This is a genomic window from Mesorhizobium sp. WSM4828 (assembly GCF_055811175.1).
This window is the reverse complement of record NZ_JBVVQK010000002.1, coordinates 68,835-126,505: the sequence shown is the minus strand read 5'-3', so window position 1 is coordinate 126,505 and position 57,671 is coordinate 68,835. Positions and strand designations below refer to the sequence as shown.

Sequence of the window (57,671 nt, the reverse complement as noted above, 5' to 3'; positions counted from 1 at the left end):
CGCGCATAGAAAATTCCTGGACATGCGGCGGTCCTTACAGCATCGGCCGGAAGACCGTAAACGGTCTTTGCCGAGCCGACCGCCAAGCGGCCGTCACGACCCTCAGTTGGTCAAGCCGATCTCGCGCATCTTGACGTAGACGATCTCGTCGGGTTCACCGGTCTCGGGCAGGCCGAACAGTGCCTGGAATTCCTTGATCGCGGCCTTGGTGCGCGCGCCGACGACGCCATCCAATTGCATGTCGTCATTGCCGAAGGCCTTCAGTCCGGCCTGGATCTTGACGATGCGCGCATCAGGCGTTTGCGCTGCCGCATTCGCCGGTGCGGATACCGGAATGGCGGCCGGAGCAGCGGCCGTTTCGACCGGCCGCGGCACCGGATGCGGAACCACGGCCGCGGTCTTTGGCGTGGCGCCCAGTTGATCCAGCAGGACGCCGTCGATCTCGCCGGAGGCATTCAATCCGACCTTCTGCTGATAGGCCTGGATGGCCTTGCGCGTATTCGGTCCGGGGATACCGTCGACGGTGCCGGAATAGAAATCGAGATCCTTCAATATGCCCTGGACCTGTTCGACGACCGGGTCGCTCTTGATCGGCGCTGAAGCCGGACGCACGATGTTGATAGTGGTTTCGGGCTCGTCGCTGTCCGCCCGCGGAAAGCGCTCGATGCTTCTGGTGGCGAAAAACGCGCCGGCATGCGGAAAGGGCTGATACCAAAGAGCGTTCGCCGAGACGTAGAACAGCGTCACCAGGAACGCGGTAGAGCCGCCGACCACAACAGGATTGCGCGAGATCAGGCTGCCCAGGGCCATCGCTCCGTGCTCGAAGGCATTGCCGCGGCGTTTGACCGCCTTAGGCTGTTTTGCGGAGCGACCCATTGCTCTCCCCTTTGCCACCGTCCGCTCTGAGTTTGGCCGCGGACATCGGCACCACGCCGGTCTTTTCCCCCGAGCGGCCCGTCGGGCCGCTCACGGGAAGGCTGATCGTCACCGTGGTGCCCTCGCCCGGCATGCTTTCGATCGACATGGTGCCTTGGTGCAGCGCCACCAGCCCCTTCACCAGCGAAAGCCCGAGCCCGGTGCCTTCGAAACGGCGGGTATAGTCGTTCTGGATCTGCATGAACGGCTTGCCGAGATTGGCGAAATCTTCCTCGGCGATGCCGATGCCGGTGTCCCGGACCCAGAAATGCAGCCGCGAGCCGATCCGCTTGGCGCCGATGACGACATTGCCGCCTTCGGGCGTGAATTTGATCGCGTTGGAGACGAGATTGATCAGGATCTGCTGCACGGCGCGCCGGTCGGCATTTATTTCGCCTGCGTCCGGCGCGATCTGGGCCTGCAGATCGATGGCCTTTGCCTCGGCTTGCAGGCGCATCATCGACTGGCACATCTCGACCGCTTCGCGGAAGCGGAACGGTTCCGGTTCCGTCGCGTAGGCGCCCGATTCGATCCGCGATACGTCGAGTATCGAGGTGACGACGGCAAGCAGGTGCTGGCCCGAATCCCTGACCAGCCCGACATATTCCTTCTGGCGCGGATCCTTGAAGCTGCCGAACATCTCGTGCAGCAGCATGTCGGAAAAGCCGATGATGGCATTGAGCGGGGTGCGCAACTCATGGCTGACGACGGCAAGGAAGCGTCCTTTCGCCACCTCGGCGGAGGCAGCCGCCTCATTGGCGGCGGCAAGCTCCAGGCGCAGTCCGGCCAGTTCATCGTTCTCGCGCAGAAGAAGCGTGAAGACAGTCCCCTGCCCCGGCGCGCGCATCATCTCGAGCGAGAACGGCCGGTAATTGTCGGCTGTCACGCCGCCGCTCTGCGGCAGCCGGACGCGAAGGTCGAGCCGGCGCGACAGGGCGCCATCGCGCATATCGGCCAGCGCACTGAGATACGGGACGCGGTCGGACAGATGGATGCGATCGAAAAGTCCGGTGCCGAAAAGCAGCTCCGGTGGCAGCCTCAGCATGGTGCGTGCCTTAGCCGAGACGTCCAGAACCTCGCCATGCGCAGCGATTCGCAGCACGACGGCGTCGATGAGGTCTTCGAGCCGGTCGCTGCCGGCCGGATCGAGCTGTGCGCTGGCGGCGCCGCGAAGCGGAGCGATACGCGGAATGAGCGTGAGTGCCCAGGCCAGTGGTACCAGCCAGTGCCATGCGGCGATTTCGGTCTGGTCGAGCGGCAAGACGGAACCGGCTAAAGGCTGCAGCAAGACTGCGACAAGGGCCGATATGGCGCCCCAGATCACGGCACGGCGCGACTGGCCGATCCACCAGGCTTCAAACGGCAGCGCCACCGCGAGCAGGGCAACCGGCGATGCCACACCGCCGGCAGCAGCGATAAGGGCACCGAGCGCAACATTGCCGACGATCAAGGCGAGTTGGCCGGCCAGGGTCATCTTGCCCGATGCAGCCACCAGCAGGGCGGCGAACCAGCAAAGGCCGAACGCCGCAAAGATCGCAGCCACAGTCACAGCCGCACCCATGCCCGATGTGACCAGCGTCACCGCTGCACCCGCGCTGAAGAAAGGGGTCGCCAGCATGACGCCAATGAACCGGCTGTGGCGGCGACGATCGCTCTGGCCGAGCACGGACGGATGAACCATCCGTTCGCAACCGGCGGCTATCGCGCCCGGCAACTCGGCGTATCTGGCCTTGATCGCACTCAACTCAACGCACCCGGTCGTGAACGGCCCTGCTTTGCAGGCGGCTTTTGTCGATCCGAAACTCGCATCCAGCGTTTAAGGAATGGATAAGGCTGGGCCGATCGTCCCCCGGCAGGCTGCAAATATCGGGATACCGGCGGGGAAAAACCGGGGCAATTGCCGCCATAGTAAACGGAGCGTTATCCACACCGCCTGCGCCTGGCGTTGCGGCCGATGGCATCAAACTGTCACCAATGCAAAAATTAACGAGGAAAAACAAGTGGTTGAACGGTTATCATTTGCTGAATAAAATTTGAGCCTTTCGAGGCTAATGAACTTCAAAACGCTTCGTTTCGAATCTGCCTAAAATTTGAGGAAAACTGTTGCTTTCGGGACAAGCCGTCCTTTGCGCGTCTGTGCCAATGTCGCGGTACAAGGGGTTGTGCGGTTCGGAGGCATGACCGTCATAGAGGACAGACAGATGGGCTTTCTGATAAGAGCTGCTTTCTGGTTTTCGCTGGTGCTTCTGGCGCTCCCGCTGGGTGTCGGCGCCGATGATGCCGGCCGCGAAAGCGTCGGGCCGCTCCAGGCGCTGTTTGCGGCGCGCGAGGCCGTCGGCGACATCGCCGGCATCTGCGAGCGCAAGCCGGACGTGTGCGAGACCGGCAAATCGGCAATGCACACCATCACCGCCCGGGCGAAGGAGACCGCCAAGATCGCGGCCGCCATGCTGGACGACAAGGCCGCTGAACCCGATACGGTGACGACTACCGGCAGCGTGCCCGAGGAAATCATCTTGCCAGCGAAAGTCGATTTGCCGGCGAAACTGCACTTGCCGGCGAAGAACTGAGACGGTTTCGGCCGAATCCATCGCCAGACCGCAAGGCTACCCGCTTTCGGCGCCTGCGGCGTTTCTCCTCTTTTTCCGTGACGTGGCAGCGCCGGATGACTATATCCGGGGAATGACGACGACGATCCAGACCATCCGCGAGGACTTTTCCCTGCTCGACGAGTGGGAAGACCGCTATCGCTATGTGATTGAACTGGGTGAAGCGCTGCCGCCGTTTCCCGACGAGCAACGTATACCGGCCAACAAGGTGCCCGGCTGCGTCAGCCAGGTCTGGTTGACCACCGAACAGGGCGAAGGTGCCGACCCCGTTGTCACCTTCAAGGGCGATTCCGACGCCCATATCGTGCGCGGCCTGGTCGCCATCATGCTGGCGCTGTTTTCGGGACGGCCGGCCAGCGAAATCCAGAGGACCGACGCAGAGGCAACGCTAAAGGCACTCGGACTTGACGAGCACCTGTCGCCGCAGCGCGCCAATGGTCTTCGCTCTATGGTCAAGCGCATCAAGCGTGATGCCGAAGCAGCGTTGAAGCAGACCGCCTGACCGGACGGCAGTTGCCGGCACCATAGCGGGTTCGACCTTGACCCATAATACGAAACGGCGCCCGCAGGCGCCGTTTGAGTGTCAAACCGGAAGAGCCGCTTGTCAGCGTCCCTTGCGCTTGCGGCCGAGACCCATCTTCTTGGCGAGCTGCGAACGGGCGGCCGCATAATTGGGCGCTACCATCGGATAGCTCGGGTCCAGGTTCCACTTTTCACGATACTGGTCGGGCGTCAGATCATAGTGGGTCATCAAGTGACGCTTGAGCGACTTGAACTTCTTGCCGTCTTCGAGACAGATGATGTAGTCGTCATGCACCGACCGCTTCGGATTTACCGCCGGCTTCTGCTTGTCGGCAGGCGGCTGCTCGGCGGCCCCGCCGACGCGCCCGAGAGCGGCATGGACATCGGCGATAAGGTTCGGCAGTTCGCCGACCGGTACGGGATTGTTGCTGACATAGGCGGCCACCACGTCGGCGGTGAGCTCGATCAGCGCGTCACTGTTTCTGGAAGGTGTTTCGGTAATATCCATGGCGTTCAGGCCCCAACGAGAATTGTTTCTGTTTGCGCCCGTTTCGATAGTTGGGCATCGCGCGAACTTGTGCAGGAAAAAGCCTCCGCGATTCGCGTCGCGGCATCTTAATGGGCCGGACCGCCAAGTAAGTCAATTCGCTTCTTTCGGTCTATTCAGCGACACAAGTCAAATCTTCCATATTCAGCTTCACTCTTTCGTGCAAAGTGTAACTTTGCCGTTTTTTCTGGTCAGACCAGCATCGACTGACGCCGCGGCAAACAGCCATTACACAAACGGCAGCAGGTAAATAGAGTTCGATGCTTGACCCTGCCGGCGGCATTACAGCCTGAATGATCGGCGGATTCAGTAAAATCATAGGTTGCGAAGCGTTACTGTTGCTCGCGAGCCGTCGCCGGTGCGGTGCGCTGTGTCATTGAAATGGGGTAATGTATTTCCGTAGACCCAGCCATATCGGCCACTTGCCAAGCCGCGAAGGCAGTTGCATGAGATTGACCGGCACTGGCAGGGGTCATCGCAGCGACGGCGAGAACCGCGGCAGTCCGAGAAGAAATATTCGTTATCCGCTCCTCCAGCCCGTCCTCTCGAGCCACCACAACAATAGATCATAGCCCTTGAACCCGCGCTGCTCGGCGTGTTCATTCGCCATTCAAGTAGCTTCCACAGCGAGACGCAATGACCAAAACCCCAGTGTTTCCGACCGCCACGTTTCCGACCGCCACCCCGCCGCAGCCGGAGAAGCGGCCGATCTTCGACACACATCACGGCATGAGGCGGACGGACGACTATGCGTGGCTGAGGGCCACCAATTGGCAAGAGATGTTCAGGGATCCGTCCCTGCTCGACGGCCAAATCCGCGCCCACCTCGAAGCCGAGAATGCTTACCAGGCGGCGCTGATGGCCGATACGGTCCAACTGCAGAAGCAGCTTTTCGCGGAAATGAAGGGACGCATCAAGGAAGACGATTCTTCCGTGCCGATGAAGGACGGGCCTTACGCCTACGGCTCCTCCTTCAAGCTTGGCGGCCAGCAGCCGCGTTATTTCCGCACGACGCGCGACGGCGGCGACAAGCAGATCTTGCTCGACGGCGATGCCGAGGCCGAGGGCAAGCCATATTTCCGCCTGGGCGGCGTCGATCATTCGGACGACCACAGCAAGCTGCTCTGGGCCTTCGACGACAAGGGTTCCGAATTCTACACGCTGCGCGTCCGCGATCTGGCCGGCGGCAACGATCTGGCGGACAGGGTCCCGGACACCGGCGGCGGCGGTGTGTGGGATGCCGGCAATGACGGTTTTTTCTACACCCGCCTCGACCCCAACCACCGTCCTTCCAAAGTGCTGTTCCATGCGCTTGGCGACAGTCCTGAAAACGACCGGCTGATCTACGAGGAGACCGACCCCGGCTTCTTCATGGATGTCGGCGGCACGCGCTCCAACGAGTGGATCATGATCGGCATCAACGACCATGAGACCTCGGAATACCGCATCATGAGCGCCAACGATCCGTTCGCCGAGCCGAAGCTGGTTGCGGCGCGCCAGACCGGCCTGCAGTACGAGCTCGATGAAGGCGGCGACATTTTCTTCATCCTCACCAATGCCGACGGCGCCAAGGACTTCAAGATCATGACGGCGCCGGCCCAAGATCCGGTGCGCGCCAACTGGCAGGAACTGGTGCCGCACGAAGCGGGACGGCTGATCCTTTCGGTGATCGGCTTCAAGGACCACATGGTCCGGCTCGAGCGCAGGGAAGGCCTGCCGCGCATCGTGGTGCGCGACCGCAAGAGCGGCGAGGAGCACCTGATCTCCTTCGACGAGGAAGCCTTCTCGCTCGGCCTGTCCGGCTCCTACGAATACGACACCGAGATCATACGCTTTTCCTATTCGTCGATGACGACCCCGGCGCAGGTCTTCGATTACAACATGCACACCCGCGAGCGGGTGCTGCTCAAGACCCAGGAAGTGCCGTCCGGCCATGACCCGGAACACTACGTCACACGCCGGCTGATGGCACCCGCCGCCGACGGCGAACTGGTGCCGATCTCGCTCCTCCATCACCGCGACACGCCGCTCGACGGGTCGGCGCCTTGCCTGCTTTACGGCTACGGCTCGTATGGCATCACCGTGCCGGCCGCGTTCAACACCAATCTGTTTTCGCTGGTCGACCGCGGCTTTGTCTACGCGATAGCCCATGTTCGCGGCGGCAAGGACAAGGGCTATGGCTGGTACGACGACGGCAAGCGAGCGAACAAGATGAACACGTTCACCGATTTCATCGCGGTCGCCCAGCACCTCGTCGTTGAACGCTACACCGCGCATGATCGCATCGTCGCGCAGGGCGGTTCAGCCGGCGGCATGCTGATGGGCGCTGTCGCCAACATGGCGCCGCAATGCTTCGGCGGCATCGTCGCCGAGGTTCCCTTCGTCGACGTGCTCACCACCATGCTCGACGCCAGCCTGCCGCTGACACCGCCGGAATGGCCGGAATGGGGCAATCCGATCGCCTCGGCGGAGGATTACCGGACCATCGCCGCCTATTCACCCTACGACAATGTCGCCGCACTCGACTATCCGCCGATCCTGGCGCTGGCCGGCCTGACCGACCCGCGCGTCACCTATTGGGAGCCGGCCAAATGGGTGGCACGGGTGCGCGACCGCAAGACAGGTGAGAATCCGGTGCTGTTCAAGATCAACATGGATTCAGGCCATGCCGGCGCCTCCGGCCGGTTCTCCCGGCTGGAGGAAATCGCCTTCACCTACGCCTTCGCGCTCAAGGTGACAGGCAAGGCCGAGCTTGCCGCGTGAACACCCGGGGGTGAGCGGTCATTGCCTTCCGTTCCGAGACGTGGCTTTCATTCGCGGTCAGAGTTGCGGAGACGCCACCAATGATCGATCTCACCACACTGATTGCGTATGTCGCGGTCGTGCTTGGCTTTGTCTTCATCCCGGGTCCTGCCACCCTTTTGACCGTGGCGCGGGCTACCAGTTCTGGAACCAGGGTTGGCATCGCGACCGGCGCGGGGATCGCGGCCGGCGACGTGGTTCACACCTTCATGGCGATCGTCGGCATTTCGGCGATCATTGCCACGTCGGCGGCGCTTTTCAGCATCGTGAAGTACATCGGCGCAGCCTACCTCATTTATCTCGGCATTCGTGCGATCATCGAGAAAACGCCTGCCTATCCGGCCGCCGGCGCACTTGCGATTCCCGCCGCCAAAGCATTTCGGCAGGCTGTTTTGACCGAGGTTCTCAACCCCAAGACCGCGCTTTTCTTCCTTGCATTTCTTCCGCAGTTCGTGCGGCCTGAAAACGGATCGGTGATGCTTCAACTGGCGACATTGGGCGTGATTTTTGTTCTGTTGGGCCTCGTCAGCACGGTGGTTTTCGCCGTGGGTGCGGGCGGCCTCGGCACTTTCCTGCGCCGAAACCCGACGGTGCTGAGATGGCAAGGCAAGGCTGTCGGCGGCATCTATTGCGCCTTGGGCATTCGGTTGGCGCTGCAACAGCGCTAGGGTCTCGACAGGCGACGCTGTATGAAGCTTCGGAAACTGAGCAGGCACAGCTGATTTTCCGCTCGCAATTGCAAAGGTCGCGCGCTACCCAGTGCGCGGCCTTTTCACGGTCGCCGCCAACACTCAATCACCCAGGGATCTGCTATGTTGCTCGTCGATGTCTATCTCGACAAATCGCCCATCCAGGGCATCGGCGTCTTTGCCAAAAACCACATTCCCCGCGGCACGCTGGTCTGGAAGCTCGACCCGAAATACGACCGCCGCATCGAGGTAGCAGCCTACGAGCGGGAAACCGGGCCGGTGAAAACCTATCTCGACCGCTACGCCTACCCGGACCGGCGCGACCCGAACTACATCGTCTTCGAGGCCGACGATGCGCGCTACATGAACCATGCCGACGACCCGAATTGCGACGTCTCGCAGCCGGAGGAGACCTATGCCTTGCGCGATATTGCGCCCGGCGAGGAAATGACCTGCGACTACAATCACTTCTTCGAAACCGGCTTCGACTTTCTCGGCGACCGCTAGACCGGACAGCCGCTAGCTCGCCGGCTTCTTGCGCGCCGGATAGCCGTTGGGATGCGGCGGCACGGCTTTCAGATAGGCGGCGATCGCCGTGCGGTCCTCCGGGGTCAGCACGGCCATGTTTCGTTGCACGTCGACCATCGCGCCGCCGACCGTATCGAAATCCGGCGTGAAGCCGGTTTCGAGATAGTTGGCGATGTCGGCTTCGGACCAGTCGGCGATGCCGCCCTCGCCCGACGTGATGTTGGGCACGATGCCGCTGCCTTCGGCGGCGGCGGCACCTGCCAGCCACTGGCTCTTCCTGGTGCCGCCGGTAACGTCCCGCGGCGTGTGGCATTCGCCGCAATGGCCGGGGCCTTCGACCAGATAGCGGCCTGTCAACACCGGATCCGATGTGCCGTCGGGAAAGGAAACGACCGGCTGATCACTCAAATAGAGCAGCTTCCACAGACCAAGGCCGCGTCGGACGTTGAAAGGAAATGCCAGCGAATTGGCGGGCGCCTTGCCGGCGACCGCGGGCAACGTCTTGAGGAATGCATAGAGATCGGCAATGTCGGCCGGCTTCATGGCCGCGTAGGAAGTATAGGGAAATGCCGGATAGAGATGCTCGCCCGACGGTGACACGCCCTTCAGCATGGCGTTGGCAAAGTCCTCGACCGACCAGGCGCCGATGCCGTCCCTGGTATCTTGCGAGATGTTCGGCGGCACGAAGGTGCCGAATGGCGTCTTGAGTTCAAGGCCGCCGACCAGCTGAAGGCGGGCGTCGCCTTGCGAGCCGGGCTTGGCATGACAGGATGTGCAGCCGCCGGCGTAGAAGATGCGCTTGCCCCTGGCGGCGTCGCCAGGACCAAGCTCAGCCAGCGTTGCGGCATCGAGCCTGACCGGAGCCGACAGGAACCAGCCGGCAATCGCGGCCGCGCCGCCCAGAACGAGGGCGGTGCCGACAAGTTTCTTCAGCAAGCGCATTGCCCGCTATCAGCCTTTTTTCACCCTGTAGTTTTGATGACAGTTGCCGCAGCCGCCGCCGATGGTGTTGAACTGCGCCTTCAACGCGTCGGCATCCGCAGGTGCTGCGGCGACCGCCGCCTTGACGTCGGCGAGGTACTTGCCTTCAGCCGTCTTGAAGCCGGCCATGTCCTGCCAGATTTTTGGGGACGCCGTGGTGTCGCCGGTGTCGCTGCCCGCCGGGAAAAGCGTGTCGACGCCGGCATGGAATTTCTCGGCATTGGCCTGCAGTGCCTGCAACGCCGTCAGTACCGAAGCTGCGTCGTAGGGCGTCTCGCCCTTGACCACTTTCGACAAGCCGGCGGCGATCTTGCCACGTTCCTTCATCAGGGCCTGCCGGTCGGCGACCGGGTCGGCAAATGCCGCCGAACCGGCGAAGGCGAGCATCGAGATGGCGAGGATAAGCTTTCTCATTCACTTGGCTCCATGTTGAAGGCAATTCAGGATGCGGTCCCACCCCGATAACAAACGGCAAGGATGGCTTAAAAATTCCGACGCTTCGCCTCACGCTTGCGTGAAATTTTTGCAGCTGTCGTTCTGATGCTGAAAAAGAAAAGCCCCGGTTCTGCCGGGGCTTTTCTGGAACGGATCAGGCCTTTTCGTAGAGTTCGAGCACATAGTCCCAGTTGATGAGACTGTCGACGAAGGCTTCGAGATATTTCGGCCGGGCGTTGCGATAATCGATGTAGTAGGAATGTTCCCAGACATCGACGCCGAGGATCGGCGTCGCGCCATGGACGAGCGGGTTCTCGCCGTTCGGCGTCTTCGAGATCGCCAGCTTGCCGTCCTTGACCGAGACCCAAGCCCAGCCCGAGCCGAACTGGGTGGTGCCGGCGGCGATGAAGTCGGCCTTGAACTTGTCGTAGCCGCCAAGATCGCTGTCGACCGCCTTTTGCAATGCACCCGGCAGCTTGTTGCCGCCGCCGCCCTTCTTCATCCATTTCCAGAAATGGATATGATTGTAGTGCTGGGCGGCATTGTTGAAGAGCCCCGCATTCTTGCCGAAGGACTGTTTGACGGCCTCTTCGACCGACAAATCGCCCATGCCCGCCTCGGCGGCCAGCTTGTTGCCGTTGTCGACATAGGCCTTGTGGTGCTTGTCGTGGTGATATTCCAGCGTTTCCTTGGACATGTAAGGCTGCAAAGCCTCGTAATCATAGGGCAAGGCGGGCAATTCAAAAGCCATCGGTCGTACTCCCTCGTGGAAAAATCCGGTGTCGATACCGGACTAACATAGGACTGGATTGGTCTGGAACAACTCCGGAAACGAAGCGCCGGCCGCTTTTTAGCGGGTCAGCCGGGCGAAGTCGAATGCGCCCATTCCCAATAGAGTTCGCGCGCCTTCTTGGCCACCGGTCCGGGCTGCAGATTGCGATCCTCGATACGGGTGACCGGCACGACTTTCGAGTGGTTTCCGGTCGAAAAGATTTCGTCTGCCTCCAGGAAATCGCGGATCGACAGCGTCTTTTCCGTCGTCGTGAACCCGTATTCGCCCAGCAGGGCCATGGTGCGCGCGCGGGTGATGCCGGACAGGAAGGTGCCGTTCGGCGCCGGCGTCAGGACATGGCCGTCCTTCACCAGGAAAATATTCGAGGTGCCGGTCTCGGCGACATTGCCCAGCATGTCGAGCACGAGCGCATTGTCGAAGCCGCGCATCTTGGCTTCGAGAATGGCCCGGCCGTTGTTGGGATAAAGGCAGCCGGCCTTGGCGTTGGTCGGCATGGTTTCGATGGTCGGGCGCCGGAACGGCGACACCGTCACCGAAAACCCAGCCGGCGAGATCATCGGCGATTCGTAGAGGCAAAGGCAGAAACGAGTCGAGGCCGGGTCGGCCGGCACGCCCATATAGCCGCCATGCTCGGCCCAATACATCGGCCTGATGTAGACCGCCGTCTTGCCGTCGAACTTCTTCAGCCCGTCCCAGGTCAGGCCGACGATCTTGTCGGTGCTCATCGTCGGTTTCAGGCCGAGCGCGATCGCCGAGGCATTTACCCGCGCTGCATGGCGATCGAGATCGGGAGCGACGCCCTCGAACCAGCGGGCGCCGTCGAACACGCTGGTGCCGAGCCACATGGCGTGGCTGCGCGGCCCTAGAATGGCAACGTTGCCCTCGTACCAGTCGCCGTCGACGAAGGTCCATGTCGCGGATTGCGCCGCAGTCGCCAGTGTCATTGCCAGGTTCCGTCCAATGCTTGTTGCGGCGCATTGGAAGATGCTTTGGCGGCCGCCGTCAACCGGCTTGGCTGAGATTTGTTGAGGCCAGCGGGCTGGCGGACTGCAATCAGCGCTTGCGCCTTGCCTTACGCGGCCTCAAAACTGTCGGATGCAGTTCGCGGCTTACGTTTTCGACGCCTATGGCACGCTGTTCGACGTGCATGCGGCCGTGCGCCGTCACGCCGACCAGATCGGGCCGGACGGCCAGTTGCTGTCCGATATCTGGCGCGCCAAGCAGCTGGAATATTCCTGGGTCAGGACGCTGATGGGGGCCTATGCCGACTTCTGGCAGCTCACCGAGCAGGCCCTCGACTTCGCCCTGCGCAAGGTTCCATCCGCGGATGCCGGGCTGAGGGCGAAGCTGCTCGAGGCGTATTGGCGGCTGGACTGCTATCCGGAGGTGCCGGCCGTGCTCAAGGCGCTCAAGGCTTCGGGGGCAAGGCTGGCGATCCTGTCCAACGGTTCGCCTGAAATGCTGGAGGCGGCCGTCAAGTCCGCCGCGCTCGACCAGGTCCTGGACGACGTCTTTTCCGTCGACAGCGTCAGGCGCTTCAAGACCGATCCGTCGGTCTACGACATGGTCACCACGGGCTGGCGCCTCTATCCAGGCGCTGTCTCTTTCCAGTCATCCAACCGCTGGGACGTCGCCGGCGCCACCAAATTCGGCTTCAGGACGGTGTGGATCAACCGCGCCAATCAGCCAGAGGAATACCGGGATTTTCCACCGGCCCTGATCTTGCCGTCCCTTGAAGGTCTGGTCGCCGGGGGGTGACACCGGAAATGTTGCCTCGACGCAACAGTGACGGTCCAGTCACAGCTTTGCCTTTGTTTGTCCACCCTGCGGCCAGAATTGGAACCGCCTATCGCGCCGGGCATTGCTCGAGCACCCTGCGTGACCGGGCGCGCAACCGGATGCATTTATGCTTTGTTGCGATTTGAGACTTAAAAAAGGCAATCATGTTCACACTCCCGTCGTCCTCTCTGCGCCTTAGCCGTCGCGGTTTCCTCAACGCAGCCGCCCTTGGCGCCGCCTCGGTCGCGGCCTCCAGTTGCACAACGCTGTCGCAACAGCCGGTCGAGCCACCGCCCCCGACCTATGTCGAGCCGGCGCTCGGCGACTATGTGACGATGTATGGGCCGATGTCGGATGGCGGCTTCGAGCTGCCGGCCATACCGGTCGACAAGATCGACCCGCAGTTCCTGCGCCAGATCGTTGACGATCCGACCGGGCAGCAGCCGGGCACCATCGTCGTCGACACGACTAATCACTTCCTCTACCTGGTGCGCCCGGGCGGCCAGGCGATCCGCTATGGCGTTGGGCTCGGCCGCGCCGGCTTCGAATGGTCGGGCGATGCCGTGGTCCAATGGAAGCAGAAATGGCCGAAATGGACGCCGCCGGACGAAATGATAGCGCGGCAGCCGGAGTTGAAACCCTACAGCGCCGATAATGGCGGCATGCCCGGCGGGCTCAAGAACCCGCTTGGCGCGCGGGCGCTCTATCTCTTCCAGGGCAACCAGGACACGCTCTACCGCCTGCACGGTTCGCCGGAATGGCGGTCGATCGGCAAGTCGGTGTCGTCGGGCTGTGTGCGCCTGATGAACCAGGACATAATCGATCTCTACGATCGTGTGCCGAACAAGACCCCGGTCGTGGTGACGGCCGATATCGGCCAGCCGATGGTGGCGACAGCAAACCGCAAAGCCATCCCGATCGACGCCGGCGTGCCGGAAGGATCGATCCTGCTCGGCCCGATAAAATCGATCACAAATTCGATCTTCTGAGTTGATCGAAAGCGCGGGCGGGATCTTCCTCGCTCCTGGTGGTTCCGGTTAGATAGCTGCCTGAGCCATCGGATTTGCGCTATGGCAATCTACCACCCGAACGCGGCTCCGCGGTCAGCGTGCCAACGGCAGATCTGCGCCCAAGTCTGCCCCAGGGGACCGCATTTGGGATTCCTGAGAACAGACGTCGTCTGCAGCTTCAGTGGAGGTCAAGCAGGCAGCTATTGGCAATAATCCCGGAAGAGCGCAGGATCGTCCAAAGAGCCTTCGTTTGCGACAGAGCATTTGGGCGATGAGTCAACTTAGTAGTGAACCGACTCGTGTTCCTGCGGACCTCGGCTTCGACAAGGCGCGGCTGGCGCGACTGAAGCGATGGATGCAGCGATATGCCGACACCGGCCGCTGGCCGGGCGGTGCGGTGCTCATTGCGCGTCATGGAGAACTCGCCTTTTTCGATTGCGCCGGGCACGCCGACGTCGAAGCCAAGCGGCCTTGGCACCGCGACCTCATCGCCCGGATCTACTCGATGACCAAGCCTGTCACCGCAGTCGCGCTGATGATGCTGTACGAGGAGGCGCGCCTGCATCTCGACGATCCGGTCGAAGCTTACCTGCCGGAATTCAAAAACGGGCAACTTCTGATACCGGGCGCAACCTCGCTGGACCAAACAGTGCCCACCAAAACGAAGATAACGATCCACCATCTGCTGACCCACACATCTGGCCTAAGCCTTTTTACGAACCCCCGACTGCTCGGTGAAGCTTATGCAAAAGAAAAACTTGGCCTCGCCCTTGCTTACGGTGGGCTCGACAAGATGGTGCGCAGGATCGCCGAGCTGCCATTGGAATGGGAGCCGGGCACGAAGTGGCAATACAGCACCGGCTCCGATGTCATCGGCCGCATCGTGGAAGTCGTTTCCGGAATGACGCTCGACAAGTACTTCGCGACTCGCATCTTCGAGCCTCTCGGCATGACCGACACCGGCTTCTCTGTGCCGGAGTCTGAGATCAGCCGTTTTCCCCCGCTTTATGAGGCTACGGCTGGCGGCATGGCATTGCACGAAGCGCCGCAGGTTTCCGAATGGCGGCAAGGCAAGGTTGATACGTTCTGCGGCGGAGGCGGGCTCGTCGGAACCATCGACGATTATTGGCGGTTCACCGAAATGCTGCGGGCTGGAGGGGAACTCAACGGCGAACGCATTCTCAGTCCCCGCACTTTGAAATTGGCGGCGCGCAATCACCTACCGGGAGATCTTGCCTCCATGGCAACCGAAGTTTGGGCCGAAACCCAGTTTGAAGGCGTCGGGTTCGGTCTGTTGGGCTCAGTCGTCCTCGATCCGGCTAAGGCACAAATTTCGGCGCAAGTGGGCGACTATGGCTGGGGCGGGGCGGCAGGCACCTTCTTCTGGGTGAGTCCGGTCGACGACCTGGTTGTCATTCTCTTCACGCAACTGCTGCCTTCGAGCGCCATTCCGGTGCGCAAAGAGCTGCGCGCACTCGTCCATGGCGCATTGACGGGGGCCTGAGACAGGTCAACAGAAAGTGCGCGGAGCAACTTCGCGCCGGCAGGCTGGGCCGTGGTCGAGACGGTGCCGCGCAACCTGAATGTCCGCTCTTCAGGAACCGCAGCCTGAACTGCCTGTCCGCTCACGGCCCATTTCGATCGTTCACTAATATGCATCGCGACGGGTTCATGGCGCGAATCCGACCTTCGCCCTGCCTCACCGCCCCCTGGCCAAACTCCCCAGAATACCCCGCACGATCGCCCGTCCGATCGACGAGCCGACCGAGCGCACGACTGATTTGATCGCCGCCTCCGCCACCGTCTGGCGGTTGGAGGGCCGCGGCGCGCGGCGGCCGCCGGTCGGCTGGGGATCGTCATTGCCGAAGCCGGGAATGGTCCAGCGCGAACGGCCGCTCTCCTGCTGCTGGGCTTGCGCCTCCTGGGCGTCCTTGGCCTTTTTCTGCAGCATCTCGAAAGCAGATTCGCGGTCGATGGTCTGGTCGTACTGTCCCGCAACCGGGCTCTCGGCGATCAGCTTGCGGCGCTCTTCGGGCGTGATCGGGCCAAGGCGCGACGACGGCGGGCGGATCAGCGTCCGCTGCACCATGGACGGCACGCCCTTGGCTTCCAGCGTCGAGACCAGCGCCTCGCCGGTGCCGAGCTGCGTGATCACGGTTGCGCAGTCGAAATCGGGATTGGGCCTGAACGTCTCGGCCGCCGTCTTGACGGCCTTCTGTTCGCGCGGGGTGTAGGCACGAAGTGCGTGCTGCACGCGGTTGCCGAGCTGGGCCAGCACCGTTTCAGGAATATCCAGCGGATTTTGCGTGACGAAATAAACGCCGACGCCTTTCGAGCGGATCAGCCGGACCACCTGTTCGACGCGGTCGATCAGCACTTTCGGCGCGTCGTCGAACAGAAGGTGTGCCTCGTCGAAGAAAAAGACCAGCTTCGGCTTGTCCGGGTCGCCGACCTCCGGCAGTTCCTCGAACAGTTCCGACATCAGCCACAGCAGGAACGTCGCATAGAGCCGCGGATTCATCATCAGCTTGTCGGCGGCGAGCACGCTGATGGCGCCGCGTCCATCGCGCGTGGTGCGCATGATATCGGCGATCCGCAATGCCGGCTCGCCGAAGAAATTGGCAGCGCCCTGCTGCTCCAGGACCAGCAGCGTGCGTTGGATGGCACCGACCGAAGGTTTCGTCACGTTGCCGTAGCGGGCGCCGATCTCTTCGGCGCGATCGGCGATGTTGGCCAGCAGTGACTGCAGGTCCTTCAGGTCGAGCAGCAGAAGGCCTTCCTCGTCGGCGATGCGGAAGGCGATATTCATGATGCCTTCCTGTGCTTCGGAAAGGTTCATCAACCGCGACAGAAGCAGCGGCCCCATCTCCGAGATGGTGGCGCGGATCGGGTGGCCCTGCTCGCCGAACAGATCCCAGAAGATGACCGGGAATTCCTGGAATTCATAGGGATCGAGCTTGACCTGCTCGGCCCGCTTGACCAGGAAATCCTGCGCTGTGCCCATCATGGCGATACCCGACAGGTCGCCCTTGATGTCGGCGCAGAATACCGGCACGCCGGCATTGGAGAAACCCTCGGCCAATATCTGCAGGGTCACCGTCTTGCCGGTGCCGGTCGCGCCGGTGACCAGGCCGTGACGATTGCCATACTGCAGCAAAAGCTGTTCGGGCCGCTGATAGCTGTCGTCCGGCTTGCGGCTGGCTCCCATGAAGATACTGGTATCGTCGGCCATTTGTCCGGTCTCCGCAAACCTATAGGGTTGAATGCCCTGATCCCTTGAAGAAAAGGGAGCCCCGCCGCAGGTATAGTGAGGCCATTGCGCAGCGACAATGGGCGTCGTTGAAAATGGCTTTTGGAGCTTGCGGAACCTGCCCATGTTTGGCAATCGATTGACGGTCGCCGTCACGAAAGGCGTGTTGCACGGCATGTGTGCTGCATTGTGATATCGGGCCGGGGACCGTAGACTGACATGGTCGGCCGCTGCGGCCGCTAGAACGAGGAGAACGGATGGTCGCCGGTGCCTTGACCCAGGATGCCGAACTTCCGAACGTCGACCGGCAACGATGGCTGGCGCTGGCGGAGAAGGCGCTGGCCGGCGGGTCCTTCGAGGAAAAGCTCGTCTCGCATACGGACGACGCCATCCGCGTCGAGCCGCTCTACGAGCGTTCGGTAACCGCCGAGCCTGTCGTGCGCGCCAACCCGGGATCACCGTGGATCGTCAGCCAGCGCATCGACGATCCCGACATAGCCCGAGCCAGTGCGCAGGCGCTGGAAGACATCGCGCAGGGTGCTACCGGACTGTCGCTTGTCTTCGAAGGCGCGCCGAACGCCTTCGGCTACGGCTTGCCGAGGACGGCGGAGGCGCTGGAGGGCGTGCTCGACGGCGTGCCGCTCAACCGCATCCAGATCCGCATCGACGCCCATCCCTGGAGCCGAGCCGTGGCCGACTGGCTGGTGGCGTTTTTGACCAAGCGCCGCTCCGACCCGGCAAAGCTCAACCTCTCCTTCGGCATCGATCCGGCGGCGATCTTTGCCGGGACCGGCAAGCTACGCATGTCGATCGAGGCTTTGCAGGCTTCGATGCCGCAGTCGCTGGCGCATTTCTTTTCGATGGGCGTGCCCGGCGTGCTGCTGGAAGCCGACGGGCGGGTGTTCCACAATGCCGGCGCCACCGAGGCGCAGGAGCTTGGCACCATGCTCGCGTCGGCCGTCTCCTATCTGAGGCTGTTCGAGAAGGCGCGCCAGCCGCTTGTCTATGCGGCGCCGCATATCGGTTTTGCGCTGAGCGTCGACCAGGACCAGTTCGTTTCGACGGCCAAGGTCAGGGCATTGCGCAGGCTGTGGGCGCGTGTCCAGGAGGCCTGCTCGATACCGCCCTCCACCGCCAGCATCCATGCTGAAACCTCCTTCAGGATGATGACGGCGGCCGACCCTGAAACCAACATCCTGCGCACCACCATCGCCGCTTTTGCGGCTGCCGCCGGCGGCGCGGATTCGATCGCCATCCTGCCGCACACCATCGCGCACGGCCTGCCCGCGGGTTTTGCCCGCCGCGTTGCCCGCAACGCGCAATTGATCATGGCCAATGAAAGCCACATCGACCACGTCGCCGATCCGGCTTGCGGTTCGGGCGCCGTCGAAGCCCTGACTGCGGAGCTCTGCACGGCGGCCTGGCAAGAGTTCCAGCAGATCGAGGCGGAAGGTGGCGTGCTGTCCAGCCTTGAGCAAGGCGATATCCAGAAACGCGTCCAGGCAGCTTCCGCCCGCCGCAACGCTGCCTACCAGGCGGGCGAACGGGCGATCGTCGGCACGACGCTGCACCCACCGAAAACCGAGCGTCCTGTCGAGACGCTGGCGGCGGAGAGGCGGCCTGCCTTCACCGAAGGCGTTGCGGTGTGCGAGCCGCTGTTTCCGATCCGCATCGATCAGTCGATCGGAGCCGCACCATGATCCCGGATTTCAGCCAGATCGGCTGGTCGCCGCCACGGCGGGTTCCGGTCGAGGTCAAAGGTCAGCGGATGACGCCGGAAGGCATCGCCGTCAAGCATCTCTACAACCAGAGCGATCTCAAGGGCTTGCCGCACCTCGATACCTATCCGGGCCTGCCGCCTTTCGTGCGCGGCCCCTATCCGACGATGTATGTCCAGCAACCCTGGACGATCCGGCAATATGCCGGCTTCTCGACGGCCGAAGAGTCCAACGCCTTCTACCGGCGCAACCTTGCCGCCGGCCAGAAAGGCCTGTCGGTCGCCTTCGATCTCGCCACGCATCGCGGCTACGACAGCGACCATCCGCGCGTCGCCGGTGATGTCGGCATGGCCGGCGTCGCCATCGATTCCATTCTCGACATGCGCCAGCTGTTCGACGGCATCCCGCTTAACGAGATGACGGTATCGATGACGATGAACGGCGCGGTGCTGCCGATCATGGCGCTCTATATCGTGGCGGCGGAGGAACAGGGCGTCGCGCAGAAGGATCTCGCCGGGACCATTCAGAACGACATCCTGAAAGAGTTCATGGTGCGCAACACCTACATCTATCCGCCGAAACCTTCGATGCGGATCGTGTCGGACATTTTTTCCTACACCTCCAAGCACATGCCGAAGTTCAATTCGATCTCGATCTCCGGCTACCACATGCAGGAGGCAGGTGCGACGGCGGATCTCGAGCTCGCCTACACGATTGCCGACGGTATCGAATATGCGCGCGCCGGCGTCGCGGCCGGCCTCGACATCGACCGTTTCGCGCCGCGCCTTTCCTTCTTCTGGGCGATCGGCATGAACTTCTTCATGGAAGTCGCCAAGCTGAGAGCAGCCCGCCTTTTGTGGGCCAGCCTGATGCTGAAGAACTTTTCGCCTAAGGACGAGCGCTCGCTGTCGCTGCGCACCCATTGCCAGACTTCCGGTTGGTCGCTGACGGCGCAGGATCCCTACAACAACATCATCCGCACCATGATCGAGGCGATGGCGGCGACTCAAGGGCATACGCAGTCGCTGCACACCAATTCCTTCGACGAGGCAATGGCGCTGCCGACCGACCATTCGGCCCGCATCGCCCGCAACACACAGCTCATCCTGCAGAAGGAATCCGGCACGACGCGCATCATCGACCCGTGGGGCGGCTCCGCCCATCTCGAACGGCTGACGCATGATCTGGCGGCGCGTGCGCTTGCGCATGTCGAGGAGGTCGAGACCCTCGGCGGCATGGCCGCGGCGATCGAAAAGGGCCTACCGAAGCTGCGCATCGAAGAGGCTGCCGCGCGCACCCAGGCGCGCATCGATTCCGGCGAACAGATCGTGGTCGGCGTCAATGCCCACCAGCCCGGGACGGACATCGATGTCGACGTGCTGAAGATCGATAACGCCGAGGTCAGGGCACGGCAATTGTCGAAGCTGCAACGGCTGAAAGGCACGCGTGACGTCGCCGCCGTCGAGAGCGCGCTCGATGCGCTGACCCGTGCTGCCGGGAGTAACGGAAACCTGCTGGAATTCGCCATCCGGGCCGCACGCGCCAACGCCACGGTCGGCGAGATTTCGCTGGCGCTGGAAAAAGTCTTCGGCCGCCATGTCGCCTCGGTGCAGACGATCTCCGGCGTCTATCGCAACGCGCTCGGCGACAATCCAGTGGTCGACCGGCTGCAGGACAAGATCGTAGCGTTCGAGGAGAAGTCCGGCGGCAAGCCGCGCATTCTGGTCGCCAAAATGGGGCAAGACGGCCATGATCGCGGCCAGAAAGTAATCGCCACCGCCTTTACCGACCTCGGCTTCGACGTCACCGTCGGGCCGATGTTCCAGACGCCGGACGAGATCGCCAGGCTGGCGGTCGAGCATGACGTGCACATCGTCGGCGCCTCGTCGCTGGCGGCAGGCCATTTGACGCTTATTCCCGAACTCAAACAGGCGCTGAAGAAGCTCGGCCGCGACGACATGCTGATCGTCGCCGGCGGCGTCATCCCGCCGCAGGATTACGACGCGGTCCGGCAGGCAGGCGCCACTGAAATCTTCCCGCCCGGCACGGTCATCCCGGAAGCGGCGGACCGGCTGATGGACCGGCTGCTGCAGGCCGGCTGACGCGTTGTTATAATGTCTGTTGCAACGAAAACAGGCTGAGTTATAATCAGCGTTGCAACAGGATGTCTCACCATGAACACGACCATTCGCAAGATCGGCAATTCCGAAGGCGTGATCCTGCCGAAGGAAATTCTCGACCGCATGAACCTGAAGGCGGGCGACAGCATCGTCATCGTCCAGGAAGGCGATGAGCTTCGTCTGCGCCGCACCGAGGACACTGCTGAAGAATTCGAGCGCAAGATGAAGATCGCGCGCGAGCGGATGAAGAAGTATGAGGTTGCCTACCGCGCGCTCGCAAAATGACCGAGCATCATTTGCGGGAATTCGTGGAGGCGCTTCACGCCGAGCAGCTGCGCCTCCACGGCGGCGCAGCGGGCATCCGCGAGGAAGGAATGCTGGAGTCGGCGCTCTACAGGCCGCAGCAGAGGGAAATCTATGGCGAGCCCGATCTCTGTGAGCTGGCGTCCGCTTATCTTTTCGGTATCGCCAAAAACCATCCATTCGTCGACGGAAACAAGCGTACTGCTTTCGCGGCGGCCGACCTGTTCCTTTATTTCAATGGCTTGAGCATCGAAGCCGAGCAGGCGGACATTATTCAACTGGTCATGATGGTCGCCGCCGGCGAAATCGACGAGGCCGGCGCCGCGGCGTTCTTCCGCGATCATGTCGTCAAGCTCGAAGACTAATTGTCGGAGAGCTTGACGATCTCCCATTCCTTGCCATTGACCACGGCAACTTCGCCGACCTTCTTGCCGAACAGCGCCATCGCCATCGGCGACATATGGGAAATTGTCCCCTTGGCGGGATTTGCCTCATCCTCGCCGACGATCTTCCAGTGCACCTTCTTGCCGTCGTCGCTTTCCAGGGTGACGCCCATACCGAAGCGAACCATGTCGCTGCCCGGTTCCGGCACCGAAAGCTCGGCGCTTTCCCGCCGCGCCGTCCAATAGCGGAGGTCACGCGACACCAGCGCGATGCGCTCGCGGTCGGCCCTCTTTTCGGCTCTGCCCAGTTCGTCGCGCAGAGCGGCCACCTCCGCATCGATCAGCGCCAGGCCGCGTTCCGTCACCAGATTGCGGTGATGACTGATCGGCCGCTCGCCGATGCCGGCGATGGCGTTTTCGCTGTCTTCTTCGCGGGTGAAGGCCCTGCTCATCTATCGAACTTATGCCTGACGCGACGACTCCACAAGCCGTAGCCGGCGAACCGACGTCGGGGCCGATCCGGGCCGATCCTGTCTGGCACGAATCCTGCGGCGCGACCGTTGAACGCAAGGAATCTGTGCCGATGTTGAACAGACGAACGCTGCTTGCGCAGACCGCCGGCTTTGCCGTCATGGGGCTTTCGCTCGGCAAGGCCGCGGCGAAAAACCTGCCCGGCATCGAGAAAGCCGCGATACGTGGCGCCATCAACGCGACCGAGCTCGGCGTTCGGCCCGGCGCGCTTGACGACCAGAGCAAGGCTTTCACCAAGCTGCTGCGCGACGCGCACGACCACGACATGCCGGTGTTCCTGCCGCCGGGGATCTATATCGTTTCCAACCTGTCGCTGCCCGGCCGGGTACGCCTGTCTGGCGTGCCGGGCGCGTCGCGGATCGTCTACGGCGGCAACGGCCATCTCATCATGGCCGAACAGGCCGAGCATATCGAACTCAGCGGGCTGGTGTTCGACGGCAGCAACCGCTGGATGGGGGACTACACGCAAGGCCTGCTCGATCTGCGCCGCATCGCCCATCTGGTCGTCGACAACTGCCAGATGACCGGCAGCGGCAAGAACGGTCTGGCGCTCGAGCATGCCTCGGGCCGCATCGAGCGCTCGGAGATATCCGGTGCAGCCGATGCCGGCATCTATTCGGTTGAGGCCGATGGCCTGGAAATATCAGGCAATAGCGTCTGCGACTGCGCCAATGGCGGCATTCTCGTGCACCGCTGGCAGGCGGCGGAAGACGGCACGATCGTCAGCGGCAACCGCATCGAACGCATCCAGGCGCGCAGCGGCGGAACCGGCCAGAACGGCAACGGCATCAATGCCTTCCGCGCCGGCAACGTCATCATCTCCGGCAATATTGTTTCGGACTGCGCGTTTTCGGCGATCCGCGCCAACAGTGCCAGCAATTTGCAGATAGCCGGCAATACCTGCTCGCGCGCGGGCGAAACGGCCGTGTATTCCGAATTCTCATTCGAAGGAGCGGTCATCGGCAACAACATCGTCGATGGCGCCGCGAACGGCATTTCGATCGTCAATTTCAACGAGGGCGGCCGCATGGGCGTCTGCTCCGGCAACATTGTCCGCAATCTGTCGACCAGCGGCCCCTACCCTGCCGACGCGCCCGGCTTCGGCGTCGGCATCAGCGTCGAGGCAGACACCACCGTTGCCGGCAATGTCGTCGAGAATGCGCCGCTCTACGGCATGCAGATCGGCTGGGGACCGTTCATGCGCAATGTAGTCGCCACGGGAAATGTCATCCGCAAGGCGGGGACCGGCATCGTCGTCACCGTGGTCGAAGGTGCCGGAACGGCAATCATTTCCGACAATGTCATCGACGGGGTCCAGAACGGCGCGATCGTCGGCCAGCGCTGGGCCGAGCCGGTAACCGGCGACCTCGCCGCCTCAGGCAATGCCGGCTATGCGCATTTGACCGTCGAGCGCAATCACGTCAGTTGAGGGCGGCGGTGTGCCGGAGGGCGCCGACTTTGGCGCCGATCCGGCTTTCGATGGGCGGATTTGCCTGTTCGATCAGTTTCGCCGCCAGCGCGTGGTCGGCGTGCAAAAGCTTTGCCAGCACAGCCGCGACCATCACTTCAGCGGCGCGGCCGGCGCCATCGTCACATTTCAGCGCGATGCCAAGGCCAAGCTCCGGAACGGCGGCGCAAAAAACGCCTTCGGCGCCTCCCTTGACGAAAATCCGGCCCGGCGCTGCCTCCATCATCGCGACATCGGACCTGCCCGTGCCGGCGACGAAAAACGGCTCGGCCATGCAGGCGGAAAGCAGCCGCTCCGCCGCCCGGGCGCGCACCGGCTCGAAGCCGGCACCTGTCGCCATGCGGGCAAAGCCAAGGGCAAAGCTGCGCAGCGGCACGGCATAGGTCGGAATCGAGCAGCCGTCGGTGCCGCGGTGATCGGCGCCATGGGCAGCACCGGTCACCGCCTGCATCGCTTCGCGCACCATTTCCTGCGAGGCATGGCCAGCCTTGACGTAACCACGATGGGCGATGCCGCTGTGAACGCAGGTGCATAGGAAGCCTGAGTGCTTGCCGGAACAATTGTTGTGCAGCGCGTTCGGTACGCTGCCGGCGCGGGCAAGCGCCAGCGTCGCCCCATGGTTCGACGGCCAATGCGCGCCGCATTCGAGTGCCGTCTCGTCGAGGCCGGCCTTCGCCAGCATGGCCCTCGCGAGCTCGACATGTGGCGGCTCGCCGGAATGCGAGGCGCAGGCCAGCGCCAGCTCCCGATCACCGAAGCCGTAGGCATCGGCAGCGCCGCTCTCGACCAGCGGCAACGCCTGGATCGCCTTGACCGCCGAACGCGGGAACACCGGCTGTGCCGTGTCGCCGATCTCCCAGACAGGCTTGCCGTCGGCGTCGAATACGGAAACAGCGCCGCGATGCGCGCTCTCGACGATTGCGCCGCGCAAGACTTCGACCAGAACCGGATTTGTCATGTCACCTCCCGCAATGCGGGCGGGTTTATCTGATCCGGTCGAGAATGGAAACGTAGTTGGCGACCGCAGCACCACCCATGTTGAAGATGCCGCCGAGCTTCGCTCCCTGCACCTGGATGCCGCCCGCCTCGCCGACGAGCTGCATGGCGCTCAGCACATGCATCGATACGCCGGTGGCACCGATCGGATGGCCCTTGGCCTTCAGCCCGCCCGACGGATTGACCGGCAGCCTTCCATCTTTCGCCGTCTCGCCATCCAGGACCAGCTTGGCGCCCTCGCCCGGCTTTGCCAGGCCCATCGCCTCATACTCGATCAGTTCGGCGATGGTGAAACAGTCATGCGTCTCGACGAAGGACAGGTCGCCGAGCGTCACGCCCGCCTGCTTCAGCGCCTGGTTCCAGGCCTGCTCACAGCCTTCGAAGGCGAGAATGTCGCGCTTCGACATCGGCAGGAAATCCTGCACATGCTGATTGGCGCGGAAGGCGACGGCGCGGCGCATCTTCAGCGCTGTGGCCGTGTCGGCAAGGACAAGTGCGGCGGCTCCGTCCGACACCAGCGAGCAGTCTGTGCGCTTCAGCGGACCGGCGACGAACGGGTTCTTCTCGCTTTCCTGCCGGCAGAACTCGTAGCCGAAATCCTTGCGTATCTGCGCGTAGGGATTGTCGACGCCGTTCTTGTGGTTCTTGGCGGCGATCATCGCCAGCGCATCCGACTGGTCGCCGTAGCGCTGGAAATAGGCTTGGGCGATCTTGCCGAAGACGCCGGCGAAGCCTGCCGGCGTGTCACCGTCCTCCGGCAGATACGAGGCCTTGAGCAGGTTCTTTCCGATCTCGGGACCGGGCGTCGTCGTCATCTGCTCGGCGCCGACCACCAACACGATACGGGCGGCATTGGCGTCGATGGCGCGGATGCCTTGCCTGACCGCCGCCGAGCCGGTGGCGCAGGCGTTCTCGACGCGGGTCGCCGGCTTGAAGCGCAGCCGGTCGTCGGCCTGGAGGACCAGGCTCGCGGTGAAATCCTGGGCGGAAAACCCGGCGTTGAAGTGGCCGAGCACGATCTCGTCGACGTCATCCGGACCGATGCCGGCATGATCGAGCGCCTCGACTGCCACCTTGGTGATCAGGCCCTCCAACGTCTCGCCTTCGAGCTTGCCGAAGCGCGAATGCGCCCAACCGACGATGCATGCTGTCATGGCGATCTCCATCCTGTGGACCTGGGCCACGCGATACTGCGGCGCGCTCAGCATTGTTCAAGCATGAACCGTTCCGCCGGCTTCGTGAAGGGGCCAGAACCGCACAATCGCTTGATCTTGATCATCTGGTCATAGTGCCTGGCTTTTGCCAGCAAATCAGGCTGGATTTTTGTTGATTGATGCGTCAATAAAAAATAATCTTGCCCCAAAAGGCCGGAGCAGGAATGCCGAAACTCGGAATGGAGCCGTTGCGCCGCAGGGCGCTCATCGACGCAACGATCTCGGCGATCGGCGAGCGCGGCTCGCTTGATGTGACGATGTCGGAAATCGCCGGGCGTGCCGGCGTGTCCTCGGCGCTTGCCCACCATTATTTCGGTGCCAAGGACGAGTTGCTGTTGGCGACGATGCGGCACATCCTGAGCGAGCTCACCGCCGACACGCGCCGCGCGCTTCGCGCAGCCGGCTCGGCGCGCCAGCGCGTCTCGGCAGTGGTCGCGGTCAATTTCTCCGACATCCAGTTCCAGCCCGAAACGATCGCCGCATGGCTCGCCTTCTATGTCGAGGCGCAGAAATCGGCAGCACTTCGCCGGCTGCTCAGGGTCTATGCGCGGCGGCTGCATTCCAATCTGCTCAGCGGGCTGACCGGCATCCTGCCGAGAAGCGAGGCCGACCGGATCGCCGAAGCGACGGCGGCGCTGATCGACGGGCTCTATATCAGGCGCGCGCTGAAGGACGGCGTCCCCGATGCCGCGACCGCGATTGCACTGGTCGAGGACTATCTCGAAACGAAGCTCAGCGGACGGCAGAAGCAGTGACATCCAAGCGACCCAACATCCTGATCGTGATGGTCGATCAGCTCAACGGAACGCTGTTTCCGGATGGGCCGGCGGACTTCCTGCACGCGCCGCATCTGAAGGCGCTGGCCGCACGTTCGGCTCGTTTTTGTAACAATTACACCGCCTCGCCGCTCTGCGCGCCGGGCCGCGCCGCATTCATGAGCGGCCAGTTGCCGTCACGCACAGGGGTCTATGACAACGCCGCCGAATTCGTGTCTTCGATCCCGACCTTTGCTCATCATCTGCGCGCTGCCGGCTATCACACCTGCCTCTCCGGCAAGATGCATTTCGTCGGCCCGGACCAATTGCACGGTTTCGAAGAGCGGCTGACCACCGACATCTATCCGGCCGACTTCGGTTGGACGCCGGACTATCGCAAGCCCGGCGAGCGGATCGACTGGTGGTATCACAATCTCGGCTCGGTGAGCGGCGCCGGTACTGCCGAGATCACCAACCAGCTGGAATATGACGACGAGGTCGCCTTCCATGCGGTGCAGAAGCTTTATGATTTTGCCCGCGTCTCCGACGACGCCGCACATCGCCCCTGGTGCTTGACTGTTTCCTTCACCCATCCGCACGATCCCTACGTCGCACGGCGGCGCTACTGGGACCACTACGAGGATTGCCCGGCGCTCGAGCCGGAGGTCGGCTTCATTCCTTATGACAGGCAGGACCCGCATTCGCAGCGGCTCTACCGCGCCAGCGACTATGACAGGTTCGACATCACCACGGAGCAGATCCGCCGCGCGCGGCGCGGCTATTTCGCCAACATCTCATATCTCGACGACAAGCTCGGCGAATTGCTGTCCGTGCTCGAGCTTACGCGCATGCTCGACGACACAATCATCCTGTTCTGCTCGGACCATGGCGACATGCTCGGCGAGCGCGGCCTGTGGTTCAAGATGTGCTTCTTCGAAGGTTCGGCGCGGGTGCCTCTGATGATCGCCGGCAACGGCATCGCCGCCGGCCTTATCGAGACGCCGGTCTCCAACCTCGACGTGACGCCGACGCTTTGCGACCTCGCCGGCATCGACATCAGCGCGATTGCGCCGTGGACCGACGGCCAATCGCTGCTGCCGCTGCTGAACGGAAAGAAACGCTCCGCGCCGGTGCTGATGGAATATGCTGCCGAAGGCTCCAACGCCCCGATCGTGGCGATGCGCGAGGGCCGCTACAAATTCATCCATTGCGAGATCGACCCGCCGCAACTGTTTGATCTTGAATCGGATCCGCGGGAATTGACCAACCTCGCCGCCGATCCGGCCAATGCGGCTTTGGTGGCCGCTTTCACCGACAAGGTGCGGGCGCGCTGGGACATGGCTGCGTTCGACGCGGCGGTGCGTGCCAGCCAGGCACGCCGCTGGGTGGTCTACCCGGCGCTGCGCAACGGCACCCATTACCCCTGGGAATTCCAGCCGCTCCAGAAGGCATCGGAGCGCTACATGCGCAACCATATGAACCTCGACCTGCTCGAAGAGCAGAAGCGCTTTCCGCGAGGCGAATGATGACAGATAGTCTCCTCCCCTCGCTCGACCATCTCAGGCAGGCCTATGCCGTCACCTCGAAGGCGACGCAGATCACGCCGCTGCTGGAATCGGCGGCACTCGCCCGCGAGACCGGCGCCGCCCGCGTCTTCGTCAAGGCCGAGTCGCTGCAATGGGCTGGATCGTTCAAGGTGCGCGGCGCCTATTGGCGGCTGAAGCGGCTGTCGCCCGATGAAGCCAAAAATGGCGTCGTCGCCTACTCCTCCGGCAATTTCGCGCAAGGGCTGGCGGCGGCGGGCCAGGCGCTTGGCATTCCCGTCACCATCGTCATGCCGATCGACGCGCCTGCCGCCAAACGCGATGCCACGTCGGGCTATGGCGCCCGCGTCGTGCTGACCGACCATGGCGAGCGCGCGCGTGAGGAAGTCGCTGCCGCCAAGGCGCGCGAGATCGCCGCGAGCGAAGGCCTGGCGCGGCTGCACCCGTTCGACGATCCGGAGATCGTCGCCGGCCAGGCCGGTGCCGGGCTGGAGGCACTCGACCAGCTCGCCGCCAGGCAGGTCGAGGCCGATCTCTTGTTCTGCTCGGTCGGCGGCGGCGGCCTGATCGGCGGTGTTTCGCTGGCCTTCCACTACCTGTCGCCAACCACGAAGATCATCGGCGTGGAGCCGGAAGGTTTTGACGGCATGGGCTCGTCGTTGGCGCATGGCGCCATCGAAACCATGCCGATCGGGCCGAAATCGATCTGCGATGGGCTGATGTCGCGGCGGCCCGGCGACGCGCCGTTCGCAGCGGTGAAGGCCGCCGGCGTTCGCGGCGTCACCGTCGACGATGCTTCGGTGCGGCGCGCCATGCAAATCGCCTTCGAGCGGCTGAAGTTGGTGCTCGAACCTTCGGGCGCTGCTTCGCTCGCGGCACTGCTGGGCGGCAAGGTCGACGTGACCGCCAAGACCGTTCTCGTAATGGCAACCGGCGGCAACGTCTCGCTGGCCGATTTCATTGCGCATATGAACCATGGGCGCGCATGAACCATGCTTGAAGCGGATTTCGTCATTATCGGCTCCGGCTCGGCCGGTTCGGCCATGGCCTACCGGCTGTCGGAGGACGGCAAGCATTCGGTGATCGTCATCGAATATGGCGGCAGCGATATCGGGCCGCTGATCCAGATGCCGTCGGCGCTGTCGATCCCGCTCAATATGAGCCTCTACGACTGGGGCTTTGCCAGCGAGCCGGAGCCGCATCTCGGCGGCCGCGTGCTGGCGACGCCGCGCGGCAAGGTGATCGGCGGCTCGTCGTCGATCAACGGCATGGTCTATGTGCGCGGCCATGCCCGCGACTTCGACCACTGGGCCGAACAGGGCGCGGCCGGCTGGGGCTTTGCCGACGTGCTCCCCTATTTCAAGCGCATGGAGGACAGCGCAGGCGGCGAGGATGGCTGGCGCGGCCATGGCGGGCCGCTGACTGTGCAGCGCGGCTCGAGAACGAACCCACTCTATGGCGCCTTCGTCGAGGCAGGCCGTCAGGCCGGCTTCGAGCTGACCGACGACTATAACGGCGCGAAGCAGGAAGGCTTTGGGCCGATGGAGCAGACCATTCGCCGCGGCCGTCGCTGGTCAGCGGCGAGCGCTTATCTGAGGCCGGCGCTGAGGCGGAAAAATGTCAGCCTGGTCAAGGGTTTCGCCCGGCGGGTAATCATCGAGAATCAACGCGCCACCGGCGTCGAGATCGAAGTGCGCAAACGGATTCAGGTGGTCAGAGCGCGGCGCGAGGTGATCGTTGCCGCGTCCTCGATCAACTCGCCCAAGATCCTGATGCTGTCCGGCATCGGCCCCGGCCAGCACCTTAGGGAGAACGGCATCCCGGTGATCGCCGACCGGCCCGGCGTCGGCCGCAATCTGCAGGACCATATGGAACTCTACATCCAGCAGGAATCGACAAAGCCGATCACGCTGAACTCGGTGCTGAACCCGTTTTCGAAGGCGCTGATCGGGGCACAATGGCTGTTCTTCAAGTCCGGCCTCGGCGCCACCAATCATTTCGAGGCGGCCGCCTTCGTGCGCTCGCGCGCCGGCGTCGATTATCCCGATATCCAGTATCACTTCATCCCGGCCGCCGTCCGCTATGACGGCAAGGCGGCGGCGAAGGCGCATGGTTTCCAGGCGCATGTCGGGCCGATGCGGTCGAAGTCGCGCGGTTCGGTCACGCTGCGCTCGCCCGATCCCAGATCGAAGCCGGTGATCCGCTTCAACTACATGTCGCATCCGGACGACTGGACGGAGTTCCGTCACTGCATCCGGCTGACCCGCGAGATCTTCGGGCAAGCAGCCTTCGATCCCTACCGCGGCAAGGAACTGTCGCCGGGTTCACATGTACAATCGGATGAGGAGCTCGACGCCTTCATCCGCGACCACGCCGAAAGCGCCTACCACCCTTGCGGCACCTGCAAGATGGGCCGTGCCGACGATGCGATGAGCGTCGTCGATCCGGAATGCCGCGTCATCGGCGTCGAAGGGCTGCGGGTCGCCGATTCCTCGATCTTTCCACGCGTCACCAACGGCAACCTCAACGCGCCGTCGATCATGACCGGCGAGAAGGCCGCCGACCACATTCTCGGGCGTACGCCGCTGCCACCGTCCAAGCAGGAACCATGGATCAATCCGCGCTGGCAGGCGTCGGACAGATAGGCCATGATCCGGCGGACGCATATTCTGCATGCCGCGAAAAGACGATTTGGAGAACAGTCATGCGCGCCCAGCCAACGGCATCGCATTATGTCAACGGCCGCTATATCGACGACGAGCGCGGCGCGCCCCTGCCGGTCATCTATCCGGCAACCGGCGAGACCATCGCCATGCTGCGCTCGGCGACACCGAACGTGCTGGAGCTCGCGATCGAGGCGGCGCGTGCGGCACAACCGGCCTGGGCGCGGCTGAAGCCGGTCGAACGCGGCCGCATCCTGCGCCGCGCCGCCGACATTTTGCGGGCGCGCAATGCCGATCTGGCGCGCATCGAGACGCTGGATACCGGTAAGCCGATCCAGGAGACGCTGGTTGCCGACGCCCCGTCGGCGGCGGATTGCCTGGAATATTTCGGCGGCGCCGTCGCCGCCTTTAATGGCGAGGCTGTCGATCTCGGCGGACCCTTTGCCTATACCAGGCGCGAGGCGCTCGGCGTCTGCGTCGGCATCGGCGCCTGGAACTACCCGATCCAGATCGCCGGCTGGAAATCCGCACCCGCCCTCGCCATGGGCAATGCGATGGTGTTCAAACCGTCGGAGAACACGCCGCTTTCAGCGCTGGCGCTCGCCGAGATCTACACCGAGGCCGGTCTGCCCGACGGGTTGTTCAACGTCGTGCAAGGCTTTGGCGATGTCGGCGCCGGCCTTGTCGGACATGATGTCGTCGCCAAGGTCTCGGTGACTGGCTCGGTGCCGACCGGCCGCAAGGTGCTGTCGCACGCCGGCTCAAAGATGAAGCACGCGACGATGGAGCTCGGCGGCAAGTCGCCGCTGATCGTCTTCGATGACGCCAACCTCGAAAATGCCATCGGCGGCGCCATGCTCGGCAATTTCTATTCGACCGGCCAGATCTGCTCCAACGGCACGCGGGTGTTCGTGCAGAGCAGCATCCATGACCGTTTCGTCGAGAGGCTGACCGAACGGACGAAGAAAATCCGCATTGGCGATCCGCTCGATCCGGACACGCAGATGGGGCCGCTGGTCTCGAAGGCGCAGCACGACAAGGTGGTCTCTTACATCGAGGCCGGCAAGCAGGATGGCGCGGTGCTCGCCTGCGGCGGCAATGTGCCTTCGCTGCAGGGCTTCCAGGGTGGGTTCTTCGTCGAGCCGACGGTGTTCACCGGTGTCACGGACACAATGCGCATCGCCCGCGAGGAGATTTTCGGGCCAGTTATGAGCGTGCTGAAATTCGACAGCGAGGACGAGGTGATCGATCGCGCCAACGACACCGAATTCGGCCTCGCCGCCGGCGTGTTCACACGCGACCTGCAGCGCGCCCACCGCGTCATCGCCGAATTGCAGGCCGGCACCTGCTGGATCAACGCCTACAATCTGACGCCGGTCGAAATCCCCTTCGGCGGCTTCAAGCAGTCCGGCATCGGCCGCGAGAATTCGCTCGCGGCACTGGCGCTCTATTCGCAGCTGAAGTCGGTCTATGTCGAGACGGGGGATGTCGCCAGCCCGTACTGATCCTTGCGGGCCGTGCCGTCGAGATACTGGGTCAGCGCGCAGACCAGATGATAGAAGATGCTGGCCGGCACCTCGCTTGCCAGCGAGCGGCCACGCTCGTCGATGCGGTCGATCCACAGGCCGAGCGGTGCCGGATTGATGTGCCAGCGGAACAGCCGGCCGACACGCGCCTCGATTTCCGGCTTCAGGTCGGGACCGCCCGAACCGTCCAGCGCGATCGCCGCCTTGATCGCTTCGGCCTGCGGCCAGCTGCGCGAGACGCGGTCGAGCGGCAGTCCTTGCCGGGAAACCGCGCCGTAGGCGAGGCCTGTAGCGCGGTTCAGGCCATTGGCAATCGCCGACGCATAAAGTTTCCGGGCGAGCCCGGTCAAGCCGCTCTGGCCGCTGCGCCCGGCGAAGTCGACCAGCAGCGAGGCCCATTCGAAATGATGGCCAGGTTCGGTCCACGTGCCCTTCTCGCCAGGGGCCGGCCGCCATTCATGGTCGAAATACTCACCCAGCGTCCAGCTTTCCGGGTCGAAGAAATGGCTGCGGAACAGATCGACGATGCGCGCGGCGCGGCGAAGGTAGGCGCGTTCGCCGGTCGCCTGATGCCAGGCCAGGAATGCCTCGAGCAGATGCATATGCGGGTTGGAGCGGCGCTCGCCCTCGCTGCTCGAGGTCTCGCGGAAGCCTGTCAGGCGCTCGTCCTCGAGATGCGCGTCGATGAACGCAAAGGTCTCCTCGCCAAGCCGCAAGGCATCGGGATTGCCGCACATATGGGCATGCGCCAGCGCCAGGAGCACGCAGGAATGGTCATAGGCATCCTCGGCGGCGTCGGCGACGGTGCCGTCGATGTTGAGCGTGCGTACCCAGCCGCCATTGTCGGTACGTCCGTGCCTGGCCATGAATTCGAGGCCGTGGCTGATCAGCCGATCGGCCGGGCCGTTCCAGCCGCGCGCCTTGGCGACGGCGAAGGCGTAGATCTGCCTGGCCTGCGTGCGCATGCGTTTGGGTTTCATCAGCGGGGAGGCATCGAAGCCGAGCGCCTCGTGGAACCCGCCATGGCGCTCATCGACGCCGACCGTCGACCACAACGGCACCGTCTCCTCGAACAGCCAATGGTGCACGCGACGCTGCCAGGCGCCGCTTTCGATGACGCGGTCGTCGGCGGGCGTGAACCTGGTCTCGAGGCGGCCGCTTTTTTCGAGCTGCTCGACGATCTTCTTGACGTTCTGGCTGTGGCTGACCGGCGCGACGAAAGTGGCGTCGGCGGTCGACACGATGGCGACGTCCTTCAGGCCTATGGCCGACAGCAGGCGGCCGTCGCTGCGGATATAGGAGTTTTCGCAATCGATGGCGACGACATCGCCGACAATGACATTGCCCTGAGTGTCGGAGGGGCCGACGTCGAGCAGCGATTGCCAGGAGCCGAGATCGTTCCAGCGAAAGCCGGCCGGCACCATGGCGATGCCGCTGGCGCGCTCCATGATCGCATAGTCGATCGATGTCGATGGGATGGCGGCATAGAGCTCCAGAGGCATGTAGAGGCCGGAAAGGTCCGATGTCGCAGCCTGGTAGGCAGCCTCGGTGGCGCTCCAGATGTCGGGCTGGAAGGCCATGAACGCATCGCGCATGGCACTGGCGCGAAACAGGAAGATGCCGGTGTTCCAGTAGAAATTGCCGGCCTCGAGATAGCTCTGCGCCGTGGCGAGATCGGGTTTTTCGACGAAACGCGAGACATCGCAGATGCCATCGCGCTCGCCGGCCACCTCGATGTAGCCATAACCGGTCTCGGGTTGGGCGGGCTTGATGCCGAACACCACCAGCCTGCCTTGGCGCGCGGCCGCCGTGCCGGCCTCGACGCTGCGCCAGAATTGCTGCGCGGTCGCGATCTCATGGTCGGACGGCACCACCAGCACCAAGCTGTCGCCGAATTCCGACAGCGTGCGCAGGCTTGCCAAAGCGACGGCCGCGGCAGTGTTGCGTCCGGTCGGCTCGAACAGCGGGCCGCCGCCGGAAAGCTCGTGACCGGCAATGTCGGCATGAACGCGGTCGGCGTGCCTTTCCGAGGCAATCAGGAAAACCGGCGTTTCGCCCTCCGGCCGCGCGGTCAGCCGGCGCAGCGTCTTGGCCAGCATCGAGCCGTCGCCGGAGAAATCATGAAACTGCTTGGGATTGTCCTCGCGCGACAGCGGCCACAGCCGCGAGCCGACGCCGCCGCTCATCACAAAACTGACGATCCGTTCGGTCATGAAAACAAGCCTCGTGCTCAAAAGGTCTGATTGTAGGCGCCGACTTCGGAGCTGCGGCGCAGCACCGCATCGACGGCTTCGAACATCTGCCGGCGCCGCTCGGACGATACCGGGCTCTCCACCACCACCACAAGCTCCGGCTTGTTCGATGATGCGCGCACCAACCCCCAGGTACCATCCTCCGCCACGACCCTGACGCCGTTGACGGTGATCAGTTCGGCGATCTTCTGGCCGGCGAAGACCGCGCCCTCGTCCTTCATCTTGCGAAAGTCGCCAACGACGCGCTCGACGACGCCGTATTTGAGCTCGTCGGCGCAGTGTGGCGACATGGTCGGCGTGCCGAAGGTCAGCGGCAGATCGCGGTAGAGGTCGGCCATGCTGCTTTGCGGGCTGCGATCCAGCATCTGGCATATGGCGATGGCCGTTACCAGGCCATCGTCATAGCCGCGGCCGATCGGCGGATTGAAGAAGAAATGGCCCGATTTCTCGAAACCGGCGGCAGCGCCGAGTTCGGCGACGCGCCGCTTGATATAGGAGTGACCGGTTTTCCAATAGTCGGTGACGGCGCCATTTTCCCGCAACACCTTGTCAGTCATGAACAATCCGGTCGACTTGACGTCGACGACGAAAGTCGAGCCGGGATAGAGGTGCGAAATGTCGCGCGCCAGCATGACGCCGACCTTGTCGGCGAAGATCTCGTTGCCTTCATTGTCGACCACGCCGCAGCGATCGCCGTCGCCGTCGAAACCGAGCCCGACATCGGCGCCCGTTTCCAGCACCTTGTCGCGAATGGCGTGCAGCATCTGCATGTCTTCGGGGTTGGGATTGTAATTGGGAAACGTATGATCGAGCTCGACGTCGAGCGGGATCACCTCGCAGCCGATCCTTTCCAGTGCCTCGGGAGCGAAAGCCCCGGCGGTGCCGTTGCCGCAAGCGGCCACCACCTTGAGCTTCCTGGAGATACGCTTTCCCGCTGTCAGATCGTCGAGGTAGGTTTTGCGGAAATCCGCAACGAAGTCATAGGAGCCACCACCGACAAGGTCGAAATCGCCTGAGAGCACGATAGCCTTCAGCGCGCTCATCTCCTCCGGACCAAAAGTCAGCGGGCGCGCCGCGCCCATCTTGACGCCGGTCCAGCCATTCTCGTTGTGCGAGGCAGTGACCATGGCGACGGATGGCGTGTCGAGCGCAAACTGGGCGAAATAAGCCATCGGCGACAGGGCCAGCCCGACATCCTTGACCCGTGCGCCGGCCGCCATCAGCCCGGAAACCAGCGCCAGCTTTATAGCTAGCGAATAGGAGCGGAAATCGTGACCGGTGACGATGTCGGGTCCGGCACCCAGGCGACGGATCAGCGTGCCGAGCCCCATGCCGAGCGCCTGGACGCCGATCAGATTGAGTTCCGGCATTTCGTTCGAGCCGGGATGGCCGAACCACCAGCGCGCATCATATTCGCGAAACCCGGACGGCTTGATCAACGCCGAGGTTTCAAACTCAAAAGTGTTTGGTCTGACATCGCTAACGATCTTCATCGACAAGGCTGCAAACTCCAGGCGGCTGAATCAGGTGCTTCGAGGCAAGTGGACGGTCACCCACAAGCCCTTTAAGCCGTGTTTGTGCGACAGGAAACTGAAACCTGTATGACGTGGCGGCTAAAGCGAAAGAAATGCGACAGAAGCGCTGCCATTGGCGCTTGCAGTAACCAAACGCGGCGGCTATAAGCCCGCGGTCTGGTCACGGAGTGTAGCGCAGCCTGGTAGCGCACATCGTTCGGGACGATGGGGTCGCAGGTTCAAATCCTGCCACTCCGACCAGAAAAAACAGCGGCTTAGCTGTTTTTGTTCCCGAAACAACCGCAGTTCTGACCAATCGCGCTATGCGCTCAGGCGAAATCGCGTCACATCAATGGCCGCGGCCATCAGTGTCTGCGTGTAGGTTGCCTGCGGATTGCTGAAAATCGCCTCGGCCGGTCCCTCCTCGACGATCTTGCCCTGTTTCATGACGATGATGTAGTCGGCCATGGCGCGCACGACGGCGAGATCGTGGCTGATGAATAGATAGGACAGTTCGTGGTCGGCCTGCAGCTTGCGCAGCAATTCGACGATCTGCTTCTGCACGGAGCGGTCCAGCGCCGAGGTCGGCTCGTCCAGCACCACCACCTTCGGCTTGAGGATCATGGCGCGCGCAATGGCGATGCGCTGCCGCTGGCCGCCGGAGAATTCGTGCGGATAGCGGTTGCGCGTGTTCGGGTCGAGCCCGACTTCGAGCAAGGCGTCGACCGCGCGGAGATCGCGCTGCCTGCCCGACAGATTGGGCTCGTGGACCAAGAGCCCCTCGGTGATGATCTGGCCGACGGTCATGCGTGGCGACAGCGAGCCGAACGGATCCTGGAAAACCAGCTGCAATTCGCGCCGCAGCGGCCGCATCGCCTGGCGGTCGGCGTGGGAAATGTCGCGGTCGCCAAGCCGGATGATGCCGTCGCTGGGCAGGAGCCGCAGCAAGGCGCGGCCGAGCGTCGATTTTCCCGAGCCGGATTCGCCGACGATGCCGATCGTCTGGTTGCGCTTCAGCCGTATCGAAATGCGATCGACGGCGCGCAGCAGCAGCGGCTCGCCGCCAAGAAATCCGCCGCCGATCCTAAAGGTCACCTCGACGTTCCTGCCTTCAAGCAGGACAGGGGCATTCGGAGGCGGCGGCGCCTTGGTGCCGGTCGGTTCGGCGGCGAGTAGCATCTTGGTGTAGGCGTGCTGCGGGTTGGCGAAGATCGCTTCCGCCTCGCCCTCCTCGACCACCTCGCCATAGCGCATCACATAGACCCGATCGGCAAAGCGCCTGACGATGCCGAGATCGTGGGTGATGAAGACGATCGCCATGCCGAGCTTGCGCTGCAGTTCGGCGAGCAGCATGAGTATCTGCGCCTGGATGGTCACGTCGAGCGCGGTCGTCGGCTCATCGGCGATCAGTATGTCGGGGTCGTTGGCCAGCGCCATGGCAATCATGACGCGCTGGCGCTGGCCGCCCGACAACTCGTGCGGATAGGATTTCATCCGCCGCTCCGGATCGGGAATATGGACCAGCCGCAGCAACTTGAGCGCCTCCTCGCGCGCCGCGGCGGCGCCAAGTCCGCGATGCTTGCGGATCGGCTCGATCAGCTGGTTGCCAATCGAATAGAGCGGGTCGAGCGACGTCATCGGCTCCTGGAAGATCATGCTGATCTTGCGGCCGCGGATCTTGTTGAGCTCTGGCTTGCTCAAAGTCAAAAGATTACGGCCGCGATAATCGACTGTGCCGGTGGCTTCGCCGTTCGAGGCGAGCAGGCTCATCGCCGCCATCATCGTCTGGCTCTTGCCGGAACCGGATTCGCCGACGACGGCGACGGTTTCGCCTGATTTGACGTGGATGTTGATACCCTTCACCGCCTCCACCACACCGTCGAGGGTGCGGAAGCGGACGCGAAGGTCCTTGACGCTGAGGATGGTTTCGGAAGCAGCCATCTCAACGATCCTTCGGGTCGAGCGCGTCGCGTAGCCCATCGCCGACGAAATTCAGCGCGAACAGCGTGGAGACGAGAAAGAAGGCCGGGAACAAAAGCAGCCAGTTGGCCGAGCCGATGTTCTGGGCGCCAACCGAAATCAGCACGCCCCAGCTGGTCATCGGCTCCTGGACGCCGAGCCCGAGGAACGACAAAAAACTCTCCAGGATGATGACCTGCGGCACCAGCAGCGTCATATAGATCACCACCGGTCCGAGCAAATTGGGGATCACATGGCGCAGCAGAATGCCGCGCTGGCCGACGCCCATCGCCTCAGCCGCCTGGACATATTCCTGCCGGCGGATCGACAGCGCCTGTCCGCGCACGATGCGCGCCATGTCGAGCCACAGCACCGCGCCGACGGCCAGGAACATCAGCACGAAGTTCCTGCCGAAGAACACCACCAGCATGATGACGAAGAAGATGAACGGCAAAGAATAAAGCACGTCGACGACACGCATCATCACCTCGTCGACCCTGCCGCCGGCAAGGCCGGCGGTGGCGCCGTAGAGCACGCCGATGACCACGGCCACGATGCCGGCAAGCAGGCCGATGGCCAGCGATATGCGCCCGGCCATCAGCGTTCGGGATAGGAGATCGCGGCCGGTATTGTCGGTGCCGAACACGAAATATTGCTGCTTGATCGAGGCACTCATCACCATTTCGAGACCGTCCGGCGATTTGCTCTCGATCTTTGTGTCATCAAAGGTATCGGAACGATCAAGGTAGCGAATGTTGCGGTCGTCGATCGGCTTGGACGATTTGACGGTGACGAACACACGGCTGCCCTCCTGCCGCCACTCCTTGATGTCGACGCGCATACGCCTGATCGCCTCATCGAGAGCGCCTTCGATCATGTCGGCCTTCGGATAGGCGGAGAAGCTCGGCGGCGTCCGGACATAGTCGGCGTAGATGGTGGTGTATTGGTGCGGCACGAAATAGGGCCCAAACACGCTGATGACGGCGATGAAGGCAAGATAATAGAGGCTGAACATGGCCGCGCGATTGGCCTTGAGGCGCGCCCAGGCGTCACCCCACAGGGATCGGCCGACGACCGGTGCGGCAACTGCGATATCAGTCATAGCGCACCCTCGGATCGACGACCCCATAGAGGACGTCGACGATCAGGTTGAAGACAATGGTGAAGAGCGCGATGACCACCACCGTTCCCATCACCAGTGTGTAGTCGCGGTTGAGCGCGGCAACGACGAAATGGCGACCGATGCCCGGGATAGAGAAGATGGTCTCGACGATGATCGAGCCGGTGAGAAGGGCTGCAGCTGCCGGACCGGTGAAGGAGACGATCGGCAGGATGGCGCCGCGCAGTGCATGCTTGACGACGACTGACCAGTCGGACAGGCCGAGAGCGCGCGCGGTGCGGATGTGATGCGAGTGCAGCGATTCGATCATCGAGCCGCGCATCAGGCGGGCAACGATGGCGATCTGCGGCAGAGCGAGCGTCAGCACCGGGCCGACCTTGTTGATGAGGGCTCCATCGCCCCAGCCACCGATCGGCAGCAGCTTCCAGGTCAATCCGAACACAAGCTGGATTACCGGGGCGATGACAAAGGTTGGTATGGTGCTGCCGGCGGTCGCCAGTGCGATCACCGAATAGTCGGCAAGCTTGTTCTGGTTGAGCGCGGCAACAGTGCCGAGCACGCTGCCGAGGAGCAGCGCCAGAACGAGCGCCGAAGCGCCGAGTTGGATCGAGATCGGCAGACCTTCCCTGAACAGTTCGCCGACGGTGAAATCCGGCATGTTGTAGCTGGGACCGAAATTGCCGCGCAGCAGATTGCCTAGATAATGGAGGTACTGCAGCCAGAGCGGGTCGTTGAGACCGAACTGGGCCTCAAGATTGGCTCTGATCTCCGGGCTCAGGCCCCGCTCCTGGTTGAACGGGCCGCCCGGCGCGACGCGTATCAGGAAGAACGCTATGGTCACGATGACGAACAGCGTCGGGATGGCGGTCAGCAGCCGCCGGAAAACGAATCGCAGCATCGATGCCCCGCTTGATCCAGAGCAGCGCGCGTCCGGCTGGACGATTGCGCTCTAGCCTTCAAATCTTCGCACCGACATTGTCGAAAATCGAATCCGGTTCCCGGGCCGATGCGATGGCAAACCGGCGCCGCCGCGCGTTGAGTTGCGCGGCGGCCTGGCTAAGGGATCAGTCCTTGCTGATGAAGCGGGACGGATGGATGTCCATCACATTGTCGTCGAAGCCGTGCAGCTTCGAGGAAACGATGTCGTGGTAGCTGTAGTAGAGAAGCGGTATCTCGCCGACGTCGTCGACGAGGATGCGCTCGGCCTCGGCGAGTTCCTTCATGCGCTGTTCGGGCTTGCCGCCGGCGGCGGCGGCCTTATCCATTGCCGCTTCGAATTTCGGGCTGTCGTAGCTCGAATAATTATTGCCGCTGGCCTTGCGGGATATGCCGAGGAAAGTTTCCGGGTCCTTGTAATCGGCGATCCAGGCGGCACGCGCCACGTCATAGTCGCCCTTCTGCTCGAGGAAGGAGTAGTGCGTCTTGGTGTCGGTGTTGAGCAGGCTGACCTCGACGCCAAGCGGCTTCAGCTGTTCCTGGATAGCGACAGCGGTGTTCTTGTGGTTTTCCGAGGTGTTGTAGCGGATCTGCATCTTCAACGGATGCTCGGGTGTATAGCCGAGTTTCTCGAGGATCTTCTTCGCAGCGTCCTCGCGGTCGATCTGCGACATGTCGGCGTATTTGGCCAGTGCCGGCGTGTAGCCCTCGATGCCTGGAGGCACCATCGAATAGCCGGGCAGCATCGAATTCTGCCAGACTTTTTCAGCAAGGAAGTCGCGATCGATCGCCATCGAGATGGCGTTGCGCAGTTCGACATTGTCCCACGGCGCCTTGTCGGTCTTGATCGCGTAATAGTAGATGCCGAGATATGGCCCGACACGGACCTGGTCGCCGAATTTGGCCCTGAGGTCGGCGAGCTGTTCGGTCGGCAGGTCACCGTAACTGTCGAATTCGCCGGCCTCGAAGCGCTTCATCGCCGACGAGCGATCCTCGGTCGGGATGTAGTTGACCACGTCGAACTTGACGCTGGCGGCGTCCCAGAATTTCGGATTCTTAACCAGCTTCAGATGGTCGTTGGGAATCCACTCTGCCGCTGTAAAGGCCCCGTTGGAGACCAGCTTGCCTGCCTTGATCCAGTCGGCGCCAAGCTTTTCGATAGACGCCTTGTTGACCGGATAGGTCGCCTGATGGGTCAGCATCTCCAGGAAGTAAGGCGTTGGCGCCTTGAGCGTGACTTCGAGGGTATTTGCGTCAATCGCCTTGACGCCCATATCCTCCGGCTTGCCCTTCTTGGTATTGACTTCCTCGGCACCCTTCACAGGATAAAGCATGGAAGCGTATTCGGCTGCGGTGGCCGGATCTTCCAGCCGACGGAACGAATAAACGAAGTCGTCCGCCGTTACCGGGCTGCCATCCGACCAGAGGCCATCCTTGCGCAGCTTGAAGGTGTAGACAGTGCCGTCGTCGGACACCGTCCAGCTTTCGGCGGCGCCCGGAATGAGATTCGTCTTCTGGTCATGCATGACGAGGCCCTGGAACAGGTCGCGTATGATATCGGCTTCGTAGACCGTCGAGGTCTTGTGCGGGTCGAGCGTCTCCGCTTCGGCGGCGGCTCCGCGGTTGTAGACGGTTTCGGCGAAAGCCGGCGTGTAGAACGCACCGGCGGCCAAGACCATGGTCGTGGCGAGTACCGTCGCCTTCAGCGCATGTTTCAGCATGGAGTTCTCCCTAATGACGTCGCCCTTCAGCCACGTCTCTAAGTGTTGACGCCCCGAAACCGATTGGTTGGTTCCTTTCGAGCGCGCAGCCGGTTCCCTTTCCGGCAGCTGGTGGCCAAACAGTAACGTGGAGATTTTTTATTTCAACAGACTCTCGGGGTCACCCAAAGTAAGGGGGCCGGGGCAGTCGTTTTGCGGGCGGCCAATCAATGGTCGGAACCATGAGTTTGACTGGGTTTCCTGGCCAGAACACCGATTTGGGAAATAATCTGGCCGATCATTTCAGTTTACCAGAATGTATTAATTGGTTCTTAGGCAACCAAGGGTTACAATCTTCGATGGGATCGGCACATCGACCTTGGGTTCCGACGGGCAAGGGCAATGAACAAGATAGACAGTAATACTGTCACATTGAAGCGTAAAATATTGCGCCAAATACGGATGAATCTACGCAAAATTGGAGAAGAGTCCGGAACTTCCGCGGTCGAGTTCGCCCTGCTTTCCCCGATCTTTATCCTTCTTTTGCTCGGAATGGTTGCATACGGTATCTATTTTGGTGCAAGCAACTCCTTGCAGCAAATCGCCGCCGATGCCGCCCGCACCGCAATTGCCGGATTGAATCAGACCGAGCGCCAGGCGCTGGTGGCGAGTTTCGTCAAAAACAATGCCAGTGGATACCCGTTCGTCGATTCCGGCAAGCTGACCTACCAGGCGACGGACAGCACGGCCGACGGAAATCAGTTCGTCGTGTCGATCCAGTACGATGCCAGCAACCTGCCGATCTGGAACCTGTTGCCCAGCCTTGCGATGCCGCAAACCACGATCTCACGCAGGTCGACCATCCGGATTGGAGGCATTTGAAATGTCGCAGTTCTTGCTGAGGGGCATCGGGGGGATCGCTCGCTCGATGGTTGGCGACAAGAAGGCGAACTTTGCCGTCATGACGGCGCTGATAGCGCCATTCGCGTTGGGGCTGGCGGCCTTTGCTGTCGACGAAGGTTCGATCTACACGGAGCGCAGGGAAGCCCAGGCGATGACCGATCTGGCGGCGATCACCGCGGCGTCGAACATCAACAATATGGAAGCCGCGGCAGTAACCACGCTCAGTGACAACCGAATGCCCGGCATCATTGTTCAAAAGCCAGGTCAGACAATCGTTCCCACGGTTGGCAAAACCGTCGTGTCGGTCACCGGCGGCCGATACTCAGCGGCGTCCTCCGTTGGCGTCGACAAGCGCTTCGAAGCCGGTAAAACGCCTTACAACGCCGTTCGCGTCACTCTGAAAAAAATCCCCGCCCGGTATTTCGCCAGTTCGCTCATCCCTACTCCGGTCGTCGGCACCGAAGCCATTGCCAGCGTGACCCCGCAAGCGATGTTCTCGGTCGGGTCCAGGCTCCTCAGCGTCAATGGCGGCATCCTCAACGCGCTTCTCAGCAAGTTGCTGGGCGCCAACATCTCGCTTAGCGTCATGGACTACAACGCGCTGATCTCGGCCGATGTAAACGTGCTTTCGTTCGTCGATGCCCTTGCCGTACAGTTGCAACTGACAGGTGTCAGCTATTCCGACGTGCTGGCGTCAAAAGCGACGGTAGGCCAGATCGCGACCGCCATGGCCAATGCGTCCGGGTCGGGCAGCGCCAGCAAACTTGTGCTGCAGACGATCGCGTCGAGGGCCACCAACACGGTCAAGATACCCCTCAGTCACCTTATCGACCTTGGCTCGATCGGCAAGCTCGGCCTCGGACAAAAGTCTCCCGGCTTTTCCGTCGACGCAAGCGCGATGGGCATGCTGGGTGCCGCCGCCTCGCTGGCCAATGGCTCAAACCAGGTCCAGGTCGATCTCGGCGCCACTATTCCGGGGCTTACCTCCACCACGCTCGCCATCGCCATCGGCGAACCGATGCAATACTCACCCTGGCTGGCCGTCGGGGAAAAAGGCACCGTGGTGCGCACCGCGCAGACGCGCATCAAGCTGGTCACCACAGTCGGCATCGGCAATTCCAATCTCGGCGGCGGCATCAGCCTGCTGTCCGTCAACCTGCCTCTGCATGTCGAAGTCGCCTATGCGGAAGCCAAGCTAACCGACATCAGCTGCCCGACAGGCCGGCCGGATAGCATCAAGGTCTCGATCGCCGCGCAGCCTGGCGTGGCCTCGCTGCACCTTGCCGCCAGCGACGCCGACAACAACCCATCGGCCTTCGCCGATTTCAGCAATCCGCAATCGTTCTCCGATGCCACGATTGCACAGGTAAGCGTGAAGCTTCTGCTGCTCACCCTCAATCTGCTCGATGTGAAGGGTTCTTCATCGCTTGCCATCACCAACAACGATCCGACCACATTGACGTTCGACAGCACCGATATCGCCAACAAGACGATAAAAACTGTCGCCACGAAAAACCTGACGCAATCGCTCACGACATCGCTGGTCAGCGGCCTCTCGCTCTCGGTCAATGCACTGGGCCTCGGGCTGGACGTGACGGCCCTGCTCGGAACGGTGAAGCCGGCGGTGGTAACGGTTCTGAACGGCGTGACGGCGCCGGTCGACGAACTGGTCTATAACGTGCTTGCAGCTGTCGGCGTGCATGTCGGCGAGGCCGATGTGCGGGTTGTCGGCGCGACTTGCGGGCGCTCCGTGCTCGTTCAATGAGATGATGAAATAGAGCTCAGCCGATCCGGCCGAGGAAGCAGCCCAACGGCGGCAGCGACAGAGTTCTTTCCTGCAAGACGCCGGCAGCACCGCCAAGATCTATCGGCTCTATCGCCTCCACATCCGGTGGCAAGTGCCAGCCGGCCGGCTCGTCGGCGAAATTGAAGACACAGAGCAGCTTTTCGTCACCGCCTTCGCGAATGAAAGCAAGGACGTCGCCGTTGGAATCGAGGAACCGGATCGAGCCTCGAACCAGCGCCGGATGCTGCTTGCGCAAGGTCAGCATCGCCCGGTAGCTCGCTAGGACGGAGGTTTGCTCGCCATCCTGGACGTCGACCGCCCGAGCGCGATGGCTTGCCGGGACCGGAAGCCACGGCTTGCCGGTCGAAAAGCCGGCATTGTCGGCACCAGCCTCCCAGACCATCGGCGTTCGGCACCCATCCCGCCCCTTGATTGCCGGCCAGAAGCGGATGCCGAAGGGATCGCGCAAATCCTCGAACGCCAGTTCGGCCTCCTCCAACCCGAGTTCTTCGCCCTGGTAGAGGCAGATCGATCCGCGTAGGCAGGAAAGCAGCACGATCGAGAATTTCGCCACCCTGTCCGGTTCGCCGCCCGGCCTTGTCCAGCGGCTGACATGGCGCACGACATCGTGGTTGGAGAGTGCCCAGCAAACCCAGCCGTCGAACACCGTACTCTCGAACGCCTCGACACAGCCACGTACGTGCGCCGCCGAGAATTGCGGGCCGAGCAGGTCGAATGTGTAGGACATTTGGAGCTTGTCGCCACCGCCGGTATAGGCGGCGAGCGTCCGCAACGAACGGGTTTCGTCGCCAATCTCGCCGACTGCGGCACGGCCTTCATAGTCGTCAAGCAACGCCCGGAAGCGCCTGAGGAAAGCAAGGTTTTCCGGCTGGCTCTTGTCGAACAGATGCTCCTGATAGAGATAGGGGCTGGTTGCCGTATTGGTGCCGCCGACGCTTTCCGCCAAAGGCGGGTTGCTGCGCAGCCAGCGGTCGTGGACGTAATAGTTGACCGTATCCAGCCGGAAACCGTCGACGCCGCGCTCGAGCCAGAACCGCACCGTTTCCAGCAAGGCGTCCTGCACCTGCGGGTTGTGGAAATTCAAGTCCGGCTGCGAGGCGAGGAAATTGTGCAGGTAATATTGCCTGCGCGTTGCGTCCCATTCCCAAGCCGGGCCGCCGAAAAGCGACAGCCAGTTGTTGGGGGCGGTGCCGTCGGGCTTCGCATCGGCCCAGACGTACCAGTCGGCCTTGGGGTTGTCGCGGCTCGTGCGGCTTTCGACAAACCATTCGTGCCGATCCGAAGAATGCGACAAGACCTGGTCGATAATCACCTTCAGGCCGAGCCGGTGTGCCTCGGCAACCAGCGCGTCGAAATCCTCTGATGTGCCGAACATCGGATCGACGGCGCAGTAATCCGAAACGTCGTAACCCATATCGGCCATTGGCGACTTGAAGAAAGGCGACAGCCAAACCGCGTCGACACCGAGCGATGCGACATGGGCCAGCCTCGAGGTGATGCCGCTGAGATCGCCGCTGCCGTCGCCTGTCGTATCCTGGAAGGAGCGCGGGTAGATCTGGTAGATGACGCAGCCGCGCCACCATTCGGCATTGTCAGCCATCATGGCTCTCCCCTGCGCCCGCCCGCGCTGTCCTGCTTTCGATCATGAACAAGACCGTTCGCCCAGGCACCGGCCGTGAGATACCGCTACTATCCGGTTCGATAGCTGGGCGCCAAAGAAAACCCGTCCGTTCCGGCAGCGTGAACATGCAGGCCCGGCGGTCGCCATTGATGACCATCGCAAGGCGACTGTTCTCACCGCTACCGAGAACCATGATCAGCCGGTGCCGGCTGGCATCGTGCCAGGCGGCCTCGTCGAGCGGCACGCCGGTTTCCGTCAGCCAGGCTACGTCTGGGATTTCCGAGCCCGCAGGCGATTCTCCGGTCAGGAATGTTGTGTCCAAGAGCGCCGGCACGGCACGACGCATCTTGGCGAGCAGAACCGTGTGCCGCTCCAGCGCCCGGTCGCGCCCGGACCAGTCGAGCCAGGTGATGTCATTGTCCTGCGCGTAGGCGTTGTTGTTGCCGCGCTGCGTGCGGCCGAACTCGTCGCCGGCCGTCAGCATGATCGTGCCGCGCGAGGCAAAGAGCGTCGCCAGCAGCGCGCGCTGATCATCGAAACGGACCGTAACGATCGCCCGGTCGCCGGTTTCGCCCTCGACGCTATTGTTCCAGGACAGGTTGTCGTCGTGACCATCGCGGTTCTGTTCGCCATTGGCCTCGTTGTGCTTGTGCTCATAGGAAACGATATCGGCCAGCGTCATGCCGTCATGCGCAGCGATGAAATTGACGCTGCGGCTCATTGTCTGGCCTGCTTTGGCAAAGACGTCGGACGAACCGGCAAGCCGCGTCGCCAACGCACCGATCATGCCGCCGTCGCCGCGCCAGAAGCGGCGGATATCGTCGCGGTATCTGTCGTTCCATTCGAGGAAGTGCGGCGGAAAATTACCCAGCTGATAGCCATCCGGTCCAATATCCCAAGGCTCGACGATCAGCACCCGGTCGCCAAGAACAGGATCTTTGCGAATGGCGTTCAGCAGCGGCGCATCAGCGTCGAAAACGCCGTCGACGCGACCCAGAACGGGCGCCAGATCGAAGCGGAAACCGTCGACGCCGGCATGGCGCACAAAGTGACGAAGCGTGTCGAGGACCATTTCCCGGACGACCGGATGATCGCAGGCGAGCGTATTGCCGGTTCCGGTGTCATTGACCAGAGCGCCGTCGGCCTCGTGCCGGTAATAGGCGCGATTGTCGAGCCCGCGCAGCGACAATGTCGGGCCGAGCCGGTCGCTTTCGCCGGTGTGGTTGAACACCAGGTCGAGGATGGTGCCGATGCCGGCCTCGCGCAGCGCGGCGACCGTTCCGCGCAACTCGGCCAGACCGCCGGGCGCCAGTCGCGGATCGAGCGCCATGAAGGTCACGGGATTATAACCCCAGGCGTTGCGCAGCCCGAGGGACGGTAAATGCCGTTCGTCGATCGATGCAGTCACCGGCATCAACTCAATGGCTGCGACGCCGAGTTTTCGCAGATGCTCGACAACGAGGGGGTGAGCGAGCGCTGCAATGGTGCCGCGTTGTTTCTCGGGAATGTCCGGATGCAGCTTTGTGAAAGCGCGTACCGGCACCTCGTAGATGAGGCCGCCGGGCCGAAATAGAGGCGGCAAAGCAGGCAAGGGTTCCGGCAAGACGCCAGCAATGGCCTTCGGCATCAGCGACGCCGTGTCGGCCCCCTCGCCCCGGCGCGCGGCCAGCCGGCCGTCATAGGCATAGGACCTGTCGATCTCGACGGCATAGGGATCGGCCAGCAGCTTGTCGGGATCGAACCAGAGACCGTGTTCCGGCGCGTAGTCGCCATCGGCGCGGAACCCGTATCGGGTGCCGGCGCCGAGACCGGCAACAAAAAGTGCGTGGACGCCCTCGCCTTCCGACTGGAGTTCCAGCCGGTCGACTTCCCAGTTGCCGTGTTCGTCGAAAATCGAGATCCAGATGCGCCGAGCCGACGAGGACCATGCGGCGAAGCGAATGCCTTCCTTGGTGATGGTTGCGCCGAGTTGGCTCACGCGCGCTCACAGCAGCAGGTCGTAGACAGTTTGAGGCGTTGCCAGGTTAGCTCCCCCTTCTCCCCTTGTGGGAGAAGGTGTCGCCGAAGGCGACGGATGAGGGGTGCTCCAGCTTGGCACCCACGGCGATCCGTCCAACACCCCTCATCCGTCTCGGCGCTACGCGCCGATCCACCACCCGGGGGCGAGCCACGGGTCTCGCCCCGTCCTTCGGACCCCACAAGGGGAGAAGGAAAGGCGCGCCGCTCCAGGCTCACGTAATCACGCTCGGCTTGGCGCGGCCGGTATGGCTGCGAATCCCGGCAATGTCGTCGGCCGCCGCGATCAAATCGGCAAGCGCCTCCTGGGTGTCGAGATCGTGGCGGCTCTTGTCCGGCTCGTAGCGCTCGACATAAAGACGTAGCGTCGCGCCCGAGGTGCCGGTGCCGGACAGGCGAAAGACGACGCGTGAGCCGCCTTCGAACAATACCCTGATGCCCTGGTTCTTGCTGACCGAGCCGTCGACCGGATCGTGATAGGCGAAATCATCGGCGCTGGCGATCGTCATGCCGCGCACGCTGGTGCCAGGCAGCGAGCCGAGCTTGGCGCGCAGCTCGTCGACAAGGGCGTTGGCACGGTCGGTCTCGACCTCCTCGTAATCATGGCGCGAATAGTAGTTACGGCCATAGGCCGCCCAATGCTGGGTAACGATCTGCTTGGCGCTTTCGCCGCGAACGGCAAGAATGTTGAGCCATAAAAGCACGGCCCACAGGCCGTCCTTTTCGCGGACATGGTTGGAGCCGGTCCCGGCACTTTCCTCGCCGCAGATCGTCGCCATGCCTGCATCGAGCAGATTGCCGAAAAACTTCCAGCCGGTTGGCGTTTCATAGATGCCGATGCCGAGCTTTTCGGCGACACGGTCGGCAGCACCGCTGGTCGGCATCGAACGGGCGATGCCTTTCAGCCCGGCCTTGTAGCCTGGCGCCAGATGGGCGTTGGCGGCGAGCATCGCCAGCGAATCCGACGGGGTGATGAAAATGCCCTTGCCGATGATCAGGTTGCGGTCGCCGTCGCCATCCGAGGCAGCGCCAAAGTCTGGCGCATCCGGCCCCATCATCTCGTCATAGAGGTGTTTTGCATGCACCAGATTGGGATCTGGATGGTGGCCGCCGAAATCCGGCAGCGGAATGAAATTGCGGGCGGTGCCGTTGGGCGCGCCGAGGCGGTTTTCGAGGATCTCCTTGGCGTAGGGGCCGGTCACAGCATGCATGGCGTCGAAGCGCATGCGGAAGCCTGATTTGAACAGCGCCCGCAAGGCATCGAAATCGAACAGGCTTTCCATCAGTTCGGCATAGTCGGCGACCGGATCGATGATTTCGACGGTCATGTCAGCCGCCTTGACCGTGCCGATCGTGTCGATGTCGACCGGCCCGATATCGGCGATCTTGAAGCTCGAAATCGCCTTGGTTTTTTCGAAGATCGCGTCGGTCAGCTTTTCCGGCGCCGGGCCGCCATTGCCGGCATTGTACTTGATACCGAAATCCTCATGCGGGCCACCCGGATTGTGGCTGGCCGACAGGATGATGCCGCCGAAGGTCTTGTATTTGCGGATGACATGCGAAGCGGCCGGCGTCGACAGGATGCCGCCCTGCCCGACCATCACCTTGCCGAAGCCGTTCGCCGCGGCCATGGCGATGGCCTTCTGGATGACCTCGCGGTTATAGAAGCGGCCGTCGCCGCCGATCACCAGGGTTTTGCCCTCGAACCCGTCCAGGGCATCGAAGATCGACTGGATGAAGTTCTCGGCATAGTGCTCCTGCTGGAACACCGGGACTTTCTTGCGCAGCCCGGAGGTGCCGGGCTTCTGGTCGGGATAGGGTTTGGTGGCGATAGTGCGGATCATCAGTCAGGCAGCCCTTTTCGAAAGCAGCAAGCGATAGAGTTGGACATATTTTTCGGCGCTTTTGTCCCACGAAACGTCGGCCTTCATGCCTTGCCGCTGCATCGACGTCCACACTGCGAGATTGGCATGCGCCTCGACAAGGCGGCGGACGGCGTACAGCAGGGCGCCGGCGTTGGCGGGGGCAAACTGGAAACCGGTCGCCACGCCGGCAGAGATGGCGGCTTCGTTGGCATCGATGACCGTGTCGGCAAGGCCGCCGGTGCGCGCGACGACCGGCACGCAGCCATAGCGCAGGCCGTAAAGCTGCGTCAGCCCGCAAGGTTCGAAGCGCGATGGGATAATAATAGCGTCGCAGCCGCCCTGCATGGTGTGGGAGAGTCCCTCGTCATAGCCGACGACGACGCCGATGCGACCGCGATGGCGGGCTGCGGCGGCAAGCAATGCGCCTTCCAGCCCAGCGTCGCCAGACCCAAGGATTGCCAGCCGTGCACCCGCCGCGACGATGCCGTCAACGGCCGCAGCCAGTATGTCCATGCCCTTTTGCCAGGTCAGCCGGCTGACAACGCAGACGATCGGGCTGTCATCGCGATCGAGGCTGAAACGGTCCTCGACCGCGGCCTTGTTGGGCATTCGCGCCTTGAGCGTCTTTGCGGTGTAGTTGGAGGCCAGATGCTTGTCGGTTTCCGGGTTCCAGATCTCGGTATCGATGCCGTTGACAATGCCATGGAGATCGACGGATCGCATATTAATCAGGCCGTCGAGGCCCATGCCGAATTCAGGCAAGCGGATCTCCTGCGCATAGGTCGGGCTGACCGTGGTGATCGCCCACGCGGCCTGCAGGCCGGCCTTAAGGAAGCCGACGCCGCCATAATATTCGACGCCGTCGAGCGCCATCGCCGCCGCCGGCAGGCCAAGCTCGCCAAAGATGCCGGCGCCGAACTGGCCCTGGAAGGCGAGGTTGTGGACGGTGATCATCGACGGTGTGCCGACCGCCTTGCCGTAGCGCATGTAGGCAAGCGTCATTGCCGACTGCCAGTCATGGGCATGGACGATATCTGGCAGGTAGCCCGAGATCGCGCCGCCGGCAATATCACCGCCTACCTGGCTCAAGGCCGCGAACCGGCGCCAATTGTCCGGCCAGTCGGCGCCCGTCGCGTTGCCGTATGGGCCGCCGGGACGGTCGAAAAGATGCGGCGCATCAAGCACGAACAGGTCGAGCCCGGCGATCTGGACGGCATGCACCGAAGCCTTGCCGCCCTGCAGCAATGGATATTGCTGAACCGCCTTCTTTTTCCTGAAGGCTCCCATCACCTGAGGATAGCCGGGGACGAGCGTGCGCATGGTGACGCCCTTGCCGGCCAATGCCACGGGCAACGCGCCGGTTACGTCGGCGAGCCCGCCGGTCTTGACCAGCGGAAAGATCTCGGGCGCCACCGACAGAACCTGCATGCACTACGATCCCAGCCTGTTGATCATGTCCTGCGTGACGAGGCAGATGCCTTTTTCCGAAACGCGGAAACGCTTGGCGTCGAGGACAGGATCCTCGCCGACCACCAGACCCTCCGGGATCCTGACGCCGTGATCGATGACCACGCGCTTCAGCCTCGCACTGCGGCCGACATGGACGTCGGGCAGCATGACGACCTCCTCCAGCGTCGAATAGGAGTTGATGCGCGCGCCGGTGAAGATCAGGCTTCGCTTCAGCGAGGCGCCCGAAACGATGCAATCGCCCGACACGAGAGACGACACGGCCGACCCGCGGCGGCCATCCTCGTCATGCACGAACTTTGCCGGGGGCTTCAACTCGGCATAAGTCCAGATCGGCCAGTCGCGGTCGTAGAGGTCGAGTTCCGGCGTGATGTCGGTCAGGTCGATATTGGCCTCCCAATAGGCGTCGACCGTGCCGACGTCGCGCCAATAGGCCTCGTTCTCGGCGGTCGAGCGCACGCAGGATTTGGCGAAGCGATGCGCGATCGCCTTTCCGTGCTCGACGATGTAGGGGATGATGTCCTTGCCGAAGTCGCGGCTCGAGCCGGGCTCTGCCGCATCTCGACGCAATTGCTCCATCAGGAACTTGGTTTTGAACACATAGATGCCCATCGAGGCCAGCGCGAAATCCGGTTTGTCGGGAATGCCCGGCGGATCGGCGGGCTTTTCGATGAAGGAGATGATGGTGTCCTTGTTGTCGACATGCATGACGCCGAAGCCGGTGGCTTCCATGCGCGGCACTTCGAGACAGCCGACGGTGACATCGGCGCCGGCCTCGACATGCTGGCGCAGCATCATTTCGTAGTCCATCTTGTAGACGTGGTCGCCGGCCAGGATGACCATGTATTCCGGCCCATAGGCCTCGATGATATCGATGTTCTGGTACACGGCGTCGGCGGTGCCCTCATACCACTGCGTTTCCGACACACGCTGGCTGGCCGGCAGGATGTCGAAACTCTCGTTGCGCTCGGGCCGCAGGAAGTTCCAACCGCGCTGCAGATGGCGAATTAGCGAATGCGCCTTGTACTGGGTAGCGACGCCCAGGCGGCGGATACCGGAATTGAGCGCATTGGAGAGCGCGAAGTCGATGATGCGGGTCTTGCCGCCGAAATAGACCGCCGGCTTGGCGCGGCGGTCGGTCAGTTCCTTGAGCCGGCTGCCACGGCCGCCGGCCAGCACATAAGCCATGGCGTCGCGTGCCAGCGGCTGTGTTCGCTTTATTTCAGCCATTCCTATCCTCCCAGGTTAGATGCTCCACACATAGCTCAGTCCGGGACGAATTCGAGCATGATCGTCGACAGCGGCGGCAAAAGCATCGTCGCCGAAATGCCTCCTTCCGCCTGAGCCTCGACGCCGCCGCTATTGCCCTTGCCGGAACCGCCATAATCCGTGGCATCGGTGTTGATGATCTCGCGCCATTTTCCGACCTGCGGCAACGGCACGCGGTAATTATCACGCGGCACCGGCGTGAAGTTGGAAATGACGGCGACCGGGTTGCCGCCCGGCGCGCTGCGCAGCCAGGCAAATACCGAGTTCGCGCTGTCGTCGACAATCAGCCAGGAAAAGCCCTCCGGCTCGCAGTCGCGGGCATGCAGCGCCGGGCGCGAGCGGTAGAGATAGTTGAGATCGCGCACCGTCTGCCAGACGCCGCGGTGAAGCCGGAAATCGAGCAGGTTCCAGTCGAGCGCGCGCGCCTCGCTCCACTCGCGGCGCTGTGCGAACTCCTGGCCCATGAACAAGAGCTTCTTGCCGGGATAACCCCACATGAAGGCGTAATAGGCGCGCAGCGTCGCGAATTTCTGCCAGTCGTCGCCGGCCATCTTGTTGAGCAGCGTGCCTTTGCCGTGCACCACCTCGTCATGGGACAGCGGCAGCACGAAATTCTCGCTGAAGGCGTAGACCAGGCCGAAGGTGATGTCGTTGTGGTGATGCTTGCGGAAGATCGGCTCCTTGGAGAAATACTCCAGAGTGTCGTGCATGAAGCCCATGTTCCACTTGAAACCGAAGCCCAGTCCGCCTTCATGCACCGGCTGCGAGACTTTCGGCCACGAGGTCGATTCCTCGGCGATGGTCATCACGCCCGGATGATGGCCGTAGACCTCCTTGTTCATACGCTGCAGGAAGCTGACCGCTTCGAGGTTCTCGCGCCCGCCCTTCTCGTTGGGAATCCATTCACCGGCCTTGCGCGAATAATCGAGATAAAGCATCGAGGCGACCGCATCGACGCGCAGTCCGTCGACGTGATATTTCTCGGCCCAGAACAGCGCATTGTTGACCAGGAACGAAATCACTTCGCGGCGCCCGAAATTATAGATCGCGGTGTTCCAGTCGGGATGGAAGCCCTTGCGCGGATCGGCATGCTCATAGAGCGCAGTACCGTCGAACTTTGCCAGACCGTGTTCGTCAACCGGGAAATGCGCCGGCACCCAGTCGAGGATGACGCCGATGCCTGCGCGGTGGGCGCCGTCGACGAAGCGGGCAAAACCGTCCGGATCGCCAAAGCGGGCAGTCGGCGCATAGAGACCCGTCGTCTGGTAGCCCCAGGACGGGTCATAGGGGTGTTCGGAGATCGGCATGAATTCGATGTGGGTAAAACCGGTCTCGACCACGTAAGGGATCAGCCTGTCGGCGAGCTCGTCCCACGACAGGAAGCTGCCGTCGTCGTGAAGCCGCCATGACCCGGCATGGACCTCGTAGATCGATACGGCTTCGCGCCTGTGGTCGGCATTGCGCCAGTAGTTCCGGTGCGCCTCGTCACCCCATTCATGCGCCGGCGGCAGCGCCGTCACCGAGGCGGTGGCCGGGCGCAGTTCGGACTTGAAGGCGAACGGATCGGCCTTGAGCGGCAATCTCACGCCATCCGGCCCGATGATTTCATACTTATACGGGCGGCCAGCGCCGATGTCGGGAATGAACAGCTCCCAGATGCCGGTGTCGCGGCGGACGCGCATGGTATGCCTGCGGCCGTCCCACTCGTTGAAGTCGCCGACCACCGAGACGCGCCTTGCATTGGGCGCCCACACCGCAAAATGCACACCCGATGCACCTTCATGGTCGATGAGATGGGCGCCGAGCTTGTCGAACAGCCTGAGATGCGATCCTTCGGCGATGTAATAATCGTCCAGCGGGCCGAGCACGGGGCCGAAGGAATATGGATCGGTCAGCCACCAGTCACCGCCGGAGTTCCTGGCATGATAGCGCAGCGGCTGACGTTTGCGCAGCGACAGTTTGCCTTCGAAGAAACCGCGATCGTCGCGTCTCGACAGCTCGCCGGCCTTCTTGCCAGTCAGCGTGTAGGCGGTGACGAACTCGGCATGAGGGACGAAGCAGCGGGCGACAAAGCCCTTCCCCGCGTCATGCACGCCAAGCACGGCAAACGGGTCGCCGTGCGTGCCGGCGACAATCGCCGCGACATCGCCGGCTGGCGCCAGTCCGTCCGGCCCGCTTGTCGCAACGGTCGCGCGCGGCTTGCTCATCAGACAGTGACCCTCCCCGGGCACCAAGTGTATGTTTCTAGTGAGTTTTGAATTCGACATTCGCATGCCGCCTGACCCTCCAAGGGATGCGAGGGTCAAATCCACTCCACTAGGACCACATTGTTCGTGGCCTCATGCAATCATATCAGGCGGGCACGTGCCATATGTCTTTCGCATATTGGCGGATCGTGCGGTCGGACGAGAACCAGCCGACGCGCGCGACATTGCGGATGGCTCTGGCGTACCAGTCCGGGCTGTTGCGCCAGACGGCATCGACGTCGCGCTGGGTGGCGGCGTAGGCATCGAAATCCGCGGCGACCATGAACCAGTCGCTCTGGTAAAGACCGTTGATCAGGTCGCGATAACGGTCCGGATCGTCAGGCGAAAAGACCCCGGATGAAACCGCGGCCAGCGCCTGCGCCAATTCAGGCGATCCCTCGATCACGGCGCGCGGATCGTAACCATTATTGCGCCGCTCGGCGACTTCCTCTGTGGTCAGGCCGAAGATGAAGATGTTGTCATCGCCGACGCATTCCTTGATCTCGACATTGGCGCCGTCGAGCGTGCCGACGGTCAGCGCGCCGTTCAGCGCGAACTTCATGTTGCCAGTGCCGGACGCTTCCATGCCGGCGGTCGATATCTGCTCCGAAAGATCGGCGGCCGGCATCATGATCTCGGCCAGGCTGACATTGTAGTTCGGCACGAATACCACTTTCAGCAAGCCGCGCACCGCCGGGTCGCGGTTGATGACCCGGGCGACGTCGTTGGCAAGTTTGATGATCAGCTTGGCGTTGTGGTAGCTGGGCGCCGCCTTGCCGCCGAAGAATTTGACGCGAGGCATCCAGTCGCGCTCCGGATGCGAGCGAATCTGGTCGTAAAGCGCGACCGCTTCTAGAATGTTCAAGAGCTGACGCTTGTATTCGTGGATGCGCTTGACCTGGATGTCGAACAGCGCCGAGGGGTCGACCTTGATGCCGAGCCGGGCGGCAACGAGATTGGCAAGCCTCGTTTTGTTCGCCCGTTTGACGGCAGCGAACTTGTCGCGAAAGGCGGCGTCCTCGGCGAAAGTATCAAGCCGCTTTATCTCGTCGATGTCGTCGAGGAAGCCGTCGCCAATCGCCTCTCGGGTGAGTGCCGTGAGGCCGGGATTGCACTGTATCAGCCAGCGCCGCGGTGTGATCCCGTTGGTCTTGTTGTTGATGCGATCCGGGTAGAGCCTGTGGAGGTCGGCAAACACTGTCTCCTTCATCAATTCCGTATGCAGTGCCGACACGCCGTTGATCGAGTGCGAGCCGACAAAGGCCAGGTTGCCCATACGCACGCGGCGATCGCCATTTTCCTGGATCAGCGAGATGCGGCTGATCTGCTCGTCCGAGAACTGGTCGGAGGCGCGCGCCTCGAGCAGCACCTCGGCGTTGATGGCGTAGACGATCTGCATGTGGCGCGGCAACAGCCGCTCGAACAGCGGCACGGGCCAGCTTTCCAGCGCTTCGGGAAGCAGCGTGTGGTTGGTGTAGCCGAAGGTGCGCTTGGTGATGCTCCAGGCCTGATCGAAATCCATGCCGTGGACATCCATCAACAGGCGCATCAGCTCGGCTACGGCGATCGCCGGATGGGTGTCGTTGAGATGGATCGCCGCCTTGTCGGGCAGCGATTGCAGGTCGCCATACTGGCTGAGATGACGCTGGACGATGTCCTGCAGCGAGGCGGTGGAGAAGAAATACTCCTGCCTGAGCCGCAGCTCCTGGCCGGCCTTGTGGGAATCGGCGGGGTAAAGGACGCGCGACAGGGCATCGGCCTTGTTGCTTTCGGCGAGCGCGCCGATGTGATCGCCGGCGTTGAACTTGTCGAGCAGGATCGGGTCGACCGGCATGCCGGACCACAGACGCAGCGTGTTGACGCGGTTGGCCCGCCAGCCAACCACCGGGGTATCATAGGCAACGGCCAGAACATGTTCGGTCGGCTTCCAGACATGGCGCTCGAGCCTGCCGTCCTTCGAGGTGATCGATTCCACCGAGCCGCCGAAGCCGACCTCGAAGGAACGTTCGCGGCGCTCGAACTCCCAGGGATTGCCGTGATCGAGCCACGTCTCGGGCAGTTCCACCTGCCAGCCGTCATGGATCTCCTGCCGGAACATGCCGTTGGCGTAGCGGATGCCGTAGCCATGCGCCGGGATGTTGACGGTAGCCATGCTTTCCATGAAGCAGGCGGCGAGCCGGCCAAGCCCGCCATTGCCAAGGGCAGCGTCCGGTTCGAGCGCTGCAATGATGTCGAGGTCGACGCCAAGCGACGACAGCGCCTCGCGCATATTGTCCATCAAGCCGAGATTGGAGAAGGCATCGCGCATCAGGCGGCCGATAAGGAATTCCAGCGACAGGTAGTAGACGCGCTTTTCCTGCTGGGCGTAGGCCTCTTGGGTCGCCTGCATCCAATGATCGACAATGCGGTCGCGCACAACCTTGATCGAGGCGGTGAGCCAATCGTACTGGGTTGCAACGTTGATGCCCTTGCCGACTCTGTATTTGAGGGCCTGCAAGACTTCCTCGGCGAGCGTCTTGGGATCCGGGTTTTCGAGCGTGGGCAGAGGAGCTTCGGTTGTCATCGCGCGCGTCATGCTGCCTCTCGTGACGTTGCCAGGATCATGCGGCTTTCACCATCTTTGCCAATGCTAATGCATCTCACCGAATGTTCAATCGATTCAGGCGACCGCAAGCCGGGTTGCCCTGCGGCAATTTGGTATTTTGAAACAGCGAATTTGGGCCCCTGGGCGATGGGCCTCAACTTCTTGCTCAAGCCGCCAGCGCCGCTTCCGGCGGCACCTTGGCGCCGGTCATGAAGGCGACCGCGTCGGACATGGTATACTGCTTCGGATCGATAACACAGAGGCGGCGGCCGAGCCGGTGAATGTGGATGCGGTCCGCCACCTCGAAGACATGCGGCATGTTGTGTGAAAT

46 protein-coding genes and 1 tRNA gene (2 of these 47 cut by a window edge) are annotated in these 57,671 nt (G+C 62.7%); 21 read left to right on the top strand and 26 right to left on the bottom strand.

All coding sequences use genetic code 11. The features are described 5' to 3' along the window. The 3 genes from AC0L2X_RS03285 to AC0L2X_RS03275 all read right to left on the bottom strand — a co-directional run. A protein-coding gene (locus tag AC0L2X_RS03285) for a DUF1491 family protein (RefSeq protein ID WP_473554430.1) crosses the window boundary here: on the bottom strand, positions 1-7 show its beginning. It extends 341 nt beyond the left edge of the window; 7 of the gene's 348 nt are visible here — the first part of the coding sequence; it begins with the start codon at positions 5-7; its stop codon lies off the left edge, out of view. Between the two features lie 95 nt (positions 8-102). Further along, positions 103-876: a peptidoglycan-binding domain-containing protein gene (locus AC0L2X_RS03280; RefSeq protein WP_473554429.1), complete on the bottom strand. Its 774-nt coding sequence runs from the start codon at positions 874-876 to the stop codon at positions 103-105. Then, positions 851-2,596 carry a sensor histidine kinase gene (locus tag AC0L2X_RS03275; RefSeq protein ID WP_473554805.1) on the bottom strand — a complete coding sequence of 582 codons (1,746 nt, stop codon included), beginning with the start codon at positions 2,594-2,596 and terminating at the stop codon, positions 851-853. Before AC0L2X_RS03275 ends, AC0L2X_RS03280 begins: the two co-directional genes overlap by 26 nt. A gap of 520 nt (positions 2,597-3,116) precedes the next feature. Between AC0L2X_RS03275 and AC0L2X_RS03270 the strand changes: the two genes are divergently transcribed. Together AC0L2X_RS03270 and AC0L2X_RS03265 are read left to right on the top strand one after the other, a co-directional pair. Further along, the gene (locus AC0L2X_RS03270; protein ID WP_473554427.1) at positions 3,117-3,485 is read left to right on the top strand and encodes a DUF5330 domain-containing protein; all 369 of its coding nucleotides are present in this window, start codon (positions 3,117-3,119) and stop codon (positions 3,483-3,485) included. Between the two features lie 112 nt (positions 3,486-3,597). Beyond that, positions 3,598-4,026, top strand: coding sequence for a SufE family protein (locus AC0L2X_RS03265; protein WP_352490832.1), 429 nt, complete (start codon positions 3,598-3,600; stop codon positions 4,024-4,026). Between the two features lie 102 nt (positions 4,027-4,128). Here the strand turns inward: AC0L2X_RS03265 and AC0L2X_RS03260 are convergent, their stop codons facing one another. Beyond that, a complete protein-coding gene (locus AC0L2X_RS03260; RefSeq protein WP_023677844.1) occupies positions 4,129-4,554 on the bottom strand; it encodes a Ros/MucR family transcriptional regulator in 426 nt (141 codons plus the stop codon). 675 nt (positions 4,555-5,229) lie between these two features. On the opposite strand from AC0L2X_RS03260, the gene AC0L2X_RS03255 reads away from it, so the two are divergent. The 3 genes from AC0L2X_RS03255 (at position 5,230) to AC0L2X_RS03245 (ending at position 8,591) form a co-directional block, all read left to right on the top strand. Beyond that, entirely contained in the window at positions 5,230-7,356 is a 2,127-nt protein-coding gene (locus AC0L2X_RS03255; RefSeq protein ID WP_473554425.1) for a S9 family peptidase, read from the top strand. A gap of 80 nt (positions 7,357-7,436) precedes the next feature. Continuing rightward, complete coding sequence (locus AC0L2X_RS03250) at positions 7,437-8,063, top strand: LysE family translocator (RefSeq protein WP_473554423.1); 627 nt, start codon at positions 7,437-7,439, stop codon at positions 8,061-8,063. A gap of 144 nt (positions 8,064-8,207) precedes the next feature. Then, entirely contained in the window at positions 8,208-8,591 is a 384-nt protein-coding gene (locus AC0L2X_RS03245; RefSeq protein WP_352862724.1) for an SET domain-containing protein, read from the top strand. A 12-nt stretch (positions 8,592-8,603) separates the two neighbouring features. Here the strand turns inward: AC0L2X_RS03245 and AC0L2X_RS03240 are convergent, their stop codons facing one another. The 4 genes from AC0L2X_RS03240 to AC0L2X_RS03225 form a co-directional block, all read right to left on the bottom strand. Then, positions 8,604-9,554, bottom strand: coding sequence for a cytochrome c (locus AC0L2X_RS03240; protein ID WP_473554421.1), 951 nt, complete (start codon positions 9,552-9,554; stop codon positions 8,604-8,606). A gap of 9 nt (positions 9,555-9,563) precedes the next feature. Then, positions 9,564-10,007 carry a c-type cytochrome gene (locus tag AC0L2X_RS03235; protein WP_352490827.1) on the bottom strand — a complete coding sequence of 148 codons (444 nt, stop codon included), beginning with the start codon at positions 10,005-10,007 and terminating at the stop codon, positions 9,564-9,566. 175 nt (positions 10,008-10,182) lie between these two features. Further along, the gene (locus AC0L2X_RS03230) at positions 10,183-10,779 is read right to left on the bottom strand and encodes a superoxide dismutase (RefSeq protein ID WP_023677850.1); all 597 of its coding nucleotides are present in this window, start codon (positions 10,777-10,779) and stop codon (positions 10,183-10,185) included. A gap of 107 nt (positions 10,780-10,886) precedes the next feature. Further along, entirely contained in the window at positions 10,887-11,765 is an 879-nt protein-coding gene (locus AC0L2X_RS03225; RefSeq protein WP_292658468.1) for a branched-chain amino acid aminotransferase, read from the bottom strand. Positions 11,766-11,916: 151 nt separating this feature from the next. Between AC0L2X_RS03225 and AC0L2X_RS03220 the strand changes: the two genes are divergently transcribed. The 3 genes from AC0L2X_RS03220 to AC0L2X_RS03210 all read left to right on the top strand — a co-directional run bounded on the left by AC0L2X_RS03220 (position 11,917) and on the right by AC0L2X_RS03210 (position 15,114). Then, complete coding sequence (locus AC0L2X_RS03220; RefSeq protein ID WP_352827015.1) at positions 11,917-12,579, top strand: haloacid dehalogenase type II; 663 nt, start codon at positions 11,917-11,919, stop codon at positions 12,577-12,579. 185 nt (positions 12,580-12,764) lie between these two features. Next, complete coding sequence (locus tag AC0L2X_RS03215; protein ID WP_473554419.1) at positions 12,765-13,589, top strand: L,D-transpeptidase; 825 nt, start codon at positions 12,765-12,767, stop codon at positions 13,587-13,589. A 202-nt stretch (positions 13,590-13,791) separates the two neighbouring features. Then, positions 13,792-15,114, top strand: a complete 1,323-nt coding sequence (locus AC0L2X_RS03210) for a serine hydrolase domain-containing protein (protein ID WP_473599277.1) — start codon at positions 13,792-13,794, stop codon at positions 15,112-15,114. Positions 15,115-15,309: 195 nt separating this feature from the next. On the opposite strand, the gene AC0L2X_RS03205 is transcribed toward AC0L2X_RS03210, so the two are convergent. After that, on the bottom strand, positions 15,310-16,842 hold the full coding sequence (locus tag AC0L2X_RS03205; protein ID WP_473554415.1) for a helicase HerA-like C-terminal domain-containing protein: 1,533 nt from the start codon (positions 16,840-16,842) through the stop codon (positions 15,310-15,312). 275 nt (positions 16,843-17,117) lie between these two features. Between AC0L2X_RS03205 and AC0L2X_RS03200 the strand changes: the two genes are divergently transcribed. The 4 genes from AC0L2X_RS03200 (at position 17,118) to AC0L2X_RS03185 (ending at position 21,366) form a co-directional block, all read left to right on the top strand. Beyond that, positions 17,118-18,560 carry a methylmalonyl-CoA mutase subunit beta gene (locus AC0L2X_RS03200; protein WP_473554413.1) on the top strand — a complete coding sequence of 481 codons (1,443 nt, stop codon included), beginning with the start codon at positions 17,118-17,120 and terminating at the stop codon, positions 18,558-18,560. Further along, positions 18,557-20,680, top strand: coding sequence for a methylmalonyl-CoA mutase (gene scpA / locus AC0L2X_RS03195; protein ID WP_473554410.1), 2,124 nt, complete (start codon positions 18,557-18,559; stop codon positions 20,678-20,680). The genes AC0L2X_RS03200 and scpA overlap by 4 nt, the downstream gene beginning before the upstream one ends. A 72-nt stretch (positions 20,681-20,752) precedes the next feature. Next, positions 20,753-20,983: an AbrB/MazE/SpoVT family DNA-binding domain-containing protein gene (locus AC0L2X_RS03190; protein WP_352501761.1), complete on the top strand. Its 231-nt coding sequence runs from the start codon at positions 20,753-20,755 to the stop codon at positions 20,981-20,983. Beyond that, positions 20,980-21,366 carry a type II toxin-antitoxin system death-on-curing family toxin gene (locus AC0L2X_RS03185; protein WP_473554408.1) on the top strand — a complete coding sequence of 129 codons (387 nt, stop codon included), beginning with the start codon at positions 20,980-20,982 and terminating at the stop codon, positions 21,364-21,366. Before AC0L2X_RS03190 ends, AC0L2X_RS03185 begins: the two co-directional genes overlap by 4 nt. On the opposite strand, the gene AC0L2X_RS03180 is transcribed toward AC0L2X_RS03185, so the two are convergent. Next, positions 21,363-21,836 carry a GreA/GreB family elongation factor gene (locus AC0L2X_RS03180; RefSeq protein WP_352665866.1) on the bottom strand — a complete coding sequence of 158 codons (474 nt, stop codon included), beginning with the start codon at positions 21,834-21,836 and terminating at the stop codon, positions 21,363-21,365. The two genes, AC0L2X_RS03185 and AC0L2X_RS03180, sit on opposite strands and share 4 nt — an antisense overlap. A 131-nt stretch (positions 21,837-21,967) precedes the next feature. On the opposite strand from AC0L2X_RS03180, the gene AC0L2X_RS03175 reads away from it, so the two are divergent. Continuing rightward, positions 21,968-23,344: a TIGR03808 family TAT-translocated repetitive protein gene (locus AC0L2X_RS03175; RefSeq protein ID WP_473554405.1), complete on the top strand. Its 1,377-nt coding sequence runs from the start codon at positions 21,968-21,970 to the stop codon at positions 23,342-23,344. Here the strand turns inward: AC0L2X_RS03175 and AC0L2X_RS03170 are convergent. Both AC0L2X_RS03170 and AC0L2X_RS03165 read right to left on the bottom strand, forming a co-directional pair. Then, entirely contained in the window at positions 23,337-24,341 is a 1,005-nt protein-coding gene (locus AC0L2X_RS03170) for an asparaginase (protein WP_473554403.1), read from the bottom strand. The genes AC0L2X_RS03175 and AC0L2X_RS03170 overlap by 8 nt on opposite strands. Positions 24,342-24,366: 25 nt before the next feature. Next, positions 24,367-25,533 (bottom strand): acetyl-CoA acetyltransferase, encoded by a 1,167-nt coding sequence (locus AC0L2X_RS03165; RefSeq protein WP_473554400.1) that lies wholly within the window; start codon positions 25,531-25,533, stop codon positions 24,367-24,369. A 224-nt stretch (positions 25,534-25,757) separates the two neighbouring features. Between AC0L2X_RS03165 and betI the strand changes: the two genes are divergently transcribed. The 5 genes from betI to betB are packed head-to-tail and all read left to right on the top strand — an operon-like array spanning position 25,758 to position 32,060. Beyond that, the gene (gene betI / locus AC0L2X_RS03160) at positions 25,758-26,348 is read left to right on the top strand and encodes a choline-binding transcriptional repressor BetI (protein ID WP_473554398.1); all 591 of its coding nucleotides are present in this window, start codon (positions 25,758-25,760) and stop codon (positions 26,346-26,348) included. Then, positions 26,345-27,874 carry a choline-sulfatase gene (gene betC / locus AC0L2X_RS03155; protein ID WP_352490809.1) on the top strand — a complete coding sequence of 510 codons (1,530 nt, stop codon included), beginning with the start codon at positions 26,345-26,347 and terminating at the stop codon, positions 27,872-27,874. The genes betI and betC overlap by 4 nt, the downstream gene beginning before the upstream one ends. Then, positions 27,874-28,881, top strand: a complete 1,008-nt coding sequence (locus tag AC0L2X_RS03150; RefSeq protein ID WP_473554395.1) for a threonine/serine dehydratase — start codon at positions 27,874-27,876, stop codon at positions 28,879-28,881. Before betC ends, AC0L2X_RS03150 begins: the two co-directional genes overlap by 1 nt. A gap of 3 nt (positions 28,882-28,884) precedes the next feature. After that, a complete protein-coding gene (betA, locus tag AC0L2X_RS03145) occupies positions 28,885-30,537 on the top strand; it encodes a choline dehydrogenase (RefSeq protein ID WP_473599276.1) in 1,653 nt (550 codons plus the stop codon). Between the two features lie 59 nt (positions 30,538-30,596). Next, positions 30,597-32,060: a betaine-aldehyde dehydrogenase gene (betB, locus tag AC0L2X_RS03140; RefSeq protein ID WP_473554390.1), complete on the top strand. Its 1,464-nt coding sequence runs from the start codon at positions 30,597-30,599 to the stop codon at positions 32,058-32,060. On the opposite strand, the gene AC0L2X_RS03135 is transcribed toward betB, so the two are convergent. Together AC0L2X_RS03135 and AC0L2X_RS03130 are read right to left on the bottom strand one after the other, a co-directional pair. Further along, positions 32,024-34,294 carry an AGE family epimerase/isomerase gene (locus AC0L2X_RS03135; protein WP_473554388.1) on the bottom strand — a complete coding sequence of 757 codons (2,271 nt, stop codon included), beginning with the start codon at positions 34,292-34,294 and terminating at the stop codon, positions 32,024-32,026. The genes betB and AC0L2X_RS03135 overlap by 37 nt on opposite strands. A 17-nt stretch (positions 34,295-34,311) precedes the next feature. Next, positions 34,312-35,826 (bottom strand): phosphomannomutase/phosphoglucomutase, encoded by a 1,515-nt coding sequence (locus AC0L2X_RS03130; RefSeq protein ID WP_473554385.1) that lies wholly within the window; start codon positions 35,824-35,826, stop codon positions 34,312-34,314. Positions 35,827-36,031: 205 nt separating this feature from the next. Between AC0L2X_RS03130 and AC0L2X_RS03125 the strand changes: the two genes are divergently transcribed. Beyond that, positions 36,032-36,108, top strand: a tRNA-Pro gene (locus AC0L2X_RS03125). Between the two features lie 60 nt (positions 36,109-36,168). Here AC0L2X_RS03125 and AC0L2X_RS03120 read toward each other — a convergent pair. From AC0L2X_RS03120 to AC0L2X_RS03105, 4 genes are all read right to left on the bottom strand, one after another. Further along, entirely contained in the window at positions 36,169-37,788 is a 1,620-nt protein-coding gene (locus tag AC0L2X_RS03120; RefSeq protein WP_352566509.1) for an ABC transporter ATP-binding protein, read from the bottom strand. A gap of 1 nt (position 37,789) precedes the next feature. Then, positions 37,790-38,908 carry an ABC transporter permease gene (locus tag AC0L2X_RS03115; protein WP_352490802.1) on the bottom strand — a complete coding sequence of 373 codons (1,119 nt, stop codon included), beginning with the start codon at positions 38,906-38,908 and terminating at the stop codon, positions 37,790-37,792. Further along, entirely contained in the window at positions 38,901-39,824 is a 924-nt protein-coding gene (locus AC0L2X_RS03110) for an ABC transporter permease subunit (RefSeq protein ID WP_352490801.1), read from the bottom strand. The genes AC0L2X_RS03115 and AC0L2X_RS03110 overlap by 8 nt, the downstream gene beginning before the upstream one ends. A 166-nt stretch (positions 39,825-39,990) precedes the next feature. Then, positions 39,991-41,583 carry a peptide ABC transporter substrate-binding protein gene (locus AC0L2X_RS03105; RefSeq protein WP_473554381.1) on the bottom strand — a complete coding sequence of 531 codons (1,593 nt, stop codon included), beginning with the start codon at positions 41,581-41,583 and terminating at the stop codon, positions 39,991-39,993. A 441-nt stretch (positions 41,584-42,024) separates the two neighbouring features. Here AC0L2X_RS03105 and AC0L2X_RS03100 point away from each other — a divergent pair, with 441 nt between their 5' ends. Together AC0L2X_RS03100 and AC0L2X_RS03095 are read left to right on the top strand one after the other, a co-directional pair. Beyond that, complete coding sequence (locus tag AC0L2X_RS03100) at positions 42,025-42,444, top strand: TadE family protein (protein WP_352566541.1); 420 nt, start codon at positions 42,025-42,027, stop codon at positions 42,442-42,444. 1 nt (position 42,445) lies between these two features. Beyond that, entirely contained in the window at positions 42,446-44,230 is a 1,785-nt protein-coding gene (locus AC0L2X_RS03095) for a pilus assembly protein TadG-related protein (protein WP_473554379.1), read from the top strand. 16 nt (positions 44,231-44,246) lie between these two features. On the opposite strand, the gene bglA is transcribed toward AC0L2X_RS03095, so the two are convergent. From bglA to AC0L2X_RS03055, 8 genes are all read right to left on the bottom strand, one after another. Next, the gene (gene bglA, locus AC0L2X_RS03090) at positions 44,247-45,875 is read right to left on the bottom strand and encodes a beta-galactosidase BglA (RefSeq protein WP_473554376.1); all 1,629 of its coding nucleotides are present in this window, start codon (positions 45,873-45,875) and stop codon (positions 44,247-44,249) included. Further along, complete coding sequence (gene glgX, locus AC0L2X_RS03085; protein WP_473554373.1) at positions 45,865-47,871, bottom strand: glycogen debranching protein GlgX; 2,007 nt, start codon at positions 47,869-47,871, stop codon at positions 45,865-45,867. The genes bglA and glgX overlap by 11 nt, the downstream gene beginning before the upstream one ends. 253 nt (positions 47,872-48,124) lie before the next feature. Then, positions 48,125-49,753, bottom strand: coding sequence for an alpha-D-glucose phosphate-specific phosphoglucomutase (locus tag AC0L2X_RS03080; protein ID WP_352566500.1), 1,629 nt, complete (start codon positions 49,751-49,753; stop codon positions 48,125-48,127). A 3-nt stretch (positions 49,754-49,756) separates the two neighbouring features. Further along, the gene (glgA, locus tag AC0L2X_RS03075; RefSeq protein WP_352566498.1) at positions 49,757-51,202 is read right to left on the bottom strand and encodes a glycogen synthase GlgA; all 1,446 of its coding nucleotides are present in this window, start codon (positions 51,200-51,202) and stop codon (positions 49,757-49,759) included. Between the two features lie 3 nt (positions 51,203-51,205). Next, positions 51,206-52,471, bottom strand: coding sequence for a glucose-1-phosphate adenylyltransferase (gene glgC / locus AC0L2X_RS03070; RefSeq protein WP_352566496.1), 1,266 nt, complete (start codon positions 52,469-52,471; stop codon positions 51,206-51,208). Between the two features lie 35 nt (positions 52,472-52,506). Then, entirely contained in the window at positions 52,507-54,717 is a 2,211-nt protein-coding gene (gene glgB, locus AC0L2X_RS03065; RefSeq protein ID WP_473554369.1) for a 1,4-alpha-glucan branching protein GlgB, read from the bottom strand. Positions 54,718-54,862: 145 nt separating this feature from the next. Next, positions 54,863-57,331: a glycogen/starch/alpha-glucan phosphorylase gene (locus AC0L2X_RS03060; RefSeq protein ID WP_473554366.1), complete on the bottom strand. Its 2,469-nt coding sequence runs from the start codon at positions 57,329-57,331 to the stop codon at positions 54,863-54,865. A 175-nt stretch (positions 57,332-57,506) separates the two neighbouring features. Beyond that, positions 57,507-57,671, bottom strand: the 3' portion of a protein-coding gene (locus AC0L2X_RS03055; RefSeq protein WP_352665846.1) for an ATP-binding cassette domain-containing protein. The gene runs 624 nt beyond the window's last position; the window shows 165 of its 789 coding nt (coding positions 625-789); its start codon lies beyond the right edge, outside the window; the stop codon is at positions 57,507-57,509.

Coding starts and splice junctions, on each gene's coding strand:
- AC0L2X_RS03280 (WP_473554429.1), bottom strand. CDS start 876: ATGGGTCGCTCCGCAAAACAGCCTAAGGCGGTCAAACGCCGCGGCAAT.
- AC0L2X_RS03275 (WP_473554805.1), bottom strand. CDS start 2,596: ATGGTTCATCCGTCCGTGCTCGGCCAGAGCGATCGTCGCCGCCACAGC.
- AC0L2X_RS03270 (WP_473554427.1), top strand. CDS start 3,117: ATGGGCTTTCTGATAAGAGCTGCTTTCTGGTTTTCGCTGGTGCTTCTG.
- AC0L2X_RS03265 (WP_352490832.1), top strand. CDS start 3,598: ATGACGACGACGATCCAGACCATCCGCGAGGACTTTTCCCTGCTCGAC.
- AC0L2X_RS03260 (WP_023677844.1), bottom strand. CDS start 4,554: ATGGATATTACCGAAACACCTTCCAGAAACAGTGACGCGCTGATCGAG.
- AC0L2X_RS03255 (WP_473554425.1), top strand. CDS start 5,230: ATGACCAAAACCCCAGTGTTTCCGACCGCCACGTTTCCGACCGCCACC.
- AC0L2X_RS03250 (WP_473554423.1), top strand. CDS start 7,437: ATGATCGATCTCACCACACTGATTGCGTATGTCGCGGTCGTGCTTGGC.
- AC0L2X_RS03245 (WP_352862724.1), top strand. CDS start 8,208: ATGTTGCTCGTCGATGTCTATCTCGACAAATCGCCCATCCAGGGCATC.
- AC0L2X_RS03240 (WP_473554421.1), bottom strand. CDS start 9,554: ATGCGCTTGCTGAAGAAACTTGTCGGCACCGCCCTCGTTCTGGGCGGC.
- AC0L2X_RS03235 (WP_352490827.1), bottom strand. CDS start 10,007: ATGAGAAAGCTTATCCTCGCCATCTCGATGCTCGCCTTCGCCGGTTCG.
- AC0L2X_RS03230 (WP_023677850.1), bottom strand. CDS start 10,779: ATGGCTTTTGAATTGCCCGCCTTGCCCTATGATTACGAGGCTTTGCAG.
- AC0L2X_RS03225 (WP_292658468.1), bottom strand. CDS start 11,765: ATGACACTGGCGACTGCGGCGCAATCCGCGACATGGACCTTCGTCGAC.
- AC0L2X_RS03220 (WP_352827015.1), top strand. CDS start 11,917: ATGCAGTTCGCGGCTTACGTTTTCGACGCCTATGGCACGCTGTTCGAC.
- AC0L2X_RS03215 (WP_473554419.1), top strand. CDS start 12,765: ATGTTCACACTCCCGTCGTCCTCTCTGCGCCTTAGCCGTCGCGGTTTC.
- AC0L2X_RS03205 (WP_473554415.1), bottom strand. CDS start 16,842: ATGGCCGACGATACCAGTATCTTCATGGGAGCCAGCCGCAAGCCGGAC.
- AC0L2X_RS03200 (WP_473554413.1), top strand. CDS start 17,118: ATGGTCGCCGGTGCCTTGACCCAGGATGCCGAACTTCCGAACGTCGAC.
- scpA (WP_473554410.1), top strand. CDS start 18,557: ATGATCCCGGATTTCAGCCAGATCGGCTGGTCGCCGCCACGGCGGGTT.
- AC0L2X_RS03190 (WP_352501761.1), top strand. CDS start 20,753: ATGAACACGACCATTCGCAAGATCGGCAATTCCGAAGGCGTGATCCTG.
- AC0L2X_RS03185 (WP_473554408.1), top strand. CDS start 20,980: ATGACCGAGCATCATTTGCGGGAATTCGTGGAGGCGCTTCACGCCGAG.
- AC0L2X_RS03180 (WP_352665866.1), bottom strand. CDS start 21,836: ATGAGCAGGGCCTTCACCCGCGAAGAAGACAGCGAAAACGCCATCGCC.
- AC0L2X_RS03175 (WP_473554405.1), top strand. CDS start 21,968: ATGTTGAACAGACGAACGCTGCTTGCGCAGACCGCCGGCTTTGCCGTC.
- AC0L2X_RS03170 (WP_473554403.1), bottom strand. CDS start 24,341: ATGACAAATCCGGTTCTGGTCGAAGTCTTGCGCGGCGCAATCGTCGAG.
- AC0L2X_RS03165 (WP_473554400.1), bottom strand. CDS start 25,533: ATGACAGCATGCATCGTCGGTTGGGCGCATTCGCGCTTCGGCAAGCTC.
- betI (WP_473554398.1), top strand. CDS start 25,758: ATGCCGAAACTCGGAATGGAGCCGTTGCGCCGCAGGGCGCTCATCGAC.
- AC0L2X_RS03150 (WP_473554395.1), top strand. CDS start 27,874: ATGACAGATAGTCTCCTCCCCTCGCTCGACCATCTCAGGCAGGCCTAT.
- betA (WP_473599276.1), top strand. CDS start 28,885: ATGCTTGAAGCGGATTTCGTCATTATCGGCTCCGGCTCGGCCGGTTCG.
- betB (WP_473554390.1), top strand. CDS start 30,597: ATGCGCGCCCAGCCAACGGCATCGCATTATGTCAACGGCCGCTATATC.
- AC0L2X_RS03135 (WP_473554388.1), bottom strand. CDS start 34,294: ATGACCGAACGGATCGTCAGTTTTGTGATGAGCGGCGGCGTCGGCTCG.
- AC0L2X_RS03130 (WP_473554385.1), bottom strand. CDS start 35,826: ATGAAGATCGTTAGCGATGTCAGACCAAACACTTTTGAGTTTGAAACC.
- AC0L2X_RS03120 (WP_352566509.1), bottom strand. CDS start 37,788: ATGGCTGCTTCCGAAACCATCCTCAGCGTCAAGGACCTTCGCGTCCGC.
- AC0L2X_RS03115 (WP_352490802.1), bottom strand. CDS start 38,908: ATGACTGATATCGCAGTTGCCGCACCGGTCGTCGGCCGATCCCTGTGG.
- AC0L2X_RS03110 (WP_352490801.1), bottom strand. CDS start 39,824: ATGCTGCGATTCGTTTTCCGGCGGCTGCTGACCGCCATCCCGACGCTG.
- AC0L2X_RS03105 (WP_473554381.1), bottom strand. CDS start 41,583: ATGCTGAAACATGCGCTGAAGGCGACGGTACTCGCCACGACCATGGTC.
- AC0L2X_RS03100 (WP_352566541.1), top strand. CDS start 42,025: ATGAATCTACGCAAAATTGGAGAAGAGTCCGGAACTTCCGCGGTCGAG.
- AC0L2X_RS03095 (WP_473554379.1), top strand. CDS start 42,446: ATGTCGCAGTTCTTGCTGAGGGGCATCGGGGGGATCGCTCGCTCGATG.
- bglA (WP_473554376.1), bottom strand. CDS start 45,875: ATGATGGCTGACAATGCCGAATGGTGGCGCGGCTGCGTCATCTACCAG.
- AC0L2X_RS03080 (WP_352566500.1), bottom strand. CDS start 49,753: ATGATCCGCACTATCGCCACCAAACCCTATCCCGACCAGAAGCCCGGC.
- glgA (WP_352566498.1), bottom strand. CDS start 51,202: ATGCAGGTTCTGTCGGTGGCGCCCGAGATCTTTCCGCTGGTCAAGACC.
- glgC (WP_352566496.1), bottom strand. CDS start 52,471: ATGGCTGAAATAAAGCGAACACAGCCGCTGGCACGCGACGCCATGGCT.
- glgB (WP_473554369.1), bottom strand. CDS start 54,717: ATGAGCAAGCCGCGCGCGACCGTTGCGACAAGCGGGCCGGACGGACTG.
- AC0L2X_RS03060 (WP_473554366.1), bottom strand. CDS start 57,331: ATGACGCGCGCGATGACAACCGAAGCTCCTCTGCCCACGCTCGAAAAC.